This is a genomic window from Pseudofrankia coriaricola (genome assembly GCF_001854805.1).
GTDB lineage: Bacteria > Actinomycetota > Actinomycetes > Frankiales > Frankiaceae > Pseudofrankia.
Window position 1 is genome coordinate 1 of sequence record NZ_MBLO01000266.1, and the last position, 56279, is coordinate 56279.

Here is a 56279-nt window from a genome sequence, read left to right on the forward strand (position 1 = left end):
GGTGGTCATGGTGTTCTGGTAGGCGTCCATCACCGGAGAGCCCTGTGCGGCGACACTTGACATGATCGACATTCCGGCCATGTCACTGCCTCGCTGGGCGAGCAGACCAGGGCTGAAACCGGTGGCGCTCAACGCCACRTTGATCTTGGCTCCGAGGGCCTTGGCCTTCGCGTAGATGTCGATGAAGGGGGTGGACTGGGCGGCGCCGATGAGCGTGTCCGCGCCGGAATTTTTCAGCTCGGCGGCGACCCGGGCCGGGTCTGTGACCCCTTCGGTGWAGGTRACCTCGTYGACGATCTGGATGCCGCGTTTTTGCAGGCTGGGGACGAACTGCATCGCGAGGCTGCGGGATGCCGCGACGTTCGGGTCGACGACGACCAGCGCCTTGCTGCCGCCCTGTGCCTTGACGAAGTCGCCGAAGACGGAGGTGCCGCCGGTGTTGAACAGGTTGCCGGCATGGAAAAGGTTGGGGTGGTTGCTCCAGGTGGCGCTCGTCCCGGTTCCGGTGACGGGGATGTTCTCCTTCTCGAGCCAGCCGGCTGACTTGTCGAGGACGATCGATGTGGCGATCAGGCCGAAGGCCCGCTGGGTGTCGACCAGGTCGTGCGCGACCGTGGAGAAGGTCTCGGCGTCGGACTGGTCGTCGCCCCACACCAGGTCGATCTCGCGGCCGTTGACGCCGCCACGGGCGTTCTGCAGGTCGATGCGCGCCTCGACGCCGCTGCGGGACGCCTTGAACGCGGAGGCGATCTCGGGGGCCCCGGTGTCGGGGTAGATGAGGCCGATCTTGATGGAAGCGGCGGTCACGCCTGGCTCCTGCGTCGGGCAGGGATTGGCAGCGCTCGTATTCGAGTTCGACGATGTGTCGCATGCGGCGAGGGCGGTGGATAGCCCGACGGCTATGGCGGCGATCGTCGCCGAAGCGGTACGCATGCGCAGGCAGCGAAGGATCATGAAATGCCGTCTCCCATTGACGTTTCTATACGAAGCGCGACAGCCTGGGCCTTGTCCACCGACGGCCGGTCCGCACACTCCAGGGCTGCGATTCTCCAACGCGCCGACCGTGGCAGATCTTGATGGGCCGGCAGGTGTCGGCGATCTGGACGGGTCTGGCCAGCCGGCGGGACGGGCAGTGGCTATGGGCGCGGGTCGCGCTGGAAAGGTTGCCTACAACAACGAACTCTGGCTCCGTCTCACATTCAGCGGTAACAGAGAGTAGATAGGCATTGTGATCTGTTATTCCCGTCGGATCGCCTAATGATGGTGGTCTTCGGTGTCGCCACCGGCGCGGGACGCGTGATCCATCAGCGCGCCGATCCGGACGCCGGGGACCAGTCCAGGTTCGGGTGGGTTCATCCTCCACCATCCGCCGTCAACAGATAGTCACCACTGAAATTGCGACTGAGTGGAAGATGGGCCGAAGCCGATCTTGAAACAGCCCCCTAGCTGACCGAGGTCACGCCTGCGAGCAGGTCACCGAGGGCAACCGTCTCGGGTAGGTCCGGCCATTGCTGTTGGAGGTCAGCATGAAGGCGGCTGATGCGGTTGTGGGCGCCTGAGCAGCACGGCGAGCACCGCCCGGTCCGCCCAGTCCCATCTCGGCCGCGGCTGGGTACGGCGCAGCACTGCAACCTCGTGCCGAAGGACGAGAAGCTGGATGTCCTTGGATGCCGACGAACGACCGAGCAGCACCAGCCGGCCACACACCCGAACGAAGATCAAATAGAGCAGGTGTACGGACACAGCTGACCATCGTGGCGGTGGGCGGAACGTCGGATCGTCCCAGGTCACGGGCCCAGGTCGACTTCCAGCCTGGCACCCCACAGGGCGTGCCGCACGCGACGTCGTAGGAGTTACGAAGCGGCGAGCGTCGCGGCTGCGGTCGCCGGCGTTTCCTCCAGCACGATGTCGAACCCGACGATGTCACGGCTGCCGATCTCGTAGGTCCGCGTGCCAGTGTCGTCGAGGGTGCTCGCGAACGCGTCCGGCGCGCCGAGGAGGTCGGCCTGGTCGATCTGGCGGACGACGCCGTCGAGGTCGCCCACGCCGAAGACCGCGCTCACCACGCCGGGGCCATACCGCTCCAGCGGGCCGGCGAGCGGGGCGGAGGGGTGCGGTTCGACGTACTCGATCTCGAGCCCGCCCACCCTCATCCGGAACCCCTTCCCCCACGCGCCCGCGGGGAGGTTGTGCGGCGTACCGCGGCTGGCGGGGGCGACGAGCGACGTCAGGTGTCGTCGAGTCGCCTCGAGGTCGCCGACGACGACCCGCAGCCGGAGCAGGTCGTCGACGAGGTCGTCGACGACCGGCCGGGGCTGCACGAAGGCGGGGTACTGGAGCGTCTGCTTGGCGAGGTACCGGAAGTTCGGTTCTAGCAGCTCCAGGTCGAAGCCCAGCAGCGAGCGGGACCCCATGAAGTACAGGTTCGCCCGCTCGTCGACGGGCTTCGTGTTGTCGGGCCCGTAGTCACCGAGGGACGGGATGAACCACGACGGGCCGGCCATGAGCGTCGGGGCGCCGACGGCCGCCAGCAGCTCGTGGGCGTGCTCGGTGTCGTCGACGTAGTAGTTGAGGTTCGTGACGCAGGGCCCGACGTCATCGAGGTACCGCCGGTGGACCGTCCGCTGGTCGAGCGGCTCCGACGCGGTGAGGGGCTGGCAGAACTGGAACACGGCCTTGCCGCAGCCGAGGTGCTCCACGGCGAAGACGCCCGCCAAGGTCGTGTTGAGGTCCGCGGCCAGCCTCTGCTCGATCGGGCCGGCGCCGAGCACGGTCGCCATGAACGAGGTGGCGCGGCGCAGGTCCTGGACGGTGAGCTCGATGTGGGCGCACCCGTAGAGCAATGTGATGCTCACGCCGCGTCCCAGGCGACGTGCAGCGTCTTCGGGCCGCGCAGGCCGGCACCGAACACCCGGGCCTCCTCGGTGAGCCGGAGCCTCGGGAGCCGGTCCAAGAGCAGCTCAAACCCTGCAGTCATCGGACCTGCACTTCCAACCTCGCCGTTGCCCCGGCACCAGTACACGTCATGTCTGCCGCCCGCTGGGGCAGCCCGTCTCCGCGCGTTCGGCCAGGACCTTGCCCGTAGCGGCCAACCTCCGACTTGGGATCGCCGCATCGGAGCTGTGCCAGGCTGACGGCATGAAGTGGGTGTGACATCCCCTCTTTCCTCCCCGGCCAGGCGCGTCGCCCTCCCTGAGGTCGGACTCGCGATGTATGCACGAGCCCATTTTGTATACAAGATGACGCCGACGCGCAAGGGGCGGACAGGCTCTTGAGCGGGCTCGCCGGTGATCGTACCATGGTCTTATAGCTTATAAGGCTTTACCATTTGGCCGTCGAGGGGCACTCCTGCATGACGTGGCCGTTCGCGGTGGATCAGGGTCGGGGTGGCGTCGATCACAGGTCGGCGAGGGGGCGGGCTTGGCCGTAGAGCGGGCCGGTGCCCAGGTCGCAGCCGGCGAGGGCGAGTTCGCGTGCCTGTGTGTGGTCGTTGATGCCGGTGGCCGTCACGATCAGCTCGAGGCGCGCGGCGGCGGCGAGGATGGTGTCGCGAACCTGGCGGATCTGGGCGCGGTCGGTGGCGCCGGTGTCGGTGATGGAGTGGTGCATCCTGATCATTCGGATGGGTAGGACGCGGCAGGCGGCGAACATGTCCGCATTCTCGCCGACTCCGTCGAGCGCGAGGGCTGCGCCGCGGTCGGTGAGAGGTAGTAGCGCGGGGACCGTCGCGGCCAGGTCCGCGCCGCCGCGGGTGCCGGCGAGCGTGAGGATCAGGGAGCATGGGCTGGGGCCCGGCAGCAGCGCGGCGATGTCGGTCAGCGGCGTGCGGTCGAGGATCGCGTCGAGGGGGATGGTGACGAGGACGGGCACGGGTGCGGAGCATCGCTCGGTGGTCGCGAGGTCGCCGCAGACCCGTTGGAGCGTGAGCTGGAGGAGCCCGTCGGCCAGCCGGGCTTCGTCGGCGAGCTGGCGTAGCTGTCCGGACGGGATCTCGCCGTGGCCTGGATGGCGCCAGCGTGGCTCGGCGTCCGCCGCGACGGTCCGCCCGTCCCGGAGGTGGACGACGGGCCGGTAGGCGACGTCCAAGGTGCCGGCGTCGTCCTCGCCGTGCAGCAGGCGGGTGAGGTCGTCGGACATCCGTGGCGCGGTGTCGATCATCGTGAGGTCGGGGCGGTAGACGACCAGCTCGCCTTTCCGTTGGCGCTTTGCCGCGTACATGGCGAGGTCGGCTTCGCGCTGTAGGGTTTCGGCGGCATCCGGGCCGCCGTCGCGGCTCGCGAGGACCAGCCCGAGGCTGGCGCCGACGCGATGGCGGTGTCCCGCCAGGGTGCAGGGTGCACGGATGGTGGCGGCGAGACGGCGCGAGAGTGACTCGGCCCCCGGGCCGTCGCGGCTGTTCTCGAAAATGACCGCGAACTCGTCACCTCCCAGCCTGGCGACGGTGTCCCCCGATCGGACGCCGTCCCGGAGCCGGCGGGCGGTGATCCGTAGCAGCTCGTCTCCGGCGGGGTGACCGAAGGTGTCGTTGACCTGTTTGAAATTGTCCAGATCGCAGAACAGCAGCGCGAAGGGGCGGTCGTCGCGCTGGGCGAGAGTGTGCCGCAGGCGGTCGGTGAAGAGCGCCCGGTTCGCGAGTCCCGTCAGTGGGTCGTGGGAGGCCTGGTAGTGCAGATCGCGCCGGCTCGCCTGGACGGAGGCGAGCAGCCGGGCGTTGTCCCGCAATGTCAGCACCTGCCGGATCAGCACCACCACCAGCAGTCCGAGCAGACCGTCCCGCTCGACGCTGCCGATGGGCGTGCCGGCGATCGTCTGGCCGACGGCCAGCGCGCCGACGGCCCCCAGCGCCACGTACGGCAGAACCGCGTGCATCCGCAGCGTCTGAGGACGGGTGTCGTCCAGGTCCGAGGGTCGCGCCGCCCGGATCGGCACGAGACCGGACAGGAAGATGAGCAGCCAGCCCACGACGAACCCGACGTCCGTGACCGGCACGGTTCCGCGTCCTCCCGCGGCGATGTTGAACATGGCGGCCGTGAGGGTCAACGTCAGCCCGGCCATGCCGGCCCCGAGCAGGCCGAGCGCGAGCCCTGATCGTGGCCGGCGGACGGTGCCCAGCAGCAGGACACCGACCAGGAGCAGGAGACTGCCGAGCGTCGCCACGATCGGGAGGGTGAGTGTCCGGATGTCGATGTGCGCGCTCCGCGCGATCGGTGTCAGCAGCACCGACCACAGGAGTGTGGCCACGGAGCCGACGACCGCCAGGCTGTCGAGAGCAACGATCGCGTACCAGTAAGAGCCGCTGTCGTCGGTCCGGCGAGCGTTGAGCGGGTCGGTGGGGAATGCCAGCACGCCGGCCAGCGCCAGCACGGCCGTCAGGACGAATCCCGCTGCCGACGCCGGGAGCTGCGGGGGAAACGGCTCGCCGTGCCTGAGGCCGAGCTGGGCATACCACGCCGAGGCGGCCGCCAGCACCGCGGCCGCTGGCGCGATGATCAGACGCCAGCGGCGGTCGGCGCCCCGGGTCCGCCAGCCGGTCCAGGCCATGCAGACCGCGGCGGCCAGACAGCTGGCCGCGTTCGTCGAGCGGACGATCAACGTGGCCGCCGTCGTGGGGACAGTCACGGCGCAGATCACCACGGCGAGGGTCAGGACGGCACACGCCACCGCCACCGACCACCACCGCAAGCCAGGGCCGCCGGTCATCGAACGCTTCCGCGGGTACATCCGCGACCCCGATCGGTCCGCTGTCACGGGTCGGATATCTTCCGACACTCACAGTAAGTAGCCGCGCCCGGCCTGTTATAACCCGATGGGTCATCGACACCGACGCGACATCGTCGGCGAGGCGATCTGGCCGTCGGCGGCGAGCGCGTCCCGCGCGGCACGGGTACCCGACGAGCGCCTCCGGGCACGCCCTCGCGGCTCGTCTGAGCCCGTCGCGGTCAAAGCCGCACGCGTTGAACGAACCGACCTAGGAGATGTTGACGATGGAGCCGCCGCCGTTCTCGATCATCACGGGAATGGCCTTCTGCATGCAGAGCAGGACGCCGAAGAAGTTGACCTCCGTGTGGACGGCGTACTCCTCGCTGCTGAGGTAGTCGACGTCCCATTTGCGGCCGGCGACGGTCGCCGCGTTGTTCACCAGGACGTCGATGCGCCCGAACGTCGCCACGGTGGCGCGGGCGGGCCCTCGTCGACGGCCGCATTCCGTCTCTGCCTGACGCGGATCACGCGCGGGTGCGTGTATACAATATCGTGATTCGTATACAAACGTGGTAATCAAGCTCTTGACGGTGAAGTTACGGTAAGCGAGCATACGCTCGCTGTGCTTCACAAGAACTTGTGATCCGAGGGCGGCCGGTGCGCGGGGTGACTGGGCCACCGGGTGCCGGCCCGACGGGCCGCGGCGACCAGATCGGGGGTGCGTAACGGGAGGGGAGTTCGAACCGCGAGAGCACATCTCGTGGCTCATCAAGCAGGCCTTCCACTACACCCGGCGCGCCGCCGACGAGGCGATGCGCGCCCACGGCGTCACCTCTGCCCAGGGTGGCGTCCTGATCCGGCTCGCCCAACGCCCAGGGCTCTCGGCCGCCGACCTTGCCCGCCTGATGTTCATCACGCCGCAGGCGGCCCAGCAGACGCTCACCGCGCTGGAAGGCCTGGGTCTCGTCGAGCGAAACGGGCGCGCTTGAGCCCTGACGCCCGATCTCCGTGGCCGAGGACCTGGACGATGTCGTTGACAACCTGCAGTCTGCCGCAGGCAAGTGGTCCCAGCGAGTTTTGAAAGGTAAAATTCATGTCGCGAGCCGCCGCGTTACGGGATGGCTCCGCCGTTGACGCCGAACAGTTGTCCTGTGATGTAGCTGGCTTCCTCGGAGCAAAGGTACAGGCAGGCGGCGGCGATGTCGTCGCCCGTACCCAGCCGGCCGACGGGGATGCGGCTGGCACCCCCGTCGCCCGTCGGATCGCCGATTTCGACGCGGGCCTGGCGGTACATCGGGGTGTCGATCATGTGGGGTGCAATGGTGTTCGCCGTGATCCCCTGCCGTGCGTACTCAAAGGCGATCGCTCTTGTCAGCGTGATCACGCCGCCCTTGGACGCGGCGTAGTGCGCGTGGTTGGGGGTCATGATCTGGGCGGCCGATGACGTGATCGTGACGATGCGGCCCCAGTCGGCGGTGACCATGTCGGGGATTGCCGCCTGTAAGCAGTGGAACGTGCCGGTCAGGTTCACCGCGAGGACACGGTGCCATGACTCGAGTGTGATCTCGGTGAAGGGATGAAACGGCGCGACCGCGGCGGAGGTGACCATGACTTCGACGGGTCCGAACTCGGCGCGCACCTTTGCCAGCGCCTCGTCGACCGCGGCTCGATGGGAGACGTCTACGGCGCACGCCATAGCTTTCGCGCCGCTTTCCTGTAGGCCTTCGGCGGCCTGATGGGCGAGGTCCCCATTCACGTCGAGGATCGCCACGCGGTGTCCGCGGCGGGCAAGGTGCTCGCTGATGGATAGTCCCATGCCCGAGGCGCCGCCGGTGACGGCTGCAACTCGGCTCATGGTACCTCTTCCTCCCCGGCCAGGCGCATCGGCTCTCCCTGAGGTCGGACTCGTGATGTATGCAGGAACCTATCTTGTATACAAGATGACGCTGACGCGCAAGGGGCGGACAGGCTCTTGACCGGGCTCAGCGGTGACTGTACCGTAGTCACATAACTTATAAGGATTCGCTCGTTCGGCCGTCGAGAGGCACACCTTGCGTGACCTGGCCGTTCGCGGTGGATCAGGGTCGGAGTGGCGTCGAACCGCGGTCGCGACGCGAGCCGGAGCACGGGAGGGGGCGGGCTCAGGATTCGGGAGGATAAGGCCGACGGGACAGCGCGGCGGCCCAGACGAGCGTGACGCGTGAGGCGGACGCGCATGAAGCCGGCGGTACTCGACGTGTGGGAAATTATCGATGCCGTTCGTGAGCGCATCATCCCCGGCGAGTTTCTGCTGGCCGCTTCGTTCTCCATTCAAGCAACGCGAGAGGATCGCAAGCTGTGGGGACTTTCACCGAGTACAACAATCATTTTCTGAACCATGTCGAGCTGCTGCACCGCTCTGGCGAAGGTCAGCTCGCGGCCCTGTTGTTCGAGACGCTGGGTTGCACCGTCCTAGATGTCACGAAGGAATTCGGGGCGAGGTCGACGTACCTGGCTGTCTTTGCGGAGGCGAGCGAGCTCGATAGGCTCAACAACGTTCTGTACGTCTCCGAGATCGGCGAGTCGCAACTGCAGCTCGAGGACGTCCTCAGGCGCAGGATGCAGGCCGACGACGAGCTTCGCGTCGCGCTCGAGCAAAACGATCTGGTACGGAAGAAGCCTGGTCATGTCGCGCATTTCGGGCTGCGGTATCCGGACCTCGACGAGCTAAAGACGGTGCTCGACCGTCTCGAACACAAGCTTCCCGCCGAACTCGCCGGTCGCGTGACGGTGTACCCACCCTTTCCGGTCGGGCTCCGCTCGCTCGGTACCGAGGTCCACCAGGCGTTCCTCTACACGGATGTCATCGGTCCGGGTTTTTACCCGTTCGGGCAGCTCATTGAACTCCAGGCGCAGCAACCGCTGAAGGATTAGCGCCGCCAAGACCATCGACCTTGTCGCGGTGGCCGGCGACGCTCAGGCCCAGCTCTTCCGGGACTCGTCGCTGTGAAGGATCTGCCCGGTTAGGGTCTCGGCAGTCTGTTGGGTGAAACGGCCTGGACCTGCGTACCGACCGCACGTCGGTGCCGAGATGATCAAGCGGGCGCTTGAGGGGCCCTGATCTTCTGGCGGCGGTTCGCCTGAGTGTGGTGGGCGGGAGAGCGTCGGTCGGGCGTCAAGGCTCGAGCGCGGCATAGGACGGGTCGTTCCGGTCCTGGGATCCGGACACCGGCCGAGCGCGGCCAGCACCCGCCCCTCGGCCAGCACCGGTGGCTCCGCTGTGCGAGGCTGCCGAGGAAAGCCCCATCGCCGCCATCGGCGGGCGGTGCGGGCCGGAGCTCCCCGGCGTCCACCCCGGGGCGTGGCCGACCCCGATGCCGAGCAGAAACCGGTCACCGAGCGGCGGACAGCGACGCGTACGACGCGGCCCTCGGCCGGCGGGCGCATTGTCCTGTACTAGCTGGAAGCGCTCGGCTTCTGTGGCCGCGGTGAGTCGAGGCCGTTCGTTGAGGGTGGCAGGCGGATCGCCCGTGACGGTGACCTGCCGCTCAACACCTCTGGCGGACCAGCCGCTCCGGGTCATCAACCTGAAGGTCAAGGCGCGCTGCGTCGAGGCTGGTGCTGGTGCCGTCGAACGCGGCGCGCAGGTCGCGCCCCGCGCCACAACGGTGACCGGTCCGAGGAGTTTGTCTGGCCGCAGCGCGTCGCGGGTGGTCGCCCGGCGCAGCGACCCCGGTCGGCGGGCGCCCGGCGCGCCCCCGAAGCGTTCATGGACAGCTGCCCTGGGTGGCGATCGGCTCGTCGTGGGGTAACCGGACATCGCTCGCCAATGTATACACTGACCCTGGTACTGTATACAAGGCTCGGTGGAGTGTAAGAGGCGAGCCCGGGCGATCCCGCTCGGGCGGCGACAGCGGTGGCGGCCAACATCGACGCGACCTACGTCTCGCTGGGCTGGCGGCGTGTGGTCGTTGTGCGGTTCGAAGCCGTCAGTACGTCCGCGCGGGCACAGCGCAGACAGGAGGTCAACCGGTGACGTTCGTCGGCGAGTGGGCGGCGAGGGTCGAGGACCGGCGGCTGTTGACGGGGCGGGGAAGGTTCGTCGACGACCTGGTCGCGATGGTCGTGGCCGAGAGCCGGTACATAGCGGAGGATGGCTGCGACCTGGCCGAGGTCGACTACGACCCGCTGCCGGCGGTGACCGGGTACGACGCTGCCCTCGACAGCGATGCACCGGCCACCTGCGACGAGCTCGGCGACAACATTCTGGACGCGAGTCCGCCCATCACCCTGAGAGACGTCGGCGCCGCTTTCACGCAGGCAATGCCGGCATGGCAATCCCCTTGGCGCCACGTTCATGGACTACCTGCTTCCGACCGCTACCGAGATCCCAGACGTCGAAATCGAACACCTGCCCTCCGATAGCCTCGGCGACTTTGACTTCGACTTCCACGGCGTCGGCGAAGGCGGGGCACTCGCGACGGTGACCAACGCCGTCGCGGATGCGCTGTTGCCCCTGGGCGCCCGGGTCGACCAGCAACTACCCCAGCGACGATCCTCGCGCTGGCCGACCTCACCTCCTCCCGACGTTCGCCCACCAGATGGCTGAACGGACAAGGCAGGCCAGGCGGAACCGGGTCAACGGGGACCGGGATTACTGCTCCGGTGACGAAGGACACCGGCCCGAGGGGAGAAGGCGGGAACCACCGCCTTCTCCGTCGCCTAGCCGGGGCGCTTCAAGGGCGTTGTAATGGCGACGACAACGGTCGACGTCGTCCGCGATGTACCCGTCCTCGTGTGCGGCAGTCGAGGGTCCGCGACCGATCGCGTCGGCCGCGCCGGACTCTAGCCTCTTATAGACAGTTGTGTAAGACGAGATCGCCATCCGCCAGGCAGGGTGTGTAGCTCGGCTGCCCGGCCAGATTCGATGTAAAGGACTGATGTGCATGGACAAGCTCGACGGACGCGGCGCGGTGGTTGTCGGGGGTGGCAGCGGGATCGGGCGCGGGATCGCCTTGGGTCTCGCCGGTGAGGGGATGCGGGTCCTCGTCGCCGACATCGACGCCGAGAATGCCGGGGCGGTACGCGACGAGATCGCCCGTAGCGGTGGCGACGCGCGTGCCGCACGCGTGGACGCGACCGATAGCGATTCGGTGGCGAAGCTCGCGACCGCGGCTGCGGATGATCTGGACCGCGTGCACGTGTTCGTGAACACGGTCGGCGTCCTCACCGACGCCGCGGTCACGACCTCCAGCGAGCAGGTGTGGGCGTGGTTCGTCGAGTTTCACCTCATGGCGGCCGTGCGCATGGTCGAGGCGTTCCTGCCGCTGCTGCGCGCGCACGACGACGGGGCACACATCGTCCTCACGTCGTCGATGGCCGGTATGGTGGCGCTGCCAGCGGAGCAGACCGGCGGCATGAACACCGGCGTGTACACCGTGTTGAAGCACGCCGTCGTGGGGTATGGCGACATGCTGCGGCACGATCTGACGCCCGAGGGTATCGGGGTATCGGTGCTCTGCCCCGGGGCGGTGGCGACCAGCCTGGTCTCGACCACCGCCCGGCACCGCCCGGAGCGCTTCGGCGGGCCGATGTCCGACCCGATGGCGGGCCGCACGCTGCCGCCCGGCATGATGCCGCCTGGCATGATGCCGATCGAGGCTCTGGGGCCGATTGTCGTGCGGGGCATCCGGGCGAACCGCCCATACATCTTCACCCATCCCGAGATGCAGGACGTGGTGCGCGCCCGCCAGCAGCAAGTACTGGACGACTTTGAGTTTTCTGCGGAGACGTGAGTCGCGTGGCAATGGTTCCCGCATCATTGGTTCGGATCGGGCGCACGGGTGTTCTGCATGACGTCAAAGGCGGTGCCGGTCTGGTCGACACGGACGAAGGTGTAGCAGAGGCTGGGCTTGCCGAAGCGGCTGAGGTCTGTGGTGCTGGGATGGCGGACGGGTGCGTCGAGGTCATCCGTCGCCGACGAAGCCACGCCGAGGATGGCATGCAGTGCGCCGGGTCCGACATCGATATCGGACCCGGCGGGACATCGGGTTGCCATCCCGATGGGCCGATCATGCGAGGTGACCGACGTGGCGGGGTGCGTCGTGTTCCTCATGTTGCAACTGTCGGCGTGTGTGAGCGGAAGGCCGTTGACCCCGACGGCGGTACCTGTGCCTCGTCTGGCTGGTTCAACCGGCCAGGCGACGGCTGGGCCAACTACGTGCCGTACGCCCTGCTGGACCGCCTTGAGGAGCGGTGACTTGAGCCGCCGAGTCGTCCACGTCGAAGGCAGCGGCATCCATCTCGACGCGGAGCCGGGCGAGACGATCATCGAGGCAGCGTGGCGCCTCGGCTACTACTGGCCGACCGTCTGCTGGGGCCAAGCCGAGTGCACAGCGTGCTACGTCAAGGTCATCGAGGGTGCGCACCAGCTCGGCCCCATCCCGCCTGACGAGCAGGACGCTCTCGACCACTGTTTGCCGCGCGCTGCCAAATATGGCCCAGGCGAGGCGCGCTTGGCGTGTCGCGCGGAAGTGCTCGGTGAGGTGACCGTGCAGAAGACCGGCGTACGGCCGAAGTGACCCACGGTTCCTTGACGAGCCCCGCGGCCACCACTCGTCACGGCACGCGGCCAGATCGGCCCGTCGCGCGTCAGGGGTAGCCCGGCGGAGCCGCTCCGTACCGCGATGGCGCGCGCCTCTCCTGGGAGGTCTACAACGTCATGGCGGAGGGCGGGTGGCTCGGCATCGCGATGCCCGAGGGGTTCGGCTGGGGAAGGTGTGGGATCACCGAGGCCGCAGTTCCTTCCCCAGGGCGGCGGCCGATCTGAACGTCGCGTTCGGCCTCACCGAGCCCGACGCCGGCACGGACACGTCACGCATCAGCACCCGGGCGGAGCCGGACGGGAAGGGCGGGTATGTCCTGGGGGGCCGCAAGGTCTGGACGTCCAAGGCGCTCGAGGCGCAGGTCGTGCTGCTGCTCGTTCGCACTGGCGGAGAGAGGTTTCAAGGGCTTGTCCTAGTGCTGGCGGACCTCGATCCCGATTACGTCAAGATCCGCCGATCCTCAAGATAGGCCGCAACGCAGTCGCCCCGTGCGAAGTCGCCTATGACGATCTCCCCGAGTTGCGGCCGGGTCGGCTCAGTGCTCGGAAGGCGCCGCCACGCCGAGCTCGGACGGCGACTGGGACCTCGATGGCGGTGTCACCTCATGCTGGGGCAGCTTCGCCATCGGCTTGGCGATGGTGGGGTCCTTGGCTGCCTCGATGATCAGCTGCTTGGTGCCGTGGTCGACCATCGCCGCGCTGAAGCGTGCCGCGTGGACCGTGTTGAAGGATTCCGTCTGCCAGTGCGCCTCGTTGATGAGGAAGACGTAGTAGCCGTAGGTCAGGTAGGCGGCGAAGTGGTGCATGGTCTCGTCCAGATCTGGGGGCTCGACGCCGTTGCGGCCCAGCTCGGCGAGATAGTGGCCCACCAGTGCCCTGTCCCAGCGCCGTCGGTCTGCGACGTCGAGCGAGCACGTGATCCAGTACGCGAGCTCCAGGTACGGCGGCTCCTTGCGCGGGGGCGCGTCGAAGAAGCCGGGGGTGCCGTCGGGCTCCTCGAAGACGTTGCCGAGGTGCATATCGCCGTGGACGATGCAGTTCGGCAGCACGTCGCCGAGGGCCGCGATGTAGTCCAACGCCAGCTTCGCCCACTCGAGGTCGTGGAACTCTTTGGAGCTCGCTGCACCTCGGGGCATGCCGACGAAGCGCTGGAAGATGTCCGGGTGGAGGTACCCCACCAGGTACATGTAGGTGCGGAACATCGCGGCGCCGTTGTTCGCGACCCCGACCCACCGGCCGTCGGGCTCGAACTGGGAGCTCGTGTCCCAACGAACGCCCGGCTCCAGTTCGGGGCTGTTCCAGGTGGCCGCGTGTAACTTGGCCAACGCGGACAACGTTTGCGCCACCTGGTCGTAACGCAGAGGTTTGAGCCCGTTGCCGAAGGTCACCCCACGCGGGACGAGATCCTCCATGATGATGATGGCCTGCTTGCGCTCGGCGTCGATGTCGGCGAAATAGCTCTTGGGCACGTTCAGCGGGAGTACCGGCCACACGTCGCGGTATGCCAGCGCTTCCATCGCGTACGTGCGGGCCCGGTCGCGGCTCCACGCCTCGAAGCCGCCCTTCAGGATGACGGTCTCGGGAACGCCGGCCTTGCGCCCCGCCTCGTCGACGTCGAGCCGGATCCGTACGACTGTCGTGAAGCCGTGCCGGACCGTGAGGATCTCGAAGTCCTTGACCGTGATGCCGGGGAAGCTCTTCGAAAGGGCGGTGGTCAGCCACGCCGCATCGATGTCCTCGATGTTCAGCGGAAGCTGGAACGTGGATTCGTCGAGCGTCACGCTCTGTGTCCTCCCCGATGTCGTCGCAGCGGGCTCCCAGCTGCGCAAATGAAACGAGACGGTAGCGTTTCAAACCTAGGTCGCCGTGGTCGCAGCGTCAAGGCGGCCCGCCTCACCCGCGTCGAGCCCCTGGAGCCCGCTAGGTGGCCTCCGAGCGACGATGTGCCCGGGCCGTCGCACCGTTCCCGCTGCCGGATCGCGACGCCACGCCGGCAAGCACGGTGTCGACGACGGGCGCGATGTCGGCCCGCCGCACCCGGGACTGGCCGACGACGCGTCGGTAGATGAACGGCGACATCAGGAGGTCGGTGACCAGCTCGATGTCGAGCTCCGCCGGCAACTCACCCCGGCCGATGCCACGGCCGATCACCAACGCGTACGCCGAACGCTTTGTTCGGATCATCTCGCTCTGGAGCACCGCGAGCTCCGGGTCCCGGGCAGCTGCGTCGACGAATGAGGAGAAGACTCGGCCGCTGCCGGGATTGCTCAGGTAGTCGACGAGTTGCTCGAGCAGACCGATCAAGTCGCCGCGAACGGATCCAGTGTCAGGCTCGACGGACGGCCGCTGCAGGCTCCAGAGCGCGGCGTAGATCAGCTGGGCGCGCGACCCCCAGTGGCGGTAGATCGTCGCCTTGCTGACGCCGGACACGGCAGCGACCGCTTCCACGTTCAGGCCATCGACCCCCCGCTCGGCGATGAGGTCGACCGTGGCGGCCAGGACCGGGTCCTGCGGCGTGCGTTCACGCGGCGACATGGGCTCAGGCCTCGGAGGTGTGGGTTGTCAGGACCATGTGTGAGACGATACCGTCTCGTTTCACGAGGATGTCGGCAGCGGGGCATTGGGCCAGTCGGGGAGGAATCGTGCCGCACGGGCAGCAGCGAGCGAACGAGTACGCGGATGTCCTGCAGGGCGTGCGCCGGGTGGCTGCGGAGGCGGCTCGGCGTGCCGCTGAGATCGACGAGATGCGATCGTTCCCACAGGACCTGTTTGATGAGTTGGAGGCCACGGGAGTATTCAAGTCGCTCACCCCGAAGGCGTACGGCGGGCTCGAGCTGTCGCTCGGCCAGGCGAACCACCTCATTGTCGAAGGGGCGCGGGCCAACGGCTCCCTGGGTTGGCTGCTGATGATCGGGCTGTCGCAGGGGATCGGTCTTGGGATGTTCCCCGAGAAGACGGTAGCCAAGCTGCTCGAGGAGTTCTCCGACCTGCGCACGCGAGGTGTCTTCGCTCCGAAGGGCACAGCCGTCCCGACCGACGGGGGCTACGTCGTGACGGGTCAGTGGCCCTTCGCCAGTGGCGGGCCCAACCCGCACTTCGTGGGCGGCAACTGCATCGTCATGCGCGATGGCAAGCCCAGCATCCTGCCCGACGGTGCGCCGGAGCTGGTCATCGCCATGATGCCGGCAAGCGCAGTCGAGCCGCTCGACACGTGGCACGTGCTCGGGATGCGGGGCAGCGACAGCCATGACTACGCGGCCAGGGAGGTCTTCGTCCCCGAAGAGATGACCATCAACATCGTCACCGCGGCGAGCTTCTTCGACACGCCGCCCGCCCGCCTGCCGATCCGGGTGGCGCTGGCCACCCAGCACTGCGCGGTCGCGCTCGGGCTCGCCCAGGGAGCGCTCGACGAGCTCACCGAGCTGGCCAAGACGAAGAAGGCAGCCATGAACCCGAGCGCGGTCCTCGCGGCCGACCCGGTGTTCCGTCACACGCTCGGCGAGCAGACGCTCCGCTTCACAGGCGTCATGGCGATGTTGGACCAGGTGACCGCGGAACTCGAACGGGCCGGAGCCGAGGAGCGCGAGTTCACGCCGGAGGAGACCTTGATCGGGCGGACGATGGCGGCCTACATCACCGCCGAGTGCGTGAAGATCGTCGACGTTGCCTACACCTACGCGGGCAGCACGTCGGTCTACAACACGTCGTCATTGCAGAGACGCCTCCGCGACATCCACGTCGCGACGCAGCACGTCGCCGCCACCCCGGAGGGCTACCGGGTGCTCGGCGCGGCCCTCGTCGGCGAGAAGCTCTCGCCGACGGAGCTGTTCTGAGCGCTGGCTGCCACCGATGAAGCCACAGCTCACCATCCCGGTGTTCACGCTCGCTCCGGACGATCCGGGGACCTGGCAGCCGATGCTCGATCGGGTGCGCGCCGCCGATCGGGCCGGCGTCGATCGGGTGATCCTCACTGGCGAGCACGTCGTCTTCGGCGAGAACCTCGGGGCCTACACCCGCCCTGAGCTGGGCGGTAGAGCGGGCGGGAAGCAGATCACCGGGCCGGACGGCCACTACCTCGAGCCCATCGTCACCATGGCCATGTTCTGCGGCATGACCTCACGGATCCGGTTCGCCAGCAACATCCTGCTCGCGGCGCTCCGCCGCCCGATCGTGCTCGCCAAGTCCGCCGCCACGTTGGACGTGCTGTCCGGCGGGCGGCTCGACCTCGGCGTCGGCGTGGGATGGCAACGGGAGGAGTACGGGGCCGCCGGGCTCGACTTCGGCACGCGCGGGCGGCTGCTCGACCACACGCTCGAGGTGTGCCAGCTGCTGTGGAGCGAACAGCGCGCGAGCTACTCATCACCCGAGTTGTCGTTCGAGAACATCCACATGATGCCCAAGCCCGTGGACCCGAACGGTGTCCCTATCTGGATCAGCGGCACGGTCACCCCTCCTGCGATGCGGCGGCTCGCGCGGTTCGGGACAGGGTGGATCCCGTGGGGCGACGCCGCTGGTGGGATCGACGCCCTCCTCGAGGCAATCCCGAAGATGCGCGACGCGGTGGCCGCCTTCGGGCGAGATCCCGCGGAGCTGCAGGTCGCCGGGACGCTTCCCACGGTGGCAGACAAGGACGGAACGCCGGCGATCGAACCGACGATGGAGGGCGTGGCTGCGCTGGTCGAGGCGGGTGTCACGGACCTCCGCGTCCAGCTTCCCGTTCCCGACGGCGCGAAGGCCGCCGAGGAGTACCTCGCGGAATGGGTGGCGGGGTTCCGCGCGGCCACGGCGTAGGCCGTTCCCAATCGTGCTGAGCAGGAGGTAATTGTGCGCAAGCTCGTTGCCGGTGTCGATGCATCCGGCCGTTCGTACCTCGTCGAGGAGGAGACGCTGAAGCTCCTCCCAGTTCCCGACAGCCCAGGGTTTTCCGCAGCAGTCGCGGGTGCCACGGCGTCGTCGCCCCCGCCACCACGTCCGCAGGGCCAGGGCCTCATGGTCGATCTCGGGGTCGGGCCCGGACTTGTGGTGTGGATGGTCGTAGAGTATGCACCCGATCTCGTCTTCCCGATCCACCACACCGACACCGTCGACTTCGACATGCTCGTCGAGGGCAGTCTCTCGCTCGTCCTCGACGACGGCGAGCATCCCCTCGAACCCGGAGACGTACTAGTCGTCAACGGCGTCGATCACGGGTGGAAAGCGGGGCCCGAGGGCGCCAAGCTCAGCGTGCTGTCGCTCGGCTCTCCGCCTCCCGGGTAGCAGAGAGGATGCGCGCCGTCATGTGAAATGCGCGCCGTGGCAGGTCGCGAGCTGGCGAGCACCGGCTTCTCCATTGGCTCCGGGGCTACCGCTGGTCAACTTAGCTCCCGGGCCACCCGCGGGCCAAGCTCTATCTTTTCTTTTTGATCGTTTGCAATATTGACACGACGATCGTCGAGATCGCGGAGGGAGAGTTGTCATGGGAGTGGCCACGCTGTCTACGGACGTGCAGCGTCGGATCTACAGGCTAATGGCGCGCATGAAGGCCGTGGATGATCGCCTCACCAAAGGTATCCTCAGCGGGGAGTTCATCGCGATCTACTTCTCGCACCGCGGGCAGGAAGGTGTCGCGGCCGCGCTGGGGGCGGCGCTGCGCGAAACCGACCAACTCGTGACGACCTACCGCGGCGCCCACGACCACATCGGAAAGGGCATCCCGCTCGTCGACCTCTTCGCCGAAATCATGGGCAAGGAGATCGCGCCTGCCAAGGGCAAGTCCGGCACCATGCACATCGCGTCGCCGGAGACGGGCGTCATGCTCTCCACCGGCATGGTCGGTTCGGGCATCCCGGTGGCCGTCGGCCTTGCTCTGGCCGCGCAGCTGGACGGGAGCGACCGAGTAGTGGCGGTGAGTTTTGGCGACGGTGCCACTAACACCGGCGCCTTCCACGAGGCCGCCAACATGGCGGCGCTCTGGAACCTGCCGCTGGTCATGGTCTGCCAGAACAACCTCTACGCCGAGAAGACGCCCACCGACCACACTATGAAGATCAAGAAGATCTCGGCACGGGCCACGGCCTACGACATCGTCGGGGTCACGGTGAACGGCAATGACCCCGACGAGACCTACGCGGCCATGAGCGAAGCCGTCGAGCGGGCTCGCTCCGGTGGCGGGCCTACGCTGGTCGAGGCCCTTACGTTCCGCTTGCGCGGTCATGCTATCGGTGACGACATGGTGTACATCCCCAAGGAGCAGCTGGCGGAGGCCGAGAAGAACGACCCGTACCCGGCCTATCGCCAGAGGCTCATCTCGAGCGGTGCATTCAGCGAGGACGAGCTCGCCGCCATCGAAGCCGAGGCCACGGCTGCCGTGAACGCCGCCGTCAAGACCGTCGCGGCTGCCGAATTCCCGGCGGTGGAGACGCTGATGGAGCACGTGTACGCCAATCCCGAGAAGGCACCGGCCTGAGTCGGTGCTGGGCCGCAGTAGATCGAGAATGGAGGACCAGGTGCAAGAACAAGAGATGACGATGCTCGGGGCCATCAATCTCGGCCTCGACCAGGCTCTCGCCAAGGACGGCAAGGTTTTGCTGTTGGGGGAGGACATCGCCGATCCCGCGGGCGGCATCATCGGCGTCACCAAGGGCTTATCGACGAAGTACGGCGCCGACCGGGTGCGTGATACGCCGATCTCGGAGGCCGCGATCCTCGGCGCCGCGGTCGGCGCCGCTCTTGCCGGCTACCGCCCGGTCGCCGAGATCATGTTCGTGGACCTGATGCCGATCGCCATCGACCAGCTGCTGAACCACGCCGCGAAGATGCGGTTCATGACGGCGGGCCGGCTGACGCAGCCGCTCACGGTCCGCACGGCGACGCTCGGCGGGATGGGGATGGGTAACGGCGCGACGCACAACCAGACGCTCGAAGCATGGTTCATGCACATCCCGGGCCTGAAGGTCGTGATGCCGTCCAACGCGGCTGACGCCAAGGGGCTCCTCACCACCGCCATCTTCGACGACGACCCGGTGCTGTTCATCGAGACGGGAGCGTTGTACGGGGCGCGCTCGAGCGTGCCGCTCGGCGAGGTCGCCATCCCGTTCGGCCAGGCGAACGTCGTCCGGCCCGGCGAGGACGTCACGATCATCAGCTACGGGCTGGGCCTCACGCAGGCGGTGGCCGCGGCCGAGGCACTGGTGGCCGAGGGCATCAGTGCCGAGGTGATCGACCTCCGGACGCTGCTGCCGGTCGACTTTCCGACGGTGCTCGAGTCCGTGGCCAAGACCCGCCGGGCGGTGGTCGTGCATTACGCCACGCGGTTTGCCGGCCCCGGCGCTGAGATCGCGGCCGCCATCCAGGAGGAGCTCTTCGGCCAGCTCGCGGCACCGGTGGTGCGGATCGGCGCCCGGTTCACGCCGGTACCGCAGGCCCCGACCATCGAGGCCGCGGCCTACCCGAACGTCTCCGACGTCACCGATGCCGTCCGGCGCGTGATGAAGGGTGTTCGAGAGGTCGTCAGCTGATGGCAGAGTTCCCGATCCGCATCCCGAAGGTCGCCATGACCATCACCGAGGCGACGCTGCTCGAACACGTCGTCGGGGAGGGAGCGACTGTCAACGAGGGCGAACCGCTGTTCCTGATCGCGACGGACAAGGTCGAGACCGAGGTCGCCTCGCCGACCTCGGGAGTCGTCCACTGGAAGTCGGAACCCGACAAGACCTACGACGTGGGCGCGCAGATCGGCTTCATCCAGACCGCGGACTAGCGGACGCACGGCGAACCGTCCTTGACCGAATTGTTGACGAGGCAAACGGGGAGGTTGCAATGGTGCAGGTACTCGCTCAGGAGACCGGGGTCGATACATCGGAGGTGCCGTTCGCCGTCACCGACCGGGCGAAGGTCCCGCGGGAGCGTTACTACGACAAGGCGTTCTTCGACCTGGAGAACGAGAAACTCTGGCCGCGCGTCTGGCAGATGGCCTGCCGGCTCGAGGAGATCCCGAACGTCGGCGACTACACGGAGTACTGGGTCGCCAGGTACTCGGTGATTGTGGTGCGGACGAGCCCGACCGAGATCAAGGCGTATCAGAACGCGTGCCGCCACCGGGCCACGCAGCTGGCCGTCGGGCGCGGCTCGTTCCGCGGTGGCCAGATCGTCTGCCCGTTCCACGGCTGGCGTTGGAACCTGGACGGCACGCCGTCGCTCCCGCTCTACGGCGCGCAGGGGTTCGAGCCCCGCTGTCTCGATGAGGACGACCTCAGGCTCATCGAGTGCCAGGTCGACACCTGGGCCGGCTGCGTGTGGATCAACATGGACCGCGACGCGCCGCCGCTTCAGCACGCCATGCGCCCGCTGCCGGAGTTCCTCGATCCGCTCCGGATCGGCGACATGCGGGTCCACTGGTGGAAGAGCATCCGCCTGAATTGCAACTGGAAGATCGCCATCGAGGCGTTTATGGAGGGGTGGCACGTCATGAGCACCCATCCGCAGCTCACGATGGGCGCCGGAGAGGCGTTCCCGGCCGACTTCCTCGACATCCAGCACTCCTATGAGAACGGTCATGCCAGCCTCGAGGAGGGCCACGACAAGGAGGTCGCCGAAGGCCTCGGGCTCACGGCGCAGGCCGAGGTGGAGAAGACCCTCGGCTTCCTGCGCCTGACGTGCGATCAGCTGCAGGCCATGGTCCTGCCCAAGGACGTGCAGGTGGTCGAGTCGCTGCGCAACATCGACTGCGCGCCGGAGGAGTTCTCCGGGAGGATGATTCAGGCGATGTACGCGTGGAACACGGGGGCGGGCATCAAGCTCCCCGACCCAGAGCCCGAGATCCTCGCCCGCTGGGGCAGCCAATGGTTCATCTTCCCGAACTTCATGTTCCACCCGTTGTTCGGGAACAGCATCTCGTACCGGGCCCGTCCCGACGGCGACGACCCGGAGCACTGCTTGTTCGAAGTGTGGTCACTCACGCTGTTCCCCGAAGGCCAGGAGCCCGGAAAGCCGACGTTCGATGGCGAGTTCGCCAAGGACGACGAGGCGTGGCCACGGATCCCACGGCAGGACTTCAGCAACATGGAGCGCCAGCAGATCGGCCTGCACCAACCCGGCTTCACGACCATGCGCCTCGCCAAGAAGTTCGAGGACGGCATCGCCAACTTCCACGCGTACCTCGACACGTACCTGGCTCGCTGAACGGCTGCGCTCGACCCGAGCACAACGTCGAGGTGCTCACGGGGCTTGGGCTGACCACAGATGAGATCGACTCCCTCGTCGAGGAGGGGGGGCCGATCGGCGATCGGCCTTCCTGAGGATGACCGGTCCGTGTGGCCCGACCGGGCGGGACGAGCCGGCCGACCTGCGCCTCGCCCCGCCCACCGCCGTAGCCGCACACCTGCCACCGCATCGACGACGAGAAAGAACGGCGTCATGGAATCCAGACTCGGGTCGGCGCGGCGGGAGGCGACATGATCGACCTAGATCAGCTGACGCCGGACGGCGAGCAGCTTCGGCATGCGTTCGGGTGCTTCCCGTCCGGTGTGGCGGCGGTGTGCGCGATGGCCGACGGGGTGCCGCTCGGCATGGCAGTGAGCTCCTTCACCTCCGTGTCCCTGGTCCCGCCGTTGGTGTCGGTCTGCATGCAGGACACCTCCACCACATGGCCGAGACTCCGGCGGTGCGCGCGGCTTGGCCTGAGTGTGTTGGCCGAGGATCATGACGCCGTCTGCCGGGCTCTCGCTCGGAAGGACGCAGACCGGTTCGTGGAGATCGACTGGACGGCCGGGCTGAGCGGAAGCGTCTTCGTGCACGGCGCGAGCGCCTGGTTCGACTGCTCGCTCCATCAGGAAGTGCCCGCTGGCGACCACGCGATCGCCCTGCTTCGGATCCACGGACTGCGCTCGGAGCCGGACATCTCTCCGCTGGTCTTTCACGGTAGCCGCTTCCGCCGGCTAGCCGCGATGTGACTCCACCGCCCGGAGCCGAGCAGATCGCAGGACAGGAGACAGGTGGATCCGATCGGTTTGCCGCAACCAGTCGGCCCGACGCTTCCGTCAAGGCCGAACGCATCACAGGACCCGGTGCGCCGGTAAGTGCCGCCAACGAGTCGGTGAGCCGCAACGCGGCGGCTCATCCTCGACACCGCCGAGCGCATGGTCGTCGAGCAAGGTGTCCCGGTCCTCGTCGTCAGGACCGACGGGTCTGGTTCCAGGGCACGTCCCTGTCGACGCGCGGCTCGCCCGGAAGCCCGAGGAGCCGCTCGCCGATGATGTACCGCATTATTGCGTAATCGCTGGTCAGGCTGACTGGCGCGGGGCGAGGAGTGCCCGGGCGTTGTCATGCATGATCTTGCGGACGCCGTCCTCGTCGAAGGTATCGAGGTAATCCGCGAATGACGCCGGCTCCGCCAACCCGTCGGTGTGCGGATAGTCCGAGCCGAACAAGATGCGGTCCACACCGATGGTGTCGGCCAGGCCGGGGATGTCCTCGTCCTCGAACGGCGTCACCCAGAAGTGCTTCTTGAACGTCTCGATCGGGTGCTCGTCAAGGTCGCCCTGGCCGAATTGCTCGAGATCGCGCAGCAGGTCGGGAAGCCAGGCGCAGCCCAGCTCGATGGTGGCGAGGCGCAACGTGGGGAACCGCTCGAAGAGCTTGCCGTAGATGAGCGCGGTGATGGTGGCGTGGGTCGATCGGTCGGGTCCGGCGATGATGCGGTGCAGCGGCGGGATGTTGCGGGCCGGGATGTTGACGTTCCCCCAGCCCCAGACCTTGGCCATCTCCCACCGGTAGCTGTCGTCGGCGGCGTGCCAGACGACCACCACGTCCGCCTCGGCAACGGCCGCCCAGAACCGGTTGTAGATCTGGTCCGCGGGCGAGCGACCGGCGACGGGACCCGTCCGCACCATCACCGCCGGTGCCCCCCGGGACACGACGAACTCGAGCTCCTCGATGGCGCGGAACGGGTCGAGCAGGGACACGAGCGGGACGCCGTAGATGCGGTCCTGGTAGTTGAACCCCCAGTCATCGTCCAGCCAGCGGTTGAAGGCGTGCAGGTTCGCGTAGGTTGCCTCGACGTCGTCGGCCAGGAGCGCCTCGACGCTGACGGCGAACGTTGGGAAGAAGAAGCTCGCCTCGAGACCCTGCTCGTCCATGCGGGCCAAGCGGGCGTCGCGGTTGCGATACTCGGCGCGGGCAGGCTCGAGGTCCGACCGCTTCTGGGCGGCCACGCCGGCCTCACCCTGCTTGAGGCCGCCCGGCTTGCCGACCAGGTTGAAGGTGTGGTCGGCCCCCACGAAGCGGTTCATGCGGTCGCCGAATACGAGCCGGCGCGCGCCGTCCTCCATCCGCACCCATCGCGGCGCCTTGTGGGTGATCCGCTTGTCGGGGTACCGCAGGAAGGCGTCCTCGGGCTCGTAGTAGTGGTTGTCGGCGTCGAACAAGCGGTAGCCGAGCGTCGTCGGTTCCTGCTTCGGATCGGTCATCGTGTCCACCCGAATCTTCCATTAGTTTTAAAGTATTACCATAGGACAGCAGCGTGTACCAGTCAGGACGCTGCGAACGTGACTGGGAGTCTCGATCGGGTGACGCGGCGACACGCGGGTGAGAGCGGGGGCCTACCTACCGAAGCGAACGGCGCGGGGATCGACGCGCTCGTCTGGGTCGACGCCTTCCCGGTAGATGCGCTGGATCTCGGCGTGAGTCGTCATGGCCGCGGCCACGCCGGCCTCGTCTCCTGCGGCGACTAGCTCGGTGATGCCCTCGTGCACTTCGACGGCCGCCAACCGCCCGTGCACCTTCGGGTACTTGCCGTGCCACACCGTCGAGGTCACCCATGTGCGCATGTCGGCGTGCCAGATCGACGCGAGTGCCCGAGTGAGGAGCCGCAGCGTGTCGTTGTCGCATCGCTGTACCAACGTCGTGTGGAACTCCAGCATGGCGTCGTTGAACGTGAGCTCGTCGCCATCGGCGAGGTTCCGCGCTTTGGCGTTGATGGCCCGTAGCTCGCGGACGACGGTCGACTCGCGATCCGAGCGTCGGGCGCACGCCATGCCGCACAAGCGCTCGAGCATGGCGAGCGCCTCGGCCACGTCGCCCTTGCTGGTGCCCCCGCTGCGCAGCACCAGGGCGATGGTGTATGCGGCCATCCGGGCGTTGGGGCGGTGCACTACGGCACCGCCGATGCTGCCACGTTGGACCTCGATGAGGCCTTCGGCTTCGAGGACGCGGAGCGCCTCTCGCATCGAGGGGCCACTCACGCGGAACTGGTCTAGGAGCGCGTCGAGCGGAGGTAGCCGCTCGCCGTCCTTGAGCTCGCCTTCGAGCACGAGTTCCCGGATGCGATCGGCCACGACGTCTGCGAGCCGCGGGAGGTGGACCTGGCCGTCGCCGACTCGACGCTGCTTCGACGTCTCCTCGGGCTCCATGGACATGAAGATTACAAGGGTTTGATGTCATGGCGAACGACCCTTGGCCGACCGGCGATCGCGTGCGACGGGCGCGCGCTGTCGGGGTGTTGCAATACTTGTAATATATACTAGTATTTCGGTTGGTTCGTCGCAGCAGCACACGAGAGGACTGGGAGATGACCACCGCCGAGGAGGCGCTCGACACCAGCGACGTCGACAAGCACATCGGCGAGGAGGTCGGGGGTGGCCAGCTGAAGGAGCCGATCGCGCTCATCGACGTGCGCCGCTGGGTGCAGGCGATGAACTACCCGAACGCGCGGCACTTCGACGAAGAGGCGGCGGCACGGTCGCCGTTCGGCGAGATCGTCGCGCCGCAATCCTTCACGGTGTGCTGCGATGTCGGCCACGGTGCGGTGCCGGCGGTCGTCGGCAGGATCCCGAACTCGCACGTCATCTTCGGTGGCGACGAGTTCTGGTTCTACGGCCCGCACATTCGCCCCGGCGACCTCGTCCGCGTGAGGCGCCGGTTCGACGGCTACTCGATCGCCGAGACCAAGTTCGCCGGGCCGACGATGTTCTCGCGGGGCGACACGACCTACCTCAACCAGCGCAAGGAGGCGATCGCGAAGCAGCGGTCGACCATGGTGCGTTACCTGCCGGAACTGGCGCGCAAGCGCGGCTACTACGACCGGGACGCGGCGGACGCGCCCACGTGGACCGACGCCCAGCTGCAGGAGCTCGAGCGGCAGCAAGTCGAGTGGGCGCGGTCGGGCATGGGGGGCGAGGGGCCGAGCCAGGTGGAGGTCGGCGACATGCTGCCCGTCCGCCCGATCGGCCCGCACACCTCGGCGCAGTTCGTCACGGAGTACCGCACGTTCATGTTCACAGTGTGGGGCAGCCACTACATAGAGGGCCACTACTACGGCAACGACGCCGGGTTCCTCCCGGACCTGCTCGGTGCCGAGGGTGACGGTTCGGACCCTTCGATGACGATCGGCCTCGATCGTGGTCCGGCGAGTGGTCACACCAACGTGGGGAAGGCGAAACTGGTCGGGCTCCCACGCGCCTACGGCTACGGCAGCTCGATCGGGGCGTGGGTCCTCGACTACGTCGCCTACTGGGCAGGTGACAGCGGGTTCATCCGCCACGCGAAGGTGGACTACCGGTACCCGACCTTCGAGGGTGACCTGGCGATCGTCCACGGTGTGGTGCAGGAGCACCGGTGGGAGCCGGCGCTCGGCGTGCACCTCGCCAAGGTGGGGATCACGATGACGAACCAGGACGACGTGCTGCTGGCCAAGGCGTTCGTCGACGTGCAACTGCCGCCGGCATGACCTCGAGCGGCGTCATCACCTTCACCGGTCCCGATCCGGCCACCGAGCCCGGGATCGGGGCGCTCACCTTCGGGGGGTTCCTCGACGAGCTCGTCGCGAGGTTCGGCGAACGACCCGCGCTCGTGTCCTCACCGTCGGGTGGTCGTCGCGTCGAGTGGACCTATGGAGAGCTGCGCGAGCGGGCACGGGAGGTGGCAAAGGCGCTCGTGGCCGTCGGTGTCGACCGCGCGACTCGCGTCGGCGTGCTGATGGCGAATCGGCCGGAGTGGATCGCCGCGGTGTGGGGCGCGGCGATGGCCGGAGGCGTGGCGGTCCCGTTCAACACCTTCGTCGAGCAGCGCGAGCTCGATCATCTGCTCCGCCACTCCGACGTGTCGGTCGTCATCGCACAGACAGAGTTCCTCCGGCACCGGTTCGTCGACGACATCCTCGAGCTGTGCCCGGAGGCCCGCACCGCGGCGCCCGGGGGTATTCGCTCGGCGGACTACCCGTTCCTCCGCCGCGTTGTGCGTCTCGACGGGGAGCCGACCGGGGCGTTGCAGGGGTGGGACACGTTCGTGGCGGCGGGTGCCGACGTACCCGACTCGGTGCTCGACGGGATCATCGCCGAGACGAGGCCGATCGAGGACGGCGTCATCATCTACTCCTCGGGGACGACGTCGTTCCCGAAGGGCGTGCTGCACCGGCACCGAGGGCCGATGCTCCAGTGCTGGCGGCACGCGCACCGGGAGCAGTACACGACCGACGACCGCGTGTACTGCGGGCTGCCCTTGTTCTGGACCGCCGGGTTCGCGGCCGTGCTCGGGGGAACGCTCGGATCCGGCGCGTGCCTCGTGCTCCCGCCGTATTTCGATGCCGACGACGCCCTTCGGCTGATCGAGGAGGAGCGTGTCACGGTCGCGCAGATCGTGGGGGCGCACGATGTGCAATTGCAGGCGGCCTACCAGCGGTTACCGCGGGACATCTCGTCGATACGGCGAGACGTGCACCGGATCACCGGCGAGCCGGCGCCCGGTGGCGCGCCGCGCCCGGCCAACCAGGCCAGCTACGGCAGCAGCGAGACATTCACGAGCATCACCGCTATCCCCTACGACGCGCCGATCGTGCAGCGACACACCTACGGACGGCTGACCGCGGGGTCGAGCATCCGGGTCATCGACCCCGAGACGGGCGAGACGCATGGCGTCGGCGAGGAGGGCGAGATCATCCTCAAGGGCCCCAGCCTTATGCGGGGCTACGTCAAGGTCCCGCCGGAGGACCTCTTCGACGCCGAGGGATTCTTCCACACGAGCGACCTCGGCTGGTTCGACGAGGACGGTCTCCTCCACTACACGGGGAGGCTGAGCAACATGATCAAGACGAGCGGGGCCAACGTGGCGCCGCTCGAGGTCGAGGGAGTCCTGCTCGGCCACCCCGACATCGCTCGAGCCGTCGTGGCCGGCGTGCCCGATGCGATCGCCGGTGAGATCGTCGTGGCCTGCGTTGTGACGCATGCTGGCGCAACGCTCACCGAGGATGACGTCCGCCAATGCCTGCGCGGGTCGCTCTCCAGCTTCAAGATCCCGCGCCGGATCCTGTTCTTCTCATCCGTCGACGACCTGCCGCGGACGAGCAGCGAGAAGTTCAACCTTCCCGCTGTGCGTGCCCTGGCCATCGAGCTGTTGGCCGCCGAGGGCTGACTGCCCCGATCCGTCCCTCGAGGAGGAGGAACCATGTCCGACGTCGTTCCCATCGGTTCGTTGCCGCCGGTCGGCGAGGTGCCCGAGCGGATGCTCGCTCAGCTGATTCGAACGGAGCGCCTCGGCGATCCCCGTTCCGCGTTCCAGATCGAAGAGGTGCCGGTGCCGCGCCCTGGGCCGGGCGAAGTGCTCATCGGTGTCATGGCTGCGGGCGTGAACTTCAACAACGTGTGGGCGGCGAGGGGCGTGCCCATCAACGTGATCGCACTGCGCCAGAAGGCGGGCGAGCCGTATGACTTCCACATCGGTGGAAGTGACGCATCGGGCATCGTGTACGCGGTCGGCGAGGGTGTCGAGGACATCGCGGTCGGCGACCATGTGGTGACGCATCCCGGGTCGTGGGATCTGAACGACCCGTGGGTGAAGGCGGGTAAGGATCCGATGCTGGCACCGTCGGCCAAGATCTGGGGATACGACACCAACTTCGGCTCGTTCGCCCAGTTCGCGCTTGTCCAGGCCCATCAGGTCATGCCCAAGGCGCAGCACCTGAGCTGGGAGGAGGCGGCGGCGCCGAGCCTCGTCGGCACCACTGCATACCGGATGCTCTACGGGTTCGCCGGCAACACGCTGACCGAAGACGACGTGGTTCTCGTCTGGGGCGGCTCCGGTGGACTCGGTGGGCAGGCGATCCAGCTCGTCAAGCACGCCGGCGCCCGGGCGGTTGCCGTGGTGTCCGACGCTGAGCGGGGCGAGTACTGCCGCAAGCTCGGCGCGGTCGGCTACCTCAACCGCACGGAGTTCGACCACTGGGGCGTCGAGCCGCACTGGGAGGACGCCGAGGGCCAGAAGAGGTGGACGGCCGGCGTTCGCAAGTTCGGGAAGACGTTCTGGGACGTGCTCGGTGAACGTCGCAACCCGACCATCGTGTACGAACACCCGGGCGAGTCCACGATGGCCACGAGCATCTTCGTGTGCGAGCCCGGTGGCATGGTCGTGATCTGCGCCGGCACCACGGGCTACTCCCCGGTCGTCGACCTCCGCTTCCTGTGGACGCGGCAGAAGCGGCTCCAGGGCTCGCACGGCACCAACGACCAGCAGGCCTACGCGTACAACGACTTGGTACGGGCCGGTGCCGTCGACCCCTGCCTTGGCGACACCATCCGGTTCGAGCAACTCGGCGAGGCGCACCACAAGATGGGCGAGGGCGAGAACGTCTTCGGCAGCAAGGTTGCCCTCGTCGGAGCGGCCGAGCCAGGCCAGGGCCGCACCGCGGCTCGCTGACCGGCTGAGAGAGGCGAGTAGCGATGATCGTACCTGGCGATCTCTTCGAAATCGGCTTGATCGTTCCCGACATCGAGACGTCAATCGAGCAGTTCCACAAGGCGTTCGGCTACACGTTCGCCGTCGTCGTCGACGGCGTGCTCCCGACGCGCGACGCCGACGGCGACACGGTGCCGCCGATGCGGATCGCCGTTTCGCGCGAGGTGTCGCCGCAGATCGAGCTGTTGGAGGCGGTGCCGGGAACTCACCTCGTCGCGCCGGCCGGCACGGGCCTGCACCACCTGGGCTACTACGTCGACGACCTGCAGGCGGCCTCGGACGCGCTGGCGGCTCTCGGTATCCCGTTCGCGCGCGGTGGCTTCCACGAGGACGTCTTCCCGGCGAGCTGGGTATACCACGAGATGGCGGACGGCACCGTGATCGAGCTCGTCGACCGGCAGTCGGCGCCGGCGCGCGCGATGCTTACCGTGGGACAGATCCCAGACTCGCCGATGATCGAGGGTGCCACACCGCTGGACGACGGGTGGAGGCCCGCCAGTCACTGAGCCCTCCGATGGCGCGGGCCGGCGGCGAGAATGACGCCGCCGGTCCGACGGTCAGCGGGCGAGGTGGGTGTCGAGGTGGGCGTGCATGTTGGCGATGCCGTCCTCGTACTCGCTCGCGAGCCGGAGCGCGTTGAAGCCGGGTGTGCGCAGGCCCCGCTGCTGCCGCTCGATGTTGCTGAAGTCCTGGCGGGGGATGAGGGGCCAGGCCTCGGAGTCGGCGGCGTGCACGCCGCCGAAGGCCGGCTTCCCAGGCTCCTCGCCCTTCGGGTAGCCGGTGACCGAGAAGAGCTCGAAGAAGCAGTGCTCGGGGTCGGTGCTGTCGGGCCGGCTGCGGTAGACGAGCGCGTTCCCGAACTGGGGCAGCATGAAGTAGTTGGGGAACATGAAGTGCACGCCGCCCCAGCGCGTCCACGCCTCGGAGGGCGGTGGGAACGGCGTGCCGGCCGCGACGTTCCACTTGTAGAGCGCCTCGATCATCTTTATCGAGAACTGGCCGGGTTCGTAGTCAATGGTGCGAAGGCTCTCCAGGACGTGCATGTCCTTGTCGAGGCACATGGCGTTGAGCCCCTCGCAGAGCAGGCGCAGCGACTCGATCACCGCCTCCCGCTCCCCGAGGCCGGTCGAGATGCCCCCCTGCGCGGCCACGTCCGAACCGCCGGACCTGCCCTGCAGGTGCATGTGGCCGTTTGGGTGTGAGTAGTAGGCGACCTTGTCGGACGAGTAGCCGTCGTTGGCGCCCAGGGTCAGCTGCGGGTGGGTTCGCATGACGTGCCAGGCCTCCAGGAACGCCTCCTGGGCCATCTTCCAGTTGGCATTCAGGCGTACGGCCTTCCACCAGTGCACCCGCATGTCGGCGACGCCGAGCGGGTCGAGCAGGCTCGGCATCGGGTCAAGGGCTTCCAGCAGCGGCGGGGCGTTGCGGTCCATGTTGATCCACACGCAGCCACCCCAGGTGTCGGCCTGGCACTCGATCAGCGCGAGGTCGTCGGGATCGAGAACGCGCTCCTCGAAGCCCTGTCGGCCGTAGAGCGGCAACGACGGTGTGCCGTCGAGGTTCCAGCGCCACCCGTGAAAGGGGCAGACGATCTGGCCGCCACGGAAGCTGCCGCAGCCCACCGCGAGCTGCGTGGCCCGATGCCTGCACGCGTTCTGGTATGCCTTGATCTCGGTCGGGCTGGTGCGCACGACGACCACCGAGTAGGGGCCCACCGAGTACTCGGCATAGTCGCCGACGCCGGGGATCTCCTCGAGCCGACAGGCCATCTGCCAGGCGTGCGGCCAGAGCTTCTCGTTCTCCAGGTCGAAGAACGCCTTGTCGTAGTAGCGCTCACGTGGGATGAACGCGCGATCGGTGATCGCGAATGGAACCTTCGAGGTGTCGATGTCCTGGTCAGTCGCCAGCACTTGCGTCATGAGACCTCCACCGTCGCGCCCCGATCGGTCGACCACCGCGCCAGATGCTGATAATAATAGATCATTGTAATATATGGTACCGATCCACGGTGCGAGGGGAGTGCGGTGGACGTCGAGGTGACGCAGGAAGAGCGCATGCTCAGGGACGCGACGAGGGCGTTTCTCGAGTCCCGCTCGCCATTGCCGCGGGTGCGGGAGGTGGCGTCCACCGCGTCGGGTTTCGACCCGAAGCTGTGGGAGGAAGCGGCGTCGCTCGGGTGGCTCGGCATGCTCGTGCCGGAGGTGCACGGGGGCGCCGGCATGAGCGGTGACGGCGTGGTCGCGGCGGCGATCGTGGCCGAGGAGCTGGGCCGGATGTTGCACCCTGGGCCATTCCTCGCCGTCAATGTGGTGGCCGATGCCGTCACCCGTGTCGGGTCGGAGGCGCAGCGGGAGGCGCTGCTGCCGTCGCTCGTCGACGGAACCGCCGTGGCGACGTGGGCCGTCGCGGACGGGCCGGGATGCTGGGACGAGCGCGACGTGCGCACCGTCGCGACCTCGCGCGGGGACGGCTACGTCATCTCCGGCACGAAGCGGTGGGTGCAGGATGGCCAGAACGCCACCCACCTGCTGGTGACGTGCCGGCGCGACGACGGCGGCACGATCCAGCTCCTCGTGCCGACCGACGCCCCGGGCGTCATCGTCACACCGCTGGAGACGATGGACCTCGGGCGCCGCCTCGCCGACATCCGGTTCGCCGACGTCGAGGTGAGCGCCGGCGCCGTGCTGGGCCAGCGACGCGACGCGGCCGTGGATGTCGCCCGCCAGTCGCGCCTGGCGATCGCGCTGCAGTGCGCGGAGTCGGTCGGGGCGACGGCACGCATGCTCGACAAGACCGCGGCGTACGCCAAGGAGCGGATCGCCTTCGGGCGGCCGATCGGTTCGTTCCAGGCCGTGAAGCATCGCCTCGCCGAGGCGGTGACGTTCCTGGAGGCAGCGCAGGCTGCCACGTGGGCAGCGGTGCGGGCAGTGGCGACCGACGCCGCCGATGTGGTGCGCGTGGTACACGTGGCGAAGGTGTTCGTCGGGACTCGGTGCCCGCACGTCGTCGAGGCGTGCATGCAGGTACACGGCGGCATCGCGATGACATGGGAGGACGACTCGCACCTCTTCCTCAGGCGGGTGCAGTCGAACCGGATGCTGTACGGCCCGCCGGCGTGGCACGCCGACCGGTTGTGCGATGTGGTGGGGGTCGCGAGCTGATGCCGGTGGATCCAACGGACGTCGATCTCGATCATTTCCGGCACCGGGCCGGGTTTGGCTCGCCGAACACGCGCCGCGAGCGCTCACTCATACGCAGCAGGAGCCCGAGTACTGGGTCGAGGCGCGTGCGTTCCAACGACTGCGGCGCGAGGCGGGGTTCGCCGGTATCACCTGGGACGAGCGCCACGGGCGCCAAGGGTTCACGCTCGAGCACCAGATGGCGTTCAACGACGAAGCCGAACGTGCCGCCGTCGGACGGACTCCAGATCACCCTCGCGATCCTCGGGATGACGTTCGTCAACGCCGCCTGGCTAGGTCGCGACGGCCCCACCAGCTCCTTCTCGGCTGTTGGTTGTGTACACCGCCAAAGTTGTATACACTGCTGCCCGGGTTGGTATCACAAACAAGGTGGTATCTGATGACCCGCCATCGGTTCGGACATCGGTCCGCCGAAGCGCCGCGGGCGGTGCCGGGCGCCTTGTTGGGATCAGAGCCAGTCTCCCTGTTTCGGAGTGTGGGAGGCTGGAGACAACGCCGCAGATCTGTTGGGAAAGGACGAGAATATGGCGACGGTTGCCGAGCCGAAGCTCACCACTGGCGAAACGAGTCTCTATATCGATGGTGAACTGCGAGGCGCCGCCGGGGGCCGTACCTATGACAATATTAGCCCTTGGACCGGAGAGATCGTAGGCAAGGCCGCCGATGCATCTGCCGAGGATGTCAGCGATGCCATCTCGGCTGCCCGCCGGGCCTTTGACACCACCGATTGGTCAACCGATCATGCCAAGCGCCTGGAACTGGTGACGAAACTCTACGATCTGTTCTGCGCAAATACGGGCCGCTTGATTCAGCTTGCCCGCGACGAAGCTGGATCGACCATCTTCATGGCCAAATATATCCAGACCCTCCAGGCACTTGCGGGCTACAAGGACCTCATCGACGCGTTCGCCAAGGTGAACTGGATGGAAGATCGCGGCAAGCGTGGCCCGGAAGGACGCATCAGCCACCGCATCAAGGTGCGCGAGGCGGCAGGTGTGGTTGGTGCAATCACGCCGTTCAACGTCCCCTTCTACGTCAACATCGAAAAGACCGTTTCGGCCTTGCTGGCGGGCTGCACGGTCGTGCTGAAGCCCGCCCCCGACACGCCTGCTCTCGGGGCGATCTGGGGCGAGATGGCCATCGAGGCGGGCTTTCCGGCTGGCGTGTTGAACGTCGTGACTGGCAGCGATCCTGCCTTGGGCGAACTGCTGGTCATTGATCCCCGCGTCGATCTCATCACCTTCACCGGCTCTTCGGCGGTCGGAAAGCGGATCATGGAAAAGGGGGCATCGACGCTGAAGCGTGTGCTTCTCGAACTCGGCGGGAAGTCCGCTAAGATCATCCTTGACGACGCGGAGGATTTCACACACGAGGTGGCTTCGTCCGTCCTTGTGGGCCATTCGGGCCAGGGCTGTACGACACGCACGCGTTTGCTTGTGCCCAGGAACCGCTATGCCGAAGCGATCGAAGTCCTGAAATCGACCTATGCGGCCTATGACGGCAAATGGGGCCATTACGAAGACCCCCAGGATCTCATGGGCCCGGTCATCTCGCGGCGGCAGATGGAACGCATCAAGGCGCATATCGATATCGGCATACAGGAGGGCGCGACGCTGATCGCCGGCGGACGGATCAGTGCGGCGAAGCGGGGTTTCTTCATCGAGCCCACATGCTTTGCCGATGTGACCAACGACATGACTATCGCGCGAGAGGAGATCTTCGGACCTGTCCTTGTCGTCATACCTTACGAGGATGAGGATGACGCTGTGCGCATCGCCAATGACAGCGAATACGGGCTTTCGGGTGAGGTATCGTCCGGAAATATCGAGCGCGCGATCAAGCTCGCCGCTCGGTTCCGCAGCGGTACAGTCGGCATCAATGGCGGCCGCTACGTCGATGGGGACATTCCCTTCGGCGGTTACAAGTCGAGCGGCCTCGGCCGCGCTTGGGGTGTCGAAGGCATCGAGGAATATACCGAGACGAAGATCGTCGCTTATATGGTGCCCGGCGCACCTATCGGCGCCTGAGTCAGTAACTCCATTTTCCGGTCAAGAAGGTTCCCCGGCGCTCCTGGGCGCGTTCGTTCATTGGAAATGTCCGAGGATACGGAGCGCCGCGTCCTGGCCGAAGGTGCGATCCGCTTCTACAACCTCGGCGGCCCCAGAAACTCCTGGCGCTCGCTGGCCGCTGAGTTTCGCTCAGTGTGCCGACCTCATCATCGATTCGTAGAGGGTTCGATACGAGTCGGCCGCCGAGCGCGTGCAGGGTCCGGTGATCGCCTGCCGGCGGGCCGCATCCGAGACGTTCCCGGTCACGCCCCCCTGGGTCTCCTCCACGGTGACCCGCGGGTCCGTGCCCGCCCACTCCGCCGCAAGCGCGATCCACTCCCTGGCCGTGATCACGTCGTCCCCGCACCAGTTGACGGTCAGCGCCGGTGTCGACGCGGCGTCGAGGAGCGGCTCGAGCTGGGCCTTCATGTCCTCGACGTCGATCGGCGAGTGGGGGAACGGATCACCGGGCAGGACGACGGGCCGATCACCGAGGACGCTCGCGACGTAGAGGCCGGGCAGCGACCGCGGGATGCCGGTGAACGTGTTGAGCCGGGCAATGACAACGGGCAGTTCGAACGCGAGCGCGCAGAACCGGGCCACCGACTCCTGGCCGAGCTTCGACGCAGGACTGGTCGACGCGGTGTGGCCCGCTGCCCCATTACCCACCGGATCGTCCTCGGTAAAGGCGTGCCACGGATCGGAATTGGTGGAATACACCGCCGTGCTCGACATCACCAAGGCGGCCTTTGCCTTGCGGCAGTGCTGCAACAGAAGACCGGTGCCTTCCACGTTGACGCGTAACACGTCGTGCAGCCGGGAGAAGTCGCCGCGCGCCCAGGCAAGATGGAGCACATAGGTGAAGTCGTCCGGCACGCCCTCGAAGCCACCCGAAGAGACGTCGCCGGCGCAGGTCATGATGCCCGCCTGTTCGAGGTGCTCGCGCCGCTCGCTGTCGCGGAAGCGAGCGAGTCCCCATACTTCGTTCTCATTGGCGAGGAAGCGTGCTAGGGGCCCAGCCACGCTCCCCGTGACCCCGGTGACGAGGATCTTCTCACCTGACAGCAACGGTCCCTCCAAGTGCTTCATTAGGGTATACAAGGCTCAAACCAAGGCGTGAGGCGAGGTGGAGCGTGAGGTATCGAGTCGTGCACTGCGGCACCGGGAACGTCGGGGCGCTTGCGCTGCGAGCGATCCTGGATACTCCCGACCTCGAACTCGTCGGGCACTTCGTGAGCACGCCGAGCAAGGTAGGACAGGACTCCGGCGAGCTCGTCGGGGCCGCTCCCGCGGGGGTCAGGGCGACCGGAAGCTGGGACGAGCTGCTCGAGCTCGGGGCCGACTGCCTCACGTATTTCGGCGACGCCATCGGCCGAGAAGACGAAGCGGTCGCCGACCTCGTCCCTTTCCTCGAGCCCGCGTCAACGCGATCCCTGCCGTCTGCGCTGCGCCGGCTGGCCTTCTGACCTTCCTCGACGTCCCGCGCTACTGGACGCGCAACACCTCGGCCCGCCACCGTGGGTAACTCGACCCGTCAGCGGTCGAGCGGAACGTCGAAGCGGTCGGCGTAGAAGGCGAAGCGCTCCCGTAGCCCGCCGACGCTGAGCCCGAAGTCCTCAGCCGTGTAGGTGTGGTTGCCGTAGCGGTCGCGAGGGTTCTCGGTCCACCATCGCGCCATGCGCTCCTCGACGGCGGGCGCGAGGGGCTCGCCGAGCGAGGTGTACAGTTCGCGCACCGCACCCACGGGGTCCCGCTGGAGCTCCCGGAATCCGAGGTCGTGGAACCGGTTCTCGCGGCCGTTGTCCCGGAAGGCGATCGTCCGCTCGAGCGCCGTTGCCCACACCTCCGTGGAGATGACGCCAAAGTACCTCGGGTCCGGGTGGTCTGTGTGGCCGGCGGCGAGCGTGGTGTGTAGGTCCGCGAGGGACGGGACCACGCTCGATACGTCCCGGTGGGTCATCACGAACTGGGCGTCGGGATACACCTTGTCTAGCGCCTCGATCCCCACCATGTGGCCAGGAGTGCGCAGCCGCCACCGGTTCGGCGGCGTCCTCCACTGGAGGAGCTTGAGGACGCGCTTGTGGTAGCGGTACGCGGGCTCCAGGTCGGCCTGAAGCAGCCAGCGGCTGTAGCTCGGCACCTTGTGGCCACCGTCGAAGAGCTGCGACGTGAAACCTAGGCCGAGGAGGGGCAGGCACTCGGCCGGGCCCTCGGCCGACAGCGGGAGCATCGCCCGCATCTTCGGCAGCATCTCGTCCTGCCGAGCGAAGAACGCCTCGGCCTGGGCGATGCGCGGGTCGCCGGTCCGCGCCGGGTCGGGCGGCGGCGCCGGAGCACTCGACTCCCACCAGCGCAGGAAGCGGATCGCCGGGTCCTGGGCGAGAAGGTGCGCGAGGGCAGTCGTCCCCGTGCGCGGCAGGCCGAGTTGGAACACCGGCGCCGGCACCTCTTGGTCGTCGATCTCCGGATGCTCGCGGTAGCACTCCTCGATGCGCAGGCGCATGGTCAGCGAGCCGACGATCATGCGTTCAGCCGTCTGGCGCCCCCGCTCGTTGAGGTCGGCCTCGACGTCGAGGGCGTCGACCAGAATCTCGAGGCCCTCGCGGAACGAGTCCTCGCCGAAGTAATCGAGGCTGGTGGCCGCGCGAGCGGCGTCCAGCAGCTCGGCGACTCGCACGGCGCCGCCACCGTCGGCTTGTCGCGGCGTCACGGCATCGCCTCCTTCGCCATCGAGATCCCCACCCTACCAACGGGTGTATACATCACCACCAGTCGTGTATACACTCATCAACTGGCTCCTGAGAGGGGACGACCAATGCGGATGAACGACATGATCCTGATGAGCGTCGACGACCACACCGTCGAGCCGCCGAACCTGTTCGACGACTTCATCCCGAAGAAGTTCGCCGACCGGGCACCTCGCGTGGTGTCGGACGAGACCAGCGAAAAGTGGATCTTCGGCAAGGGCGAAGCCCGCAACGCCGGCCTGAACGCGGTCGCCGGACGACCGCCGGAGGAGTACGGGCTCGAGCCGGCGACCTTCGCCGAGATCCGCCGTGGCTGTTACGACGTGCACGAGCGGGTCAAGGACATGAGCGCCAACGGCGTGCTCGCCTCGCTGTGCTTTCCGACCATGCCCCGCTTCTGCGGGCAGTTCTTCGGGAGCCGTGCTGACCAGGACCCGGAACTGGCGCTCGCGGTGGTCCGGGCATACAACGACTGGCACCTCGACTACTGGGTCGGCTCCTACCCCGACCGGTTCATTCCCCTCACCATCCCCCCGGTGTGGGACCCCCACCTCATGGCCGAAGAGATCCACCGTACGGCGGCCAAGGGGTCGCACGCCGTCTCGTTCTCGATGAACCCCTACGGCCTGGGCCTCCCCTCCCTGCACACCGATCACTGGGACCCGTTCTGGGCCGCCTGCCAGGACACCGAGACCGTCGTCACGATGCACATCGGCTCGGGGAAGATCGACGTCGTCACCTCCCCGGACGCGCCGATCAACGTCGAGATCACCTGCTCGGCGATCAAGCTCTACCCCACCGCCGCGGACCTCGTGTGGTCACCGATCTTCCAGAAGTTCAAGAACTTGAAGATCGCTCTGGCGGAGGGTGGCATCGGCTGGATCCCTTACTTCCTCGAGCGCGCCGACTACGTCTACAAACGTCACCATGCGTGGACGCGCCCGAACCTCGGGGGCAGGCTCCCGAGCGAGATCTTCCTCGAGCACGTGATCACATGCTTCGTGGTCGACGACTTTGGTGCCAACAACATCGACCGCCTCAACGAGGACATGGTGACCTGGGAGTGCGACTACCCGCACTCGGACAGCACGTGGCCCGAGTCTCCCGAGCTCGTGGCTGACGCCATGCGCAACCTCACCGACGCCCAGATCAACAAGGTCACCCACGAGAACACCATGCGGCTGTTCGCGTTCGACCCGTACTCGATCCGGCCCCGCGAACGGTGCACTGTGGGCGCGCTCCGCAAGGAGGCCGAGGGCCACGACATCTCGACCGTGTCGCACGGCGTGAAGGAGGGTCGTGGCCGCTCGCTCGCCCACTTCACCCACGAGCTAGCCGAGACCAAGTCGACGGGATGACGGCCCCTGCCCCGCGGCCGCGGCGACCTTAGTACGACCGACTCGCCGTGCGCTCGGCCGTGGAGCACCTACCCGGAACCGGCGCTCCACGGACCTGGCGCGTCGAGACAGCCGCGGGGGACAGCCATTGGCCAGGTCCGACTTAAGGGGAACGATGGCAACGTTCTTGTTCGTGCACGGGGGCTTCCACGGCGGCTGGTGCTGGAAGCGAATGGCCGACCGCCTGCGCAAACTCGGCCATGAGGTGTACACGCCCACCCTCACCGGGCTGGGCGAGCGAGCGCACCTCCTCCGGCCCGACATCGATCTCGAGACCCACATCGCCGACGTGATCGGCGTGCTCGAGTGGGAGGATCTCCACGACGTCAACCTCGTCGGCCACAGCTACGCCGGCGCCGTGATCACCGGCGTGGCCGACCGCGCCCGGGACCGGGTCGGCCGCCTCGTGTACTTCGACGCGCTGTGGCCGGAGGACGGCGAGACAGTTGGCTTCCTGATCGGTGGCGAGGAGGCGACGGCCGGCGTGCTCGCCAACGTCGCCGACGAGAAGTCGGCACCGCTGCTCGCGGCCGGGACGCTGACGGCACAGATGATGGGCATCACTGATCCGGACGACCTTGCGTGGGTCGCGGCGAGGCTGACACCGCAGCCGCCGGCCACGCTCACGCAGCCGGTCCGGCTGAGTGGACCTCTCGACGTGCCGGTGCTCGCCGTGATCTGCACCGCCTCACCGCACACGGATCCTGGCATGAAGCTCTCGCACGAGCGCGCCCGAGCGGCTGCTGCCGTGAACCCGTCGGTGCAGGTCGTGACCGTCGCCGGTCCGCACGACGCCATGATCACGCACCCGATCGAGTCGGCCGACCTGCTGCACCGGGCCTCGGTCGGACCAGCTCGGAGGCATCCTGATCGCGCGTCGGGCGAGCGTTCATGAGTGGCGACGCGCTTCAGCAGCTGCTCGATCGGCAGGCCATCGCTCATTGCGTGCACCGCTACGCCAGGGGAATCGACCGCGGCGACGCTGAGCTGGTCGCCTCCTGCTACCACGCCGACGCCATCGACGATCACGGAGGGTTCGTTGGCCTGGGACGCGATCTCGCCGGCTGGGTGTTCGGCAACCTGGCCAGGGTCGTCACCACCCAGAACCACATCACGACGCACAACGTCGAGCTGGACGGCGACACTGCCCATGGCGAGACGTACTACCTGGTCATACGCCGGGATCTCTCTGGTGCCGTGATCTCCGTCAGCGGGCGGTACGTCGATCGGTTCGAGCGCCGCGGCGGCGAGTGGCGCATCGCGGCGCGCCTCACCATCGTGGATTCGATCACCGAACCGCCTGCCGTCGACATGAGTGGGCGTGCCGACGCGCCCAGCCGCCGCGACACCACCGATCCGTCGTACCAGCGGCCATTGGTCCTCAGGACAACAGTGCAGCAGCCCCACCCGTGACCCCTTGAACCACGCGCGACTCGGTTGTCGGCTGACCCTCGACTAATTGTATACAACGCAGCCGGCTTCGCTGCCGGCTGCGTTGAAGGAGGGAACGTGCTCGAGCTCACAGGGACCACGGCGCTCGTGGCGGGAGGAGCGTCAGGGATGGGCGCCGCCGTCACCGAGGCGCTCCAGCGCCAGGGCGTGGAGGACATCGCCGAGGCCGTGCTTGCCCTGTTCGCGCTGGGCTGGGTGACCGGCCAGACGCTCGTCGTCGACGGCGGGCTGACGCTCGTCTCGAGTACGGACCTGCCCGGTATCACGCCGCAGGTCCTCTACCAGCGGCACTGACCGCGGCCTCGCGAGGAGCGACGCATGGAGCTGTTGGGCCCGAAGACCCCGGTGATCGTAGCCGGCGGCGCCACCGGTATCGGGCGGGGAACCTGTCTGGCGTTGGCGGAGCACGGTCGGCCCGTCGCGGTGTGGGACATCCAGGGCGACGCTGCGCACGAAACGGCAAGCGAGTGCCGCGATCGGTTCGGTGTCTCGACCGACGTCCAGGTTGTCGACCTGGTGGATGACAAGGCCGTCGAAGTGGCCGCCACCGCGAGTGTCGCGGCGCTGGGCGGGGTTGGCGCGTTGGCCTACTGCGCCGGCATCAACGCGTGGGCAGAGGGCCCCCATGAGGTCGCGTCAGGAGCTTGGGACCGCGTCATGGGCGTCAATCTCCGCGGCGCAGCGGTGCTCATCCGGCTGCTCATCCCGGCCCTGAAGCGCGCGAATCCAGGATCCGCCATCGTCGTGACGTCGTCGGCGAGCACCTTCGACGGGTCGACGTGGCGTGATCCCGCGTATCTCACGTCGAAGACGGGCCTGGTCGGCCTCGCTCGCGCCATGGCGCGTGGGCTCGCGGAAGACGGAATCCGGGTCAACGTCGCCACGCCTGGCACCATCGACACGCCGCTGCTCCGCGAAGGTCTCGCCTCGAGCGGCGGGACGGTGGGGGACACCGCGAAGCTCGTGCCGCTCGGGCGCGTCGGTGATCCGTGGGACGTCGGGCGCGCCATTCGGTTCCTTCTGAGCGACGAGGCGTCGTTCATCACCGGAACGAACCTCGTCGTCGACGGCGGACGCACGAGCGCCGGTTGACGCGGCGCGCACGCAGCCCGCAGAGTTGTATACACCCATCGGGATCGATGCAGAGGGGACTCCTATGACCGTGACTGGCCTGGCAGGATCCGTCGCCTTCGAACGCGTGAGCGGCAATATCGGCGCGCGCGTCCACGGTGTGGAGCTGGGGGTGAAACCGCAGACCCCGATCGCCGACGCGCTGAACTCCGCGCTGCACGAACACGGCGTGCTGTTTTTCGACTTAGGCCGAGCGATTGAGGCTGACGAGTTGCAGTCCTTCGGCGAGGTGTTCGGCAGGCCCGAAGCGGCGTACGCCTTCCAGAAGGACAACAGCACCGGCGTGCTGGACAACGCGACCACACCCATGGGGGAGTACCGGACCAATGTGTGGCACACCGATGGCAGTGCGCTGGAGCGCCCGCCCCAGGCGGCGCTCCTGACGGCGGTCGAGGTGCCCGAGGCTGGTGGCGACACGATGTGGTCGAGCATGTACGCCGCTTGGGAGGCGCTCTCCTCGCGCTACCAGCGGCTGCTCGACGGCGCCGAGGTGCTGCACAGCACGTTCCGGCTCCCGTTCATCAAGAAACCGGCCGGCGCCGTCCATCCGGCCGTCCTGCGCGACCCGGTGACCGGTCGCCGGATGCTTTACGTCAACGCCAACTACACCGAGCGAATCGTCGGCATGGGTGACAGCGAGAGCGAGCTGGTGCTCCGCCATCTCTACGAGCACGTGAATACGCCCGAGTTCCACGTGCGCCTGAAGTGGCGCCCGGGCGTGATCGCCGTGTGGGAGGAGCGCGTCACGCAGCACCGGGGCGTCGCCGACTTCGTCGGCACCCGTCGCATGCGCAGGCGGACCGTCGAAGGCGACGTGCCCGTTGCCTGACGGCGCCGTTGCGCCCGCGTCGAGAGTTGTCGATGACGTTTGGGAAGAGGGAACTGATGGGTCTGCTCGACGGCAAGACCACGATCATCACGGGGGTGGGCCGAGGCATTGGCAAGGCCACCGCCGAGGTGTTCGTCCGCGAAGGCGCTCAGGTGCTGGGGGTTGACATCAGCGGGGCCGAGAAGGACACCGCGGCCGCGCTCGGCGGGTCGGTCGTGCCCTGCCACGCCGACCTGACCAAGGAAGAGGACATCGTTGCCATGGTCGCGGCCGCCGAGGAGGCGTTCGGCCGCGTCGACGCGCTCGTGAACGTGGCCGGCACCATCGGCGGCCGCGGGGGTCAGTCGTCCTACCTCAGCGCCGAGGAGTACGACCTCATGATGCCGGTGAACCTCCGCGCGGTGCTTCTTGCATGCCAGCACGGCATCGAGGCCATGCTGCGCGGCGGCGGTGGTTCGATCGTCAACTTCTCGTCGGTCGGTGGCATCAACGTCGAGAGCATGGCCCCGGCGGCCTATATGGCGGCGAAGGCCGGCGTGCACGCCCTCACCAAGGCCATCGCTGTCGAGTACGGACGCCAGGGTATCCGCGCCAACGTTGTCGCCCCTGGCTTCACCCTCACGGAGCTGGTTCGCGACGTGAAGTCCGACGCGATCGAAGCGCTGAAGCGCAAGTCGGCGCTGGGCCGGCCCGGCGAGTGTCGGGAGCAGGGCGAGGTGGCCGCCTTCCTCGCCTCCGACCGCGCCTCGTTCGTGACCGGCGCGGTCATCCCCGTTGACGGCGGCTGGTCGGCACAGCTGCCCTAGGAAGAGGAGTCGCCGATGCCCCCCATCGTGTTCACCAACAACCTCGCCGAGCCGGTGGCGCCCGGGGTGGTCCGCTCCCGGCTCGAGCCGGGCGGCAAGGACGGCCCCGGCGGCGCCGTGCGCGACTCGGACCAGCCGGGTGGCGCCCTCTGGAGCCAGGCCTTCTTCCTCGGCCGCCCGGCCGACGAGTGGCGCATGCTCATCCCCGACATCCGCATGGCGCCCAATCAGGTCTGGCCGCTGCACTGGCACGACTGCTGGACCGCGGTGGTCGTGCTCGACGGCAGCCTTCTCATGGGCGACTGGTGGATGGGGCCGGGCGACGTGCTCATCGCCGAACCCGGGGTCGAGTATGGGCTGCTGCTCAACGGGCCGAAGGGCTGCGAGCTGCTCGAGATCTTCGCCCGTGACATCCTCTCGCCTGGCGGCTACGGCGCGGAGTACCGCGACCATCCCACGCTGCGTTACCTCAAGGGCCTCGACTCGATCGAGTTCGTCTCACGCCCACCGCGCCTGGTCGAGAATGGCAAACGGCAGATCGTGCCGATCGACGGGACTCCGGGCCTCACGAAGGGCCGCCTCAACGGCGATGCCCACTTCGACCTGGGCGAGCCCGACGATCCCGAGCGGGGGATCGTCTTCGACCGCCGGCTGGTGGCCGGCGCCGAACTCCCCGCGGTGGCCGTCCCCGACTGGCGGGCGACGCTGGTGCTCGACGGCTCGATGACCGTCGGCGACGTCGAGTTCGCCACCAACGACATGCTCCTAGTCGAGCCCGAGGCGAAGGTGCCGAGCATCACCGTCGGCGCCGGCGGTGTCCACCTGCTCGACCTCGCCCGCACCGCGGCCGCGCTCGCCCGCTGACGCCGAACAACCAGAAGGGGCCGGATGGGCCGCGTCGCCGTCGTGACGGGAGGGGCGTCAGGGACACAGCCCACCCCCCTTTCCGGCGCAGAAACGGCCTGTTCGGCGGTAGCCGCGGATGGACCGGCACGCGGTCGGTGAGCTTGTCACCGCCGCTGTCCACCCGCACAGACTCGTGCCGCCCGCACCCACCCCGCAGCGGCGTCGGCGTCGTCCTCGGGCACGCGCTGCGGTCGGCGCCAGCCTGCCACGCCTACCCATGCCCCGGTGACGGCATGGGTAGGCAAGCTACCCGTCCGAGCGTGGATCCTCTGGGGAAGCGCTCTACGCAGGACGAGGACTCCTCGATGCGGTTCGCCGCATGCGGACGCCGTGAGCGGCCACGGTCGCGACCCGGTGGAGCTGCGGATCGCGACCGCGCTCCCGGTGGTGCCCGCGGAGGCGCCGGCGATCGGGCCGACGACGGAGCAGGCAGCGGAGTTCCGTGACGCCGCGGCGGCGGAACGTCACCTAAACTTTAAATCATAATAATACTTGACACATATTGAGACAGGACCAATCCTTGTGCTCCACGCCCGTATGACGTGGACCACAAGGGGGAAGTGACGTGATGGCTCCGGGACGGACAGCGATCACCCGCACGAGCCGGCGATGTGCCGCTGTCGCGCTGCTCCTGGCGGCCGCATTGCTCGTGGCGGGGTGCGGCAGCGACGCCGCCAGCGGGAACGACGTCACCGGCACCACGGCGGAGGCCGGCGATCGCTTGCTCGGTACCCCCAGGCCCGCGACCAAGGCGCCGATCTCCATTGGGTTCATCACCGACGGTGCGGGAAGTGCGGCGGTCGACCACAGCAACGAGCTGCTCATGTCCAAGGCGACGGTCAAGTGGCTCAACGAGTACCGGGGCGGACTTGCCGGGCACAAGATCGAGCTGACCATCTGCGACGCCGGCGGTGACGTCGCCAAGTCCGGCGAATGTGCCACGCAGATGATCCAGAAGGACGTCACCGTGGTCGTCGGCGGACAGCTTGCGAACGACGGTGCGGTGTGGCAGCCGCTCCACGATGCGGGCGTGCCGCTGCTGTTGTACGGCGCGACGGACGCGGGCGCGCTCACGGACACGGCGTCGACGTTCTCGCTGGTGTCGAGCATAGCGATCCAGGTCGAGGTGCCGTCCGCGGTCGCCAAGGCGGACCATGTGACGAAGGTGCGGACGATCGTCGTCGACGTCCCGGCCGCCGTGACCTTCTACAAGACCATCGCGAAGAACCTCTTCGCCGAGCGGGGGATCACCGATTTCGGCTTCGTCGCGGTGCCGCCAGGTACCGCCGACTTCGTACCCGTGATCTCCCAGCTCGGGCAGGAACCGGGTGTGATCTCGATCATCGGCAACTCGGCGTTCGTCATCGGGGTGTTGCGAGCGCTCGGCGCGCTGGGCATCGACACGCCCGTGACGTCTCTCAGCGAGGGCATCACCGACGCCGTCCGCAAGGCGATCCCGGCCACGCAGCTCGAGGGCCTCGTCATGTCGGCGACGACGCCGGTCGGCGACGACGATGACAAGGGCATTCAGCTGTTCAAGGCGGTCGCGGAAAAGTTCGCATCCGGCCACGTCGACCTGTCGCAGACCGACGGGCTCGCCACCTTCAACACAATCACGGCATTGGCCCTCGTGCTCGAGGATTTCTCCGGGGAGGTGACGAGTGAGTCCATTGTGAGGGCGCTGAAGTCCGCGCCACAGATGCCCCTCCTCGCCGGCGGTGGCCTCGAGTTCCGCTGTAACGGCAAGGCCGTCGCGCTCACGCCGGCGGCGTGCTCACGAGGAACGCTGATGATCACCCTCGGGCCGGACAGCCGGCCCACGGCCTACAAAGTCGTGGGCAACACGCCGATCCCCGACTGAGCCGGGCGCGATCGGAGGCAACGTGGAACACGTCGCAGCATTCATTCTTGGTCTCGGCGGCGTGAATTCGGCGCCTGATGCTCGGGTGGGCGGGTGAGTACGTCCGGCACGAATAACGATAACGTGCCGGGTCGGGTTCTTCGGCTACGGCCGCGACCACGCCGAGTACCGGCGCACCTCCGACAGTTGGCGGATCTCGAGCGTCATGACACGCGCGTCCGCGTCGATCCGTTCGAAGGAGATCTGCCCGACGTTCCTTTGTCTGACCAAGTGTAGGAGGTCGGTCCGTGAAAGCAACCAAGGTCCGCCGGATGTGGTTAGCAGCAGCGCTGGTTGCACTGCTCTTAGCCGCCGGCTGTGGGAGCGGCGGCGGCGGTGGCACGGAGGCGCCACCGGGCGCCACCAGCGACGAGGCCATTCTCGGCCCGATGAACCCCGCCACCGGCACGCCCATCAAGGTCGGCGTGTTCGGCGAGGGCCGCAGTCCCGGGATCGACAACAGCTTCGTGCCGTCGATCGCCAAGGCCACGGCGAAATGGCTGAACGAGCGCAAGGGCGGCTTCGGTGGGCACCCCATCGAGCTGGTCACCTGCGAGAGCGACTTCGACCCCGGCAAGGCGCTCGAATGCGCCAACACGTACCTCAGTGAGAATGTTGCGCTCGTGGTGCTCGGCGGCTCCGCCAACGTGACGCAGTTCTGGCCGATTCTGCACAAAGCCAAGATCCCGGTGGTGCTGTACGGATCCGCCACCCCGACGCTCATGGAGGATCCCGACTCGACGTTCATGGTCAGCAACCCCTTGGCATTCATCGACTTCCCGGCGGCCGCGGCGAAGGAGCGGAAGACCAAGCGCGTCGACGCGATCGTGCTCGACGTCCCTGCCGCCACGGAAATCTACGGGAGCCCCAGCACGCTTGAGCGGTACAAGGATGCGGGTGTCGTGCTCAACGTGGTCCGGGTCCCGTTGGGCACGCCCGACATGGCCCCGCAGGCAGTTCAGATCGTCCGTGACAACCCGGACGGGGTGGTGCAGGTGGCGGGGTACGACAGTTTCTGCATCGCCGCCTTCAACGGCCTCCTGGCTGCCGGGTTCAAGGGCACGGTCGCACCGGTCGGCCCGTGCATTTCCGACGCCACCCGGAAATCGGTGCCCGGCAGCTTCCTCAAGGGCATGAAGGTGGTCAGCACCGGACCTTTCGAGATCAAGGACGACTCAGACATGAAGCTCTATCGGGCGGTGGCCGACCACTACAACGCCGGCACGTTCAACCGCGCCGAGCCGGTGGCAATCAGCGTCTTCGCGACCATGGCCGCCGCCAACGCCGGACTCGTGGGCATGAAGGGTGAGGCCACCCCCGCCAACATCATCACCACCCTCAAGTCCATGAAGGAGACGAGGCTGCCGGTTGGCGGCGGCCTGAGGTTCCGATGCAACGGCAAGGCGGTGCCGGGGAACCCGGCGCTGTGCGTCCGCGGTGCGCTCATCGGCACGCTCGGCGCAGATGGCTTCCCCGAGAGCTACACCCCCTTCAGCAACACGACGATCGGGAACTGACCCGAGATCCCGGGCGGCGGTCACACAAGAGAACTTGACGGATGCCGCTCCCTAAAGGTTTCGCTCCGGAGGTCCGAGCGAGCATCTCGTCGGGCGAACTGGCGGGCGCTGTCGCTGCCGTTGCTACGAACCGAATTGACGAGCAGCGGCAGCGCTCGCCGGCGCCCGACGGGTTCTCGCAGACCCGGGGCTGGGGCATGGGAGGCTCGGTCTGTGCGCGATCGATACCGGTCCAAGCGCCGGGAGCTACCGCTGGTGGGGTGATACCGGACCGGGCGCAATCGAGACCGAGGTGTGGATCATGCCGGAGGGTAAGAAAATCTTGGTGACCGGAGCGACGGGACAGATCGCCGGCCCGATCGCCGAGAACTTCGCCCAGAACAACGAGGTCTGGTGCGCGGCGCGGTTCAGCAACCCGGCCCGTAGGGCGGAGCTCGAGGCCATGGGTATCAAGACGTGCATGTGGGACATGGGGTCCGGCGACTTCTCGACGATGCCCGACGACTTCACGCACGTGGTTCATTCCGCGCTCAACGTCGACCCCGGCTACGACACGTCGATCACGAACAACGCCGAGGCCGTGGCCTTGCTGATGCAGCACTGCGGCAAGGCCGAGGCATTCCTCCACGTGTCGAGTTTCGCCGTGTACAGCAAGCACCAGGATCATCCGCACCATGCGTACGCCGAGACGGACGCGCTCGGCGGATACGCGCCTTACCTGCCCGCCTACCCCGTGATCAAGCTCGCGTCCGAGGCAACCGCGCGCGCCACGGCTCGAATGCTCGATCTGCCGACGACCATCGCCCGCATGAACACTGGCTTCAGCTGGACGGGCCACGGCGGCATGCCCGTTCGCTTCTATCGCATGCTCGCGGAGGGCAAGCCCGTCCCGGCACCGATCGACTTCGACAACATATGCTCGCCAATCAGCGGTACGGACATCGGCGATCAGGCCCATCTGCTGCTCGAGGTGGCGTCGGTCCCGGCGACGATCGTGAACTGGGCCGGCGACGAACCGGTCTCTGATCCTGAGATGTGCGCGCACATCGCCGAACTCACCGGTGTCGAAGCGAAGTTCGCCCGGGGCGAGTTCCACTTCGACGGCACCATCTCCGACAACACTCGCCGAGAGCAGCTCATTGGCAAATGCTCCCTGCGCTGGAAGGACGGAGTGCGCGACACCTTCGCGAGGCTCGGCATCATCAGCGCCTGACAGCGGTCGGTTACGCACTGTCAGTCCCGGTCGCCCTGGACGTGCGTGGAACCATCAGGATGACGGCGCTCCCGCGTTTCCTATCGATGATGAAATGCCCTCCGTAATCGTCACCCCCGCGTCGCGTGCGAGGTTGCGGGTATCAGCTTCATCGGGAACACAATTGTTCCTGATGCCGTCGCCTACCGGAAGGAGATCCTGTGCCTGATTGGGAGTATGCCACGGATGTCGTAGTCGTCGGATCCGGTGGGGGGTTGTGCGGCGCCGTTACCGCGGCGGTGCACGGGCTCGAGACCCTTGTCATCGAGAAGGAGCCGCTCATCGGTGGGTCGACGGCGATGTCGGGCGGTGTGCTGTGGCTGCCGAACAACCCTCTGATGCGGGCCGAAGGCGTGCCTGATTCGTTCGATGAAGCCATGGCGTACTTCGACAGTGTCGTCGGCGAGGTGAGGCCGGCGTCGTCGAAGGAGCGCCGCGCCGCCTACATCAATGAAGGCGTCAACATGATCCGCTTCCTGCAGGACCTTGGCATGTCCTTCCGCAGGTGCGAGGGGTACAGCGATTACTACGCCGAGATGCGTGGCGTCGTGGGCTATAGCTCGCGCGGCCGGTCCATCGAACCGACGGTCACCGACGGCAACGAGCTGGGCCCCTGGCTTGCGAAGCTGCGTCCCGGCATTGCGGCCTCGCTCGGGGTCGTCGTGTTCACCGGTGAGTCCGCCGCGCTTCAGACCATCAAGCGTTCGCCGAGGGCGGTGACGACCGCCGCCAAGGTGGCGGCGCGGACGGCCGCGGGGAAGTTGAAGGGCGAGTCCCGGCTCGCGAACGGCGCTGCGCTCGTGGCTCAGGCACTGAAGATCGCCATCGAGCACGAGGTGTCGATCTGGACGGAGACCCCGCTGGTCGACCTCGTCGTCGAGAACGGCCGCGTCACTGGCGTAGTGGCCAAGCGGTGCGGCCGCGACATCCGCATCCGCGCCAACCGCGCTGTGTTGCTGAGCTCCGGTGGGTTTGCCCAAAGCGCCGAGATGCGCCAGCGGTACTCCATGCAGCCCAACTCCGGCGCGTGGACCGTGGCCAGCCCTGGCGACACGGGTGAGGTCATCGAGGCGGCGATCCAGTACGGGGCGGCGTCCGATCTGATGGACGACGCCTGGTGGATTCCGGCCTCGGTCATGCCGGACGGGCGGCCGGCGCCGCACGTCGGCGAGCGGAGCAAGCCTGGCTCAATCATCGTCGACCAGACCGGTGACCGCTATTTCAACGAAGCGTTGTCGTACATGGAGGCGGGCCGCCAGCTGTACGCGCGGAATGAGTCGACTGGCGGGAAGGCCGTCCCGAGCTGGCTCATCATGGACGGCCGGAACCGCTCGCGTTACCTATTCTCGTTCCAGCCGAACACGCCCGACGAGTGGATCTCGAGTGGGTACATGAAGCGAGCGGATACGATCGAGGAGCTCGCACGGCAGTGCGGCATCGATCCGGTCCGGCTGTCCGCCACCGTCGATCGGTTCAACGGCTCCGCCCGCCAGGGCGTCGACCCCGACTTCCACCGGGGCGAGGGTGCATACGAGCGATACATGGGCGACGCTCTGCACAAGCCGAACCCAGCACTCGGTCCGGTCGAGAAGCCGCCGTTCCATGCCGTCGCGCTGTACCCCGGTGACGTGGGCACCAGTGGTGGCCTGCTGAGCGACGAGTTCGCACGCGTGCTGGACACCGAGCAGCGGCCCATAGCGGGTCTCTATGCCACGGGCAACTGCACGGCGACGGTCATGGGCCACGCCTATCCGGGTGCCGGCGCCAGCATCGCCGCCAGCTTCGTCTTCGCCTACATCGGGATGAAGCACGCCGCCCAGGTCGCGTCACGATCCCGGTGATGACGTACCGGCCAGGCTCAGGCGAGCCGAGCCGTCCACCCACCGTCGACCGGGATCACCACACCGGTCACGAAGGACGCTCGTTCGGAGAGGAGGAAAGCGGCAACCTCGGCCTGCTCTCGACTTTCACCTCCCCGGCCGAGCGCTGCTTTGCTGGCCATGTAGTCCACGATCTCCGGTTTTGCGGACCCGTAGAAGTCGGTTTGCGTGAAGCCCGGGGCGATGACGTTCGCGCGGATGCCCTGCTTGCCGTACTCGACAGCGACCGCCTTGGTCAGGGTGTTCATGGCGGACTTCGTCGCCTGGTACATGGCCGCCACCCGTTCCTGTACACCGAGCGAGGCGGCCGAAGAGACATTGACGATGGCGCCGCCACCGCTCTCGAGCATGGCTTCGATGCCGTACTTCATGCTGAGCACCAGGCCTCGAAGGTTCAGCGGCGTCACGGCGTCGTACTCTTCCAGGCTCAGGAACTCACCTCGTCGGCCGCCATGCACGGCGGCTACGTTCATGAGGCCGTCGATCCCGCCGAACGCGTCGCGCGCGGCGCCGAACATCGCGGCGATGTCGCCCTCGACGGAGACGTCCGCGTGGAACGGGACCACCGCGTCCCCGAGCTTGGCTGCGACGTCGTCCTCGGCTCCGCTGATGTCGACCGCAAGCACCTTCGCGCCCTCCCTCACGCACACCTCGGCGGAAGCCTTGCCGATGCCCTGCCCAGCGCCCGTGATCACTGCGACCTTGCCGTCGAGCATGCCCACGTCGTGCCTCCCCTGACTCAAGACTGTTGCATGGCTATCGGCAGGACTCTTGCCACAACTATTGGCAAGACTGTTGCCATGACGACCATTCTCTATGTCCCACCGTCACGCTGTCGAGTGCGTGCCGACCGGGGCTTGACCGAGATCGTCGGCTGGTCCCGACGTTGGACGCTTTCTTCGGAGGTTTCGACATGATGACCCAGGCCGAGCGCGAGGCCGCCTACGAGCGAATCGTTCGGGAGCTCGCGGTGGATCGCATGGGCACCGAGCCGGATGCGCCCCCGCTTCCGCCGTGGGCGGGGACGCCATCACCCCGGGCCGGATCGACGCTGCCGATCGAGGCCGAGATCGCTGGTGTACAGATGATCGAGTATGGCGAGTTTTGGGCCCGTCCCGGCCTCGATCTGCGTACGCGGAGCTTCATCACCCTCGCCGCTCTACAGGCCACCCGCGGCATGTACAAGCAGCTATACCGTCACGTGAACATCGCACTGAACCTCGGCATCACCCCGAACGAGATCCATGAGACGTTTCTCCAGGCCGGTTGCTACTGCGGGCTGCCCGCGGTGGAGAACGCGGCCGACGTCGCCACCGCCGTGTTCGTGCATCGCGGCATTCTGGCCCCCGGCGACGGCGCCACCGTCGAACCGAAGGCCCAGATGGACCACCAGGACCGCCGGGCGGCGATGGCGCGCGTGGCCGCCGCGCTCGGCGTGAACCGGGTCGGTCTCGGCCCCGACGCCCCGCCGCTCGTCCCGTTGCCCGGCCCACTGGCCCAGATCAGCTCCACGCGTGGCGAGGTCGAGGGGGACCTGGCCATGATCGGTGCCCAGTACGGCTATGGCGAGCTCTGGGGCCGCGCCGGCCTCGACCTACGCACGCGCAGCTTCATCACCATGGCAGTGCTCCAGGTCGTGGTCGAGAACGACCAGCTCCACATCCATGTCAACAACGCGCTGAACCTGGGTATCCCCGCCGACGAGATCCACGAGGCGATCGCCCACGTCGGCATGTACGGCGGTGTCTCCGGCTCCCACAACGCGGGGAACGTCGCCAAGGACGTATTGCGCCAGTGGGGCCTGGCGGCCAAGTGATTACTGGACGCCGGGCTCTTCCGGGAGGGAACTGATGTACGACCTACTCGACGGAGTGAAGGTGGTCGAGGTGGCCTCCTGGCTGTTCGGGCCATCGTGTGGAGTCGCGCTCGCCGACTGGGGGGCCGACGTCGTGAAGGTCGAGCCGACCACGAACGGCGGTGACCCCTACCGGGGCTTCTTCCACGCCGGCCCGGTGAACCCGACCATCGAGCTCGCCAACCGAGGCAAGCGCAGCGTTGCCATCGACCTGTCAACGCCCCTCGGCCACGAGGCGTTGCTGCGCTTGGTGGCCGACGCCGACGTGTTCGTGACCAGCCTCCTGCCGGGACCTCGAGGCCGCCTTCGCGTCGACCTCGAGAACATCCGCGCCGCGAACCCGTCGATCGTGTACGTGCGGGCGAGCGGGTACGGCCCCCGCGGGTCGGACGCGGAGACGCCCGGCTACGACGCCGCCGCCGCATGGGCCCGTGGCGGATTTGCCGCGTTCCTCACCCCGCCGGACGCGACCGCCCCCATCCCGCCACCCGGCGGCATCGGCGACTGCGTCGGTGGCCTGAGCATGGCGGGTGCCGTGGCGGCGGCGCTGTTCAAGCGCGAGCGCACCGGCAAGCCCTCGCTGGTCGACATGTCGCTCCTCGCCAGCGCCGTATGGATGAACGCGACCGTGCTCATGACACACGCCAACCCCGGTCCCGACGGCGTGGCGATCCACCGGCGCGATCGCTTCGACACGCGCAATCCGCTGGTGAACAGCTACCGCACGAGCGACGGACGGTGGATCGCCCTCGTCGTGCTCCAGCCCGACCCGCATTGGCCGAGTTTCTGCAACCACATCGGGCGCCCGGACCTCGTTGAGGATCCACGGTTCGTCGACTTCCACGGTCGCATGACGAACGCCCGCGAGCTCGTCGAGCTGCTCGACGCCGAGTTCGGGTCACGGACCCTCGACGAGTGGCGCGAGCGGCTCGCTGGTTTCACCGGCGTGTGGGATGCCCACCAGTCGCCGGAGGAGGTCCTCGACGACCCCCAGGTACTCGCCAACGGCTACATCACGCCCGGCGACGCGTCTGGCCCGCCGCTGCGCGCTGTGGCCTCGCCCGCCCAGTTCGACGGAGGGACCCTTGGCCCCGTTCGGCGGGCCCCCGAACACGGGCAGCACACCGAGGAGATCCTCCTTGCCTGCGGGTACTCATGGGACGACATCCTCGCCATGAAGGAGGCTGGCGCCGTGCTCTGACGTGGTTACGACCGCTTCGGGACGTGGTGCGCACGTGGCGTTAGTCGGTGTAGGCGCCGGCCGCTTCGGCTCGAAGGGCCCTGACGGTGCACTTCTCCCGCGGCCGGCGCGACTCCCTCCTACGTCCGCACGGCCCGGGCGAAGGCGGCAACGCGGTCCCAGAGCACCTCGCGGGTGCGGGCGAAGTTGTGCATGTGGCACATCCGCGGCACGACGCACACCGAGACGTCACGGGAGCCTCGGTACGCGGTGGGCTCCGCCCACGGGTCGGGCACCACGTCGATGTCGCCGCAAGCGATCAGGACCGGCACGTCGATGGCGGCCGCATCGTCGGCGACCACGCCGGGCGCCATCATCGAGGCCGCGGCTGCCGGCCTGGCCGCGGAGCGCCAGCGTGGCAGGGCATCAGCCGGCGAGCCGAGGTCGGCCTCGACGAGCTCCGCTTCTTCGTCGGCGGCGTGGAAGCAGTAGCGGATGAGCGCGAGGTTCTGGGCCACGGCGCCGAGGGCCCGTTCGGCGAACTCTCGGAGGTCAGCGCCGCGGGGCGGGGCGGGGACCGTCAACCGGCTGCCGTCGGGCGCCGGGAAGTTCGAGCCGATGCCGCTCCAACCGAGGAACCCGACGGCGTCGAAGGTGCGGTGACGGGCCTGCTGCACGGTGAGGAGACATCCCCCCATCGATTGCCCCAAACCGATCACCCGTTCGACCGCGACGGGCGGTACGCCGTCGGCCAGCGTGCCGTTCCGCAGACGGTCGACGACGCTCGATGCCGTGGCGTCGTCTGCCGCGGCGAGGCGCTCGAAGGTCAGGTCGAAGGGGTCGCAAGCCGTGCTGTCACCCGCGCCGAGATGGTCACAGGCGACGAACGCGAAGCCTTGCGCTGCGTGGTACTCGGCCTCGCTGTAGCCGGGCAGGAGATCGATGTCGTAGTATCCGCGGCTGTAACCCCCACCGGGGTAGGCGACGAGGACGGTCAGCGGCCCGTCGACACGCTCGGGCAGCCACACCGTGGCTGCGGTCCGCAGCGCCCCATCGAGGTCGACGCGGGCGCTGACGTCGACGATCACCTCGTACGACCGGGCGGCCATCAGTGCATGTCCAGCAGCTCGCGGACCTCAGCGGCGGTGGCGACCTCGCGTCCCATGTTTTTGGCCATCTCGACCACACGGGTAACTAGCTCGGCGTTGGTCGGGAAGCCTAACTCCGGGTACGGGTAGTCGGCCACGCCGATGACGACGTGACCGCCCGCCTCGATTGCCCCCGCCAGCACCGGAAACGCGTTGCAGCCGATCACGCTGACGAGCCAGTGCCAGTCCGCCCCGGGCGGGAAGAAGTCGAGCAGCGAGTACAGGCCCTTGATCGTCGCCGGGTGTCCCAGCCCTCGGAACCTGTCGGCGTACACCGGCAGTTCGGCCAGCAACGGCTGCTCGTACACACCCATCTCGAGGAACGCCTCGGTCAGGCGCAGGGCGGCGACGTTCCACAGCATTGGCACGGGCTTCACGCCGACCGCTCGCACCTGCTGGCAGATGTCGATGAGCGCTCCCGTCGTGTTCGAGTACACCCGGTCCAGGCTGCCGAACTCCTTCCGCTCCACGTCGTAGAGATCGACGTTGCATGTGAGCATGTCGATCGGGACGCAGTCCGGCCTGGTCGCCGGGTCCTTCGCCAGCTGGACGATGTGGCCGACCCGCCCCGTGCTCTGGATGATGTCCGCACCGAGCGTCGGGAACGTGATGAGGTCGCTCTCCTCCCTGATTCGCCGTACCACCTCGCCGTAGCGCTCCACCGCGATTGACGGCGCTCCGGTCGCTGGCTCCGTGGCGTGAAAGTGCACGATCGACGCCCCCGCCCGCCAGCACTCGAGCGCCGTCTCGGCGATCTCCTCGGGCCCGTACGGCACGTGCGGGCTCTTGTCCCGGGTCTGGTACTCGTTGGCCCGCACTTCGATGATCAGCTTCTGCTTCGCCACACCCAACCCCTATGCTCGGACTCGGCACGGCCGGCCGTCGCGTCGCCCCGACCGGTCGCTTAGTTGTATACACCGGAGATGACCGGCCCCGTCGTCCGTCCGGCGCCCACCGTCGACGAGCTCAGCCGGGCCTTCTGGACCGGTGGGGGCCACCGGCCAGCTCCTCATCACGTCCCGCGCCGGCCGCGGACGGCTGTCATTGAGGGTGAACTGCCGCTCAACGCGTCGGGCGGGCAACTCTCCGAGGGTCGCTACGTAGGCTTCGGCCACCTTCACGAGGTGTGCCAGCAGCTTCGCTTCTGGGCCGGCGACCGCCAGATGCCCAGCGCGAGGTCGGCTAGGTCAGCGGCGGGGGTGGCCCGCTCGCCCAGGCATTCCTGCTGACCAACGCACCTCACTAATGCCGCCGGCGAACCTTATGTCGGGGGACGTGCGCCTCAGCGGCGCCGCCTCTCGGTCTTCAATTCCGCCGGGTGGGTGTCGATGGCTCCCGATAGCGGGTGTCGACGACGCGCCGCCATCCGAAGGCGACGTAGGCGCCATCGATGTTCGCCAAAACGGCAGCAGTAGCCCGACTCGGATCGCGGGCAGCGATCGCGTCGACGATCTCGTGCAGGGTCTTGCGGCGCTCCTGTCGTTTGTCCTCGGCGCTCTTGGCGATGGCATCGATGGACGTTGCCCACTCGATCTTCCACCGGACGGTTCGCATGAGGGCGATCAACGTCTCGTTCCCCGACGCCACGGCGAGCTGCTCCGCGAAGCGACCCTTGAACCTGCGAGCGTCGTCGTATCGCCCCTCCTGGCTAGCCCCCTCGGCTTCGTCGAGGATCTGCTTCAAGAGGGCGAGATTTTCGGGGGAGCACCGAATGGCGGCCTGGGCCGCTGCCAACGGCTCGAGGGCTGCCCGCGCGTCGAGCAGGTCATGGGCCGCCTGGGAATCGAGCTTGGCGACGAACGTGCCGCCGTAGCGCTCGGACCGGACGAATCCCTCGGCGGCCAGTTCTCTGATGGCCTCTCGTACCGGAATGCGCGAGACCCCGAACTCCGCGCCCAGCCATTCTTCGGCGAGCCGTCGGCCAGGCTCGAGCTCGCCGCTGATGATCCGGTTCCGCACGGCTCGGACGAGGTCCTGCACGTTGCTGCGTGTCCCAGCGCCGTTGCCGCGAGGCGGCGGTGTCATGTCGTGGTCCTGCTCTCTGGAG

At 67.7% G+C, this 56279-nt stretch carries 57 protein-coding genes and 1 pseudogene; 39 read left to right on the top strand and 19 right to left on the bottom strand.

Annotated elements, in window-relative coordinates:
- The 5 genes from BCD48_RS41085 to BCD48_RS54565 all read right to left on the bottom strand — a co-directional run.
- Positions 1-954, bottom strand: a 954-nt coding sequence (locus tag BCD48_RS41085) for an ABC transporter substrate-binding protein (protein ID WP_071053908.1), incomplete at its 3' end; no start/stop codon positions are given.
- Between the two features lie 899 nt (positions 955-1853).
- Positions 1854-2855, bottom strand: a complete 1002-nt coding sequence (locus BCD48_RS41090; protein WP_071053817.1) for a VOC family protein — start codon at positions 2853-2855, stop codon at positions 1854-1856.
- Positions 2852-2977 (bottom strand): hypothetical protein, encoded by a 126-nt coding sequence (locus BCD48_RS55220; RefSeq protein WP_274536633.1) that lies wholly within the window; start codon positions 2975-2977, stop codon positions 2852-2854. The genes BCD48_RS41090 and BCD48_RS55220 overlap by 4 nt, the downstream gene beginning before the upstream one ends.
- Positions 2978-3396: 419 nt before the next feature.
- On the bottom strand, positions 3397-5667 hold the full coding sequence (locus BCD48_RS41095; protein WP_241842380.1) for a diguanylate cyclase domain-containing protein: 2271 nt from the start codon (positions 5665-5667) through the stop codon (positions 3397-3399).
- Between the two features lie 301 nt (positions 5668-5968).
- Positions 5969-6169 (bottom strand): SDR family NAD(P)-dependent oxidoreductase, encoded by a 201-nt coding sequence (locus BCD48_RS54565; protein WP_071053818.1) that lies wholly within the window; start codon positions 6167-6169, stop codon positions 5969-5971.
- A 343-nt stretch (positions 6170-6512) separates the two neighbouring features.
- On the opposite strand from BCD48_RS54565, the gene BCD48_RS48045 reads away from it, so the two are divergent.
- Positions 6513-6689 carry a MarR family winged helix-turn-helix transcriptional regulator gene (locus BCD48_RS48045; RefSeq protein ID WP_083419982.1) on the top strand — a complete coding sequence of 59 codons (177 nt, stop codon included), beginning with the start codon at positions 6513-6515 and terminating at the stop codon, positions 6687-6689.
- A gap of 122 nt (positions 6690-6811) precedes the next feature.
- Here the strand turns inward: BCD48_RS48045 and BCD48_RS41105 are convergent, their stop codons facing one another.
- Positions 6812-7555 (bottom strand): SDR family NAD(P)-dependent oxidoreductase, encoded by a 744-nt coding sequence (locus tag BCD48_RS41105; protein ID WP_071053819.1) that lies wholly within the window; start codon positions 7553-7555, stop codon positions 6812-6814.
- 360 nt (positions 7556-7915) lie between these two features.
- Here BCD48_RS41105 and BCD48_RS51770 point away from each other — a divergent pair, with 360 nt between their 5' ends.
- The 5 genes and pseudogenes from BCD48_RS51770 to BCD48_RS41120 all read left to right on the top strand — a co-directional run bounded on the left by BCD48_RS51770 (position 7916) and on the right by BCD48_RS41120 (position 11474).
- Positions 7916-8074 (top strand): hypothetical protein, encoded by a 159-nt coding sequence (locus BCD48_RS51770; RefSeq protein ID WP_157910623.1) that lies wholly within the window; start codon positions 7916-7918, stop codon positions 8072-8074.
- A complete protein-coding gene (locus tag BCD48_RS41110; RefSeq protein ID WP_071053820.1) occupies positions 8038-8613 on the top strand; it encodes a hypothetical protein in 576 nt (191 codons plus the stop codon). Before BCD48_RS51770 ends, BCD48_RS41110 begins: the two co-directional genes overlap by 37 nt.
- 526 nt (positions 8614-9139) lie before the next feature.
- Positions 9140-9259 (top strand): annotated as a pseudogene (locus BCD48_RS57035) (thiolase C-terminal domain-containing protein); the annotation flags it as partial.
- Positions 9260-9711: 452 nt separating this feature from the next.
- Positions 9712-10104, top strand: a complete 393-nt coding sequence (locus BCD48_RS41115; protein WP_071053821.1) for a hypothetical protein — start codon at positions 9712-9714, stop codon at positions 10102-10104.
- 521 nt (positions 10105-10625) lie between these two features.
- Positions 10626-11474: an SDR family NAD(P)-dependent oxidoreductase gene (locus BCD48_RS41120; protein WP_071053822.1), complete on the top strand. Its 849-nt coding sequence runs from the start codon at positions 10626-10628 to the stop codon at positions 11472-11474.
- 23 nt (positions 11475-11497) lie between these two features.
- On the opposite strand, the gene BCD48_RS52985 is transcribed toward BCD48_RS41120, so the two are convergent.
- The gene (locus BCD48_RS52985) at positions 11498-11668 is read right to left on the bottom strand and encodes a hypothetical protein (protein ID WP_206745037.1); all 171 of its coding nucleotides are present in this window, start codon (positions 11666-11668) and stop codon (positions 11498-11500) included.
- A 271-nt stretch (positions 11669-11939) separates the two neighbouring features.
- On the opposite strand from BCD48_RS52985, the gene BCD48_RS41130 reads away from it, so the two are divergent.
- Both BCD48_RS41130 and BCD48_RS41135 read left to right on the top strand, forming a co-directional pair.
- Positions 11940-12260, top strand: coding sequence for a 2Fe-2S iron-sulfur cluster-binding protein (locus tag BCD48_RS41130; protein WP_071053824.1), 321 nt, complete (start codon positions 11940-11942; stop codon positions 12258-12260).
- Between the two features lie 154 nt (positions 12261-12414).
- Positions 12415-12753 carry an acyl-CoA dehydrogenase family protein gene (locus tag BCD48_RS41135; RefSeq protein WP_071053825.1) on the top strand — a complete coding sequence of 113 codons (339 nt, stop codon included), beginning with the start codon at positions 12415-12417 and terminating at the stop codon, positions 12751-12753.
- 66 nt (positions 12754-12819) lie between these two features.
- Here the strand turns inward: BCD48_RS41135 and BCD48_RS41140 are convergent, their stop codons facing one another.
- Together BCD48_RS41140 and BCD48_RS41145 are read right to left on the bottom strand one after the other, a co-directional pair.
- Complete coding sequence (locus tag BCD48_RS41140; protein WP_071053826.1) at positions 12820-14064, bottom strand: protein kinase family protein; 1245 nt, start codon at positions 14062-14064, stop codon at positions 12820-12822.
- Between the two features lie 139 nt (positions 14065-14203).
- The gene (locus tag BCD48_RS41145; protein ID WP_071053827.1) at positions 14204-14818 is read right to left on the bottom strand and encodes a TetR/AcrR family transcriptional regulator; all 615 of its coding nucleotides are present in this window, start codon (positions 14816-14818) and stop codon (positions 14204-14206) included.
- A 107-nt stretch (positions 14819-14925) separates the two neighbouring features.
- Here BCD48_RS41145 and BCD48_RS41150 point away from each other — a divergent pair, with 107 nt between their 5' ends.
- The 8 genes from BCD48_RS41150 (at position 14926) to BCD48_RS41185 (ending at position 22212) form a co-directional block, all read left to right on the top strand.
- Complete coding sequence (locus BCD48_RS41150) at positions 14926-16116, top strand: acyl-CoA dehydrogenase family protein (protein WP_198543602.1); 1191 nt, start codon at positions 14926-14928, stop codon at positions 16114-16116.
- Between the two features lie 16 nt (positions 16117-16132).
- Positions 16133-17074, top strand: a complete 942-nt coding sequence (locus BCD48_RS41155) for a TIGR03619 family F420-dependent LLM class oxidoreductase (protein ID WP_071053829.1) — start codon at positions 16133-16135, stop codon at positions 17072-17074.
- 33 nt (positions 17075-17107) lie between these two features.
- Positions 17108-17539: a cupin domain-containing protein gene (locus BCD48_RS41160; protein ID WP_071053830.1), complete on the top strand. Its 432-nt coding sequence runs from the start codon at positions 17108-17110 to the stop codon at positions 17537-17539.
- 199 nt (positions 17540-17738) lie between these two features.
- On the top strand, positions 17739-18728 hold the full coding sequence (locus tag BCD48_RS41165; RefSeq protein ID WP_071053831.1) for a thiamine pyrophosphate-dependent dehydrogenase E1 component subunit alpha: 990 nt from the start codon (positions 17739-17741) through the stop codon (positions 18726-18728).
- A gap of 55 nt (positions 18729-18783) precedes the next feature.
- Entirely contained in the window at positions 18784-19779 is a 996-nt protein-coding gene (locus BCD48_RS41170) for an alpha-ketoacid dehydrogenase subunit beta (RefSeq protein ID WP_083419987.1), read from the top strand.
- Positions 19779-20021: a lipoyl domain-containing protein gene (locus BCD48_RS41175; RefSeq protein ID WP_071053833.1), complete on the top strand. Its 243-nt coding sequence runs from the start codon at positions 19779-19781 to the stop codon at positions 20019-20021. The genes BCD48_RS41170 and BCD48_RS41175 overlap by 1 nt, the downstream gene beginning before the upstream one ends.
- A gap of 59 nt (positions 20022-20080) precedes the next feature.
- The gene (locus BCD48_RS41180) at positions 20081-21442 is read left to right on the top strand and encodes an aromatic ring-hydroxylating oxygenase subunit alpha (RefSeq protein WP_071053834.1); all 1362 of its coding nucleotides are present in this window, start codon (positions 20081-20083) and stop codon (positions 21440-21442) included.
- Positions 21443-21714: 272 nt separating this feature from the next.
- Positions 21715-22212, top strand: a complete 498-nt coding sequence (locus tag BCD48_RS41185) for a flavin reductase family protein (RefSeq protein WP_071053835.1) — start codon at positions 21715-21717, stop codon at positions 22210-22212.
- Positions 22213-22542: 330 nt separating this feature from the next.
- Here BCD48_RS41185 and BCD48_RS41190 read toward each other — a convergent pair whose 3' ends face one another.
- Both BCD48_RS41190 and BCD48_RS41195 read right to left on the bottom strand, forming a co-directional pair.
- Positions 22543-23727, bottom strand: coding sequence for an amidohydrolase family protein (locus BCD48_RS41190; RefSeq protein WP_071053910.1), 1185 nt, complete (start codon positions 23725-23727; stop codon positions 22543-22545).
- Between the two features lie 132 nt (positions 23728-23859).
- Entirely contained in the window at positions 23860-24675 is an 816-nt protein-coding gene (locus BCD48_RS41195; protein ID WP_071053836.1) for a FadR/GntR family transcriptional regulator, read from the bottom strand.
- A gap of 152 nt (positions 24676-24827) precedes the next feature.
- Between BCD48_RS41195 and BCD48_RS41200 the strand changes: the two genes are divergently transcribed.
- From BCD48_RS41200 to BCD48_RS41215, 4 genes are read left to right on the top strand one after another with little or no spacing between them, the layout of a single operon-like run.
- On the top strand, positions 24828-25985 hold the full coding sequence (locus BCD48_RS41200; protein WP_071053837.1) for an FAS1-like dehydratase domain-containing protein: 1158 nt from the start codon (positions 24828-24830) through the stop codon (positions 25983-25985).
- The gene (locus tag BCD48_RS41205) at positions 25982-27664 is read left to right on the top strand and encodes a class I adenylate-forming enzyme family protein (protein WP_071053838.1); all 1683 of its coding nucleotides are present in this window, start codon (positions 25982-25984) and stop codon (positions 27662-27664) included. The genes BCD48_RS41200 and BCD48_RS41205 overlap by 4 nt, the downstream gene beginning before the upstream one ends.
- A 33-nt stretch (positions 27665-27697) precedes the next feature.
- Positions 27698-28945, top strand: a complete 1248-nt coding sequence (gene ccrA, locus BCD48_RS41210; RefSeq protein WP_071053839.1) for a crotonyl-CoA carboxylase/reductase — start codon at positions 27698-27700, stop codon at positions 28943-28945.
- Between the two features lie 23 nt (positions 28946-28968).
- Entirely contained in the window at positions 28969-29490 is a 522-nt protein-coding gene (locus BCD48_RS41215) for a VOC family protein (RefSeq protein ID WP_071053840.1), read from the top strand.
- Positions 29491-29541: 51 nt separating this feature from the next.
- Here the strand turns inward: BCD48_RS41215 and BCD48_RS41220 are convergent, their stop codons facing one another.
- Entirely contained in the window at positions 29542-30903 is a 1362-nt protein-coding gene (locus tag BCD48_RS41220; protein ID WP_071053841.1) for an aromatic ring-hydroxylating oxygenase subunit alpha, read from the bottom strand.
- Positions 30904-31008: 105 nt separating this feature from the next.
- Here BCD48_RS41220 and BCD48_RS41225 point away from each other — a divergent pair, with 105 nt between their 5' ends.
- The gene (locus BCD48_RS41225; protein ID WP_083419989.1) at positions 31009-32145 is read left to right on the top strand and encodes an acyl-CoA dehydrogenase family protein; all 1137 of its coding nucleotides are present in this window, start codon (positions 31009-31011) and stop codon (positions 32143-32145) included.
- A 31-nt stretch (positions 32146-32176) separates the two neighbouring features.
- Here BCD48_RS41225 and BCD48_RS41230 read toward each other — a convergent pair whose 3' ends face one another.
- The gene (locus BCD48_RS41230; protein WP_131804219.1) at positions 32177-32416 is read right to left on the bottom strand and encodes a hypothetical protein; all 240 of its coding nucleotides are present in this window, start codon (positions 32414-32416) and stop codon (positions 32177-32179) included.
- Positions 32417-32708: 292 nt separating this feature from the next.
- Between BCD48_RS41230 and BCD48_RS41235 the strand changes: the two genes are divergently transcribed.
- Entirely contained in the window at positions 32709-34211 is a 1503-nt protein-coding gene (locus BCD48_RS41235) for an aldehyde dehydrogenase family protein (protein WP_071053843.1), read from the top strand.
- Between the two features lie 171 nt (positions 34212-34382).
- On the opposite strand, the gene BCD48_RS41240 is transcribed toward BCD48_RS41235, so the two are convergent.
- On the bottom strand, positions 34383-35300 hold the full coding sequence (locus tag BCD48_RS41240) for an NAD-dependent epimerase/dehydratase family protein (protein ID WP_157910625.1): 918 nt from the start codon (positions 35298-35300) through the stop codon (positions 34383-34385).
- A 65-nt stretch (positions 35301-35365) separates the two neighbouring features.
- On the opposite strand from BCD48_RS41240, the gene BCD48_RS41245 reads away from it, so the two are divergent.
- Positions 35366-35698, top strand: a complete 333-nt coding sequence (locus BCD48_RS41245) for a hypothetical protein (RefSeq protein ID WP_157910626.1) — start codon at positions 35366-35368, stop codon at positions 35696-35698.
- 68 nt (positions 35699-35766) lie between these two features.
- Here BCD48_RS41245 and BCD48_RS41250 read toward each other — a convergent pair whose 3' ends face one another.
- Complete coding sequence (locus BCD48_RS41250) at positions 35767-36942, bottom strand: sulfotransferase family protein (protein WP_241842381.1); 1176 nt, start codon at positions 36940-36942, stop codon at positions 35767-35769.
- Positions 36943-37047: 105 nt separating this feature from the next.
- Here BCD48_RS41250 and BCD48_RS41255 point away from each other — a divergent pair, with 105 nt between their 5' ends.
- The 13 genes from BCD48_RS41255 (at position 37048) to BCD48_RS41310 (ending at position 50010) form a co-directional block, all read left to right on the top strand.
- A complete protein-coding gene (locus tag BCD48_RS41255; protein ID WP_071053846.1) occupies positions 37048-38337 on the top strand; it encodes an amidohydrolase family protein in 1290 nt (429 codons plus the stop codon).
- 154 nt (positions 38338-38491) lie between these two features.
- Positions 38492-39271, top strand: coding sequence for an alpha/beta fold hydrolase (locus tag BCD48_RS41260; protein WP_071053847.1), 780 nt, complete (start codon positions 38492-38494; stop codon positions 39269-39271).
- Positions 39268-39789: a nuclear transport factor 2 family protein gene (locus BCD48_RS41265; RefSeq protein WP_071053848.1), complete on the top strand. Its 522-nt coding sequence runs from the start codon at positions 39268-39270 to the stop codon at positions 39787-39789. Before BCD48_RS41260 ends, BCD48_RS41265 begins: the two co-directional genes overlap by 4 nt.
- 96 nt (positions 39790-39885) lie before the next feature.
- Positions 39886-40122: a hypothetical protein gene (locus BCD48_RS41270; protein WP_131804220.1), complete on the top strand. Its 237-nt coding sequence runs from the start codon at positions 39886-39888 to the stop codon at positions 40120-40122.
- A 24-nt stretch (positions 40123-40146) separates the two neighbouring features.
- Positions 40147-40920 carry an SDR family NAD(P)-dependent oxidoreductase gene (locus tag BCD48_RS41275; protein ID WP_071053850.1) on the top strand — a complete coding sequence of 258 codons (774 nt, stop codon included), beginning with the start codon at positions 40147-40149 and terminating at the stop codon, positions 40918-40920.
- A 64-nt stretch (positions 40921-40984) separates the two neighbouring features.
- The gene (locus BCD48_RS41280) at positions 40985-41788 is read left to right on the top strand and encodes a TauD/TfdA dioxygenase family protein (protein ID WP_071053851.1); all 804 of its coding nucleotides are present in this window, start codon (positions 40985-40987) and stop codon (positions 41786-41788) included.
- A gap of 32 nt (positions 41789-41820) precedes the next feature.
- Positions 41821-42594, top strand: coding sequence for an SDR family NAD(P)-dependent oxidoreductase (locus tag BCD48_RS41285; RefSeq protein WP_241842382.1), 774 nt, complete (start codon positions 41821-41823; stop codon positions 42592-42594).
- A gap of 15 nt (positions 42595-42609) precedes the next feature.
- On the top strand, positions 42610-43458 hold the full coding sequence (locus tag BCD48_RS41290; protein WP_071053853.1) for a cupin domain-containing protein: 849 nt from the start codon (positions 42610-42612) through the stop codon (positions 43456-43458).
- 372 nt (positions 43459-43830) lie between these two features.
- A complete protein-coding gene (locus tag BCD48_RS51775) occupies positions 43831-43986 on the top strand; it encodes a hypothetical protein (RefSeq protein WP_157910627.1) in 156 nt (51 codons plus the stop codon).
- An 82-nt stretch (positions 43987-44068) separates the two neighbouring features.
- Positions 44069-45361 (top strand): ABC transporter substrate-binding protein, encoded by a 1293-nt coding sequence (locus BCD48_RS41295; RefSeq protein ID WP_083419991.1) that lies wholly within the window; start codon positions 44069-44071, stop codon positions 45359-45361.
- Between the two features lie 287 nt (positions 45362-45648).
- Positions 45649-46917 (top strand): ABC transporter substrate-binding protein, encoded by a 1269-nt coding sequence (locus BCD48_RS41300; protein ID WP_131804221.1) that lies wholly within the window; start codon positions 45649-45651, stop codon positions 46915-46917.
- 301 nt (positions 46918-47218) lie between these two features.
- Complete coding sequence (locus BCD48_RS41305) at positions 47219-48130, top strand: NAD-dependent epimerase/dehydratase family protein (RefSeq protein WP_071053914.1); 912 nt, start codon at positions 47219-47221, stop codon at positions 48128-48130.
- 200 nt (positions 48131-48330) lie between these two features.
- Positions 48331-50010 carry an FAD-dependent oxidoreductase gene (locus BCD48_RS41310; protein WP_071053855.1) on the top strand — a complete coding sequence of 560 codons (1680 nt, stop codon included), beginning with the start codon at positions 48331-48333 and terminating at the stop codon, positions 50008-50010.
- Between the two features lie 17 nt (positions 50011-50027).
- On the opposite strand, the gene BCD48_RS41315 is transcribed toward BCD48_RS41310, so the two are convergent.
- Positions 50028-50765, bottom strand: coding sequence for an SDR family NAD(P)-dependent oxidoreductase (locus BCD48_RS41315; RefSeq protein WP_071053856.1), 738 nt, complete (start codon positions 50763-50765; stop codon positions 50028-50030).
- 197 nt (positions 50766-50962) lie between these two features.
- Between BCD48_RS41315 and BCD48_RS41320 the strand changes: the two genes are divergently transcribed.
- Both BCD48_RS41320 and BCD48_RS41325 read left to right on the top strand, forming a co-directional pair.
- Positions 50963-51865, top strand: coding sequence for a carboxymuconolactone decarboxylase family protein (locus BCD48_RS41320; RefSeq protein ID WP_071053857.1), 903 nt, complete (start codon positions 50963-50965; stop codon positions 51863-51865).
- A 34-nt stretch (positions 51866-51899) separates the two neighbouring features.
- Entirely contained in the window at positions 51900-53105 is a 1206-nt protein-coding gene (locus BCD48_RS41325; RefSeq protein ID WP_071053858.1) for a CaiB/BaiF CoA transferase family protein, read from the top strand.
- 119 nt (positions 53106-53224) lie between these two features.
- Here BCD48_RS41325 and BCD48_RS41330 read toward each other — a convergent pair whose 3' ends face one another.
- The gene (locus tag BCD48_RS41330) at positions 53225-54193 is read right to left on the bottom strand and encodes an alpha/beta hydrolase (protein ID WP_071053859.1); all 969 of its coding nucleotides are present in this window, start codon (positions 54191-54193) and stop codon (positions 53225-53227) included.
- On the bottom strand, positions 54193-55077 hold the full coding sequence (locus BCD48_RS41335; protein ID WP_071053860.1) for a beta-keto acid cleavage family enzyme: 885 nt from the start codon (positions 55075-55077) through the stop codon (positions 54193-54195). The genes BCD48_RS41330 and BCD48_RS41335 overlap by 1 nt, the downstream gene beginning before the upstream one ends.
- 78 nt (positions 55078-55155) lie before the next feature.
- Here BCD48_RS41335 and BCD48_RS57040 point away from each other — a divergent pair, with 78 nt between their 5' ends.
- Entirely contained in the window at positions 55156-55461 is a 306-nt protein-coding gene (locus BCD48_RS57040; RefSeq protein ID WP_397428819.1) for a thiolase C-terminal domain-containing protein, read from the top strand.
- Between the two features lie 76 nt (positions 55462-55537).
- On the opposite strand, the gene BCD48_RS41340 is transcribed toward BCD48_RS57040, so the two are convergent.
- Entirely contained in the window at positions 55538-56257 is a 720-nt protein-coding gene (locus BCD48_RS41340) for a GntR family transcriptional regulator (protein WP_071053861.1), read from the bottom strand.
- Positions 56258-56279: the final 22 nt, after the last annotated feature.

Excerpts from the sequence above, each read along its gene's own strand:
- BCD48_RS55220 (WP_274536633.1), bottom strand. The coding sequence starts at position 2,977 with ATGACTGCAGGGTTTGAGCTGCTCTTGGACCGGCTCCCGAGGCTCCGG.
- BCD48_RS48045 (WP_083419982.1), top strand. The coding sequence starts at position 6,513 with ATGCGCGCCCACGGCGTCACCTCTGCCCAGGGTGGCGTCCTGATCCGG.
- BCD48_RS41105 (WP_071053819.1), bottom strand. The coding sequence starts at position 7,555 with ATGAGCCGAGTTGCAGCCGTCACCGGCGGCGCCTCGGGCATGGGACTA.
- BCD48_RS51770 (WP_157910623.1), top strand. The coding sequence starts at position 7,916 with ATGAAGCCGGCGGTACTCGACGTGTGGGAAATTATCGATGCCGTTCGT.
- BCD48_RS41120 (WP_071053822.1), top strand. The coding sequence starts at position 10,626 with ATGGACAAGCTCGACGGACGCGGCGCGGTGGTTGTCGGGGGTGGCAGC.
- BCD48_RS41145 (WP_071053827.1), bottom strand. The coding sequence starts at position 14,818 with ATGTCGCCGCGTGAACGCACGCCGCAGGACCCGGTCCTGGCCGCCACG.
- BCD48_RS41155 (WP_071053829.1), top strand. The coding sequence starts at position 16,133 with ATGAAGCCACAGCTCACCATCCCGGTGTTCACGCTCGCTCCGGACGAT.
- BCD48_RS41165 (WP_071053831.1), top strand. The coding sequence starts at position 17,739 with ATGGGAGTGGCCACGCTGTCTACGGACGTGCAGCGTCGGATCTACAGG.
- BCD48_RS41170 (WP_083419987.1), top strand. The coding sequence starts at position 18,784 with ATGACGATGCTCGGGGCCATCAATCTCGGCCTCGACCAGGCTCTCGCC.
- BCD48_RS41175 (WP_071053833.1), top strand. The coding sequence starts at position 19,779 with ATGGCAGAGTTCCCGATCCGCATCCCGAAGGTCGCCATGACCATCACC.
- BCD48_RS41180 (WP_071053834.1), top strand. The coding sequence starts at position 20,081 with ATGGTGCAGGTACTCGCTCAGGAGACCGGGGTCGATACATCGGAGGTG.
- BCD48_RS41185 (WP_071053835.1), top strand. The coding sequence starts at position 21,715 with ATGATCGACCTAGATCAGCTGACGCCGGACGGCGAGCAGCTTCGGCAT.
- BCD48_RS41190 (WP_071053910.1), bottom strand. The coding sequence starts at position 23,727 with ATGACCGATCCGAAGCAGGAACCGACGACGCTCGGCTACCGCTTGTTC.
- BCD48_RS41195 (WP_071053836.1), bottom strand. The coding sequence starts at position 24,675 with ATGTCCATGGAGCCCGAGGAGACGTCGAAGCAGCGTCGAGTCGGCGAC.
- BCD48_RS41200 (WP_071053837.1), top strand. The coding sequence starts at position 24,828 with ATGACCACCGCCGAGGAGGCGCTCGACACCAGCGACGTCGACAAGCAC.
- BCD48_RS41205 (WP_071053838.1), top strand. The coding sequence starts at position 25,982 with ATGACCTCGAGCGGCGTCATCACCTTCACCGGTCCCGATCCGGCCACC.
- ccrA (WP_071053839.1), top strand. The coding sequence starts at position 27,698 with ATGTCCGACGTCGTTCCCATCGGTTCGTTGCCGCCGGTCGGCGAGGTG.
- BCD48_RS41215 (WP_071053840.1), top strand. The coding sequence starts at position 28,969 with ATGATCGTACCTGGCGATCTCTTCGAAATCGGCTTGATCGTTCCCGAC.
- BCD48_RS41220 (WP_071053841.1), bottom strand. The coding sequence starts at position 30,903 with ATGACGCAAGTGCTGGCGACTGACCAGGACATCGACACCTCGAAGGTT.
- BCD48_RS41235 (WP_071053843.1), top strand. The coding sequence starts at position 32,709 with ATGGCGACGGTTGCCGAGCCGAAGCTCACCACTGGCGAAACGAGTCTC.
- BCD48_RS41255 (WP_071053846.1), top strand. The coding sequence starts at position 37,048 with ATGCGGATGAACGACATGATCCTGATGAGCGTCGACGACCACACCGTC.
- BCD48_RS41260 (WP_071053847.1), top strand. The coding sequence starts at position 38,492 with ATGGCAACGTTCTTGTTCGTGCACGGGGGCTTCCACGGCGGCTGGTGC.
- BCD48_RS41265 (WP_071053848.1), top strand. The coding sequence starts at position 39,268 with ATGAGTGGCGACGCGCTTCAGCAGCTGCTCGATCGGCAGGCCATCGCT.
- BCD48_RS41275 (WP_071053850.1), top strand. The coding sequence starts at position 40,147 with ATGGAGCTGTTGGGCCCGAAGACCCCGGTGATCGTAGCCGGCGGCGCC.
- BCD48_RS41280 (WP_071053851.1), top strand. The coding sequence starts at position 40,985 with ATGACCGTGACTGGCCTGGCAGGATCCGTCGCCTTCGAACGCGTGAGC.
- BCD48_RS41285 (WP_241842382.1), top strand. The coding sequence starts at position 41,821 with ATGACGTTTGGGAAGAGGGAACTGATGGGTCTGCTCGACGGCAAGACC.
- BCD48_RS41290 (WP_071053853.1), top strand. The coding sequence starts at position 42,610 with ATGCCCCCCATCGTGTTCACCAACAACCTCGCCGAGCCGGTGGCGCCC.
- BCD48_RS41295 (WP_083419991.1), top strand. The coding sequence starts at position 44,069 with ATGGCTCCGGGACGGACAGCGATCACCCGCACGAGCCGGCGATGTGCC.
- BCD48_RS41305 (WP_071053914.1), top strand. The coding sequence starts at position 47,219 with ATGCCGGAGGGTAAGAAAATCTTGGTGACCGGAGCGACGGGACAGATC.
- BCD48_RS41315 (WP_071053856.1), bottom strand. The coding sequence starts at position 50,765 with ATGCTCGACGGCAAGGTCGCAGTGATCACGGGCGCTGGGCAGGGCATC.
- BCD48_RS41320 (WP_071053857.1), top strand. The coding sequence starts at position 50,963 with ATGATGACCCAGGCCGAGCGCGAGGCCGCCTACGAGCGAATCGTTCGG.
- BCD48_RS41325 (WP_071053858.1), top strand. The coding sequence starts at position 51,900 with ATGTACGACCTACTCGACGGAGTGAAGGTGGTCGAGGTGGCCTCCTGG.
- BCD48_RS41330 (WP_071053859.1), bottom strand. The coding sequence starts at position 54,193 with ATGGCCGCCCGGTCGTACGAGGTGATCGTCGACGTCAGCGCCCGCGTC.
- BCD48_RS57040 (WP_397428819.1), top strand. The coding sequence starts at position 55,156 with ATGACCGGCCCCGTCGTCCGTCCGGCGCCCACCGTCGACGAGCTCAGC.
- BCD48_RS41340 (WP_071053861.1), bottom strand. The coding sequence starts at position 56,257 with ATGACACCGCCGCCTCGCGGCAACGGCGCTGGGACACGCAGCAACGTG.